The sequence below is a fragment of the Pseudomonas moraviensis subsp. stanleyae genome (genome assembly GCF_036283065.1).
Taxonomy (GTDB): Bacteria; Pseudomonadota; Gammaproteobacteria; order Pseudomonadales; family Pseudomonadaceae; genus Aquipseudomonas; species Aquipseudomonas stanleyae.
On record NZ_JAADJI010000018.1, the window covers coordinates 1 to 57,671 of the forward strand.

A 57,671-nucleotide genomic window follows, 5' to 3' on the forward strand; every position below is an offset into this window, starting at 1 on the left:
GCCGGACCCGGTGAAGCTCGCGGGTGGGTTGAATCAGTACCAGTACGTGCCGAATCCGACGGGGTGGGTGGATCCGTTGGGGTTGAGTTGCATTTGTCCACCGTCAGCGCCGCGACGTCCGATGCGATACGAGGCTGGTCGCGTGGTCGTCGAAGAGGGAGCGCCCCCGCTGCCAAAGATGACGGCGCAGGAGCGACGGGCGAGGATTGATGAAGTGGCTGAGGAGAATGCAAAGCGGCGTGTGAGTGAGTATGAAGAACTTTATGACATGCACACTGTGAAAAAACATAGTTCGGAAATTTCTGGCCCGGCTCTCAAGCAGCGAGCGATAAATGGCGCGGATCCTCATACTGGCGAGGTTCCTAAAAATGCTAAAGGTAATCCCAGCTCTCAGTTTCATAGTTGGCGTATGCATCTGGGAGCCTTGAATAAAGCGATGACGAAGGATGAAAACGGATTGATTAAGCATACAGGGATGGATCAAAAGAAAAATCCTATAGTTCGATTGGAGCTGCTTGGAGCTGGGCGCGGCTATAGGCCTAATAAAAAAGATGCACAAAATCCTCGGCTGAATGAGGATATGAATTGGTTTGAGGTTAAGTTTGACAAAGACAATACACAGAAGCCTTTTACGGGCTTCCCAGCGGAGGGCAAATGATGCTTAAAGACCCATTTTTAAATGAGCCTTTTGAACCTGATTTGATGTGGTTCGTTGGTGTATTTGATGTTTATGATAGAGAAGAATCCAAGGGTGTAGAGCTTGAAATATATGATCCGAATGATCGAGCTGATAGAAGCGTGCTAATAGAGAAATATTGCTTAAACCAGCCCTATCTCTCCTTTAGGCATAAACTGGTTCTCATTGAAAATCTGGAAGCAGTGCTTAAGGATTCAAGCTTTGATTTTCAAGCTATATTCGAAATTGATGAATGCGAGACAAACAGTTGGCCGCGTGAGGAATGGTACTCATTAGAAAGCCCCCGTTGCTTTTTTCAAGATGTCTATCGACTAGCGAAGGAAATTTGGAAAGAGGATCTATTCATGGCAACTAATGAGGATAGGTCAACTTGGTAAACTAAAAGCCAAGTTGACGTTGGTCCATAAGGTATGATGGAAGCAGCCCGGCAGCGGCGAAACTATCAATCACATGCACACTAAACCCCACAACATCCTTCGCATGATGCTTAGCCTGCGAAGCCATCTCCGCTAGCTGGCTGGCATCAAGCGCTGCGCAAGCCTCAGGGCGCAGATGCACCACCCCAATCGATAACGACAACAACGCAAACTCCTGCCGCACGCCCTGTCGGTTCGGCGCTGTAAAACAGCCGGCCTCCAGATGCTCGGGGCGGTAGAAGCGGCGGCATTGGCTCTGGAAGTCGTCGAGCAGTTGGTTGAGGCGTTTGCGCCAGTCTTCGGGGCCGAGGACGAGGAGGAAGTCGTCGCCGCCGATGTGGCCGACGAAGTCGCGGGTGGGGTCGACGCGTTCGTTGAGGCATTGCGCAAGGCAGAGCAGGACTTCGTCGCCGCGGCCGTAGCCGTAGATGTCGTTGAAGGGTTTGAAGCTGTCGATGTCGACGTAGCAGATGATCGATTCGCGGGCCTGCTGCAGCAAGCGAGTGAGGCATTGCTGGATCGGTACGTTGCCCGGTAACAAGGTGAGCGGATTAGCGTAGCGCGCCTGTTGAATCTTCAGTTCGGTGATCAGTTTCAGCACGTCGATGACCCGGCCGAGGCCGAGGTAGCCGCCGTTGAGGGTGATGATGAAGTCTTCTTCGATGCGCTGGCGGGCGCGGCTGGTGATCAGGCGGCTGACTTGCTGCAGCGACTGGCTCATTTCCACCGCTAGGAAATCATCGTTCATCAGGCGGCTGATCGGTTTGCGCGCGAACAGATCGGTGGCAAACGGTTTGAGCAGCGCGTCCGACAGCGAGTGGCGATGGACGATGCCGCAGGGTTGGCCTTGTTCGTCGAGCACGGCGAGGGAGTTGAGGTTGGCCTGCCGGCGGAAGGCTTCGAGCACCGAGGCGGTGGGCGTATCGCGCTGCACGGCGGGCTGGTCGTTGAGCAGGGCGCTGAGGTCACTGCCTTCGTCGTTCAGCGCGACGGCGCTGCTGTCGTGTTTGGGCATCATGGCGCGAGCATCGCGCGATGGATGTTCCTGAGGGCGGCCGAGCAGGTAACCCTGCACCAGATCGACGCCCATTTCAGTCAGCACCGCGAGTTCTTCCGGTAACTCGATACCCTCGGCAATGACCAGTGCGCGCGACGCCTTGGCGATTTGCAGAATCGACCCGACAAACTCTCTTTTCAGCGCATCCTGATGAATGCCATCGATGAAGTGCCGGTCGATCTTTACGTAATCCGGACGCAATTCCGACCACAGGCGCAGGCTCGAATACCCGGCACCGAGATCGTCCAGCGCAATGGAAAAACCCATCGCCCGATAGTGATGCAGGGCGGTTTGCAGCAACTGGAAATCATCGATTGGCGTCTGCTCGGTGAGCTCGATCACCACTTGGCTCGGCGCAATACCCAGGTCCTGCAGCAGTTGCAACGTGCGTCCCGGTTGATGCGCGGCTTCGAGCAAGGATTCCGGCGATACGTTGAGGAACAGCTTGCCCGGCAGTTGCTGCTCATTGAAGCGGCGGCAGGCGCTTTGCCGGCAGGCGATTTCCAGTTCGCTCAAGCGTCCGGCCTGACGTGCAACCGCGAACAGGGCAATCGGCGAGTGCAGAGGACTGTTGGAAGGACCACGGGTAAGGGCTTCGTAACCGAGAATGCGGCGTTCGGAGAGGCAGATGATCGGCTGGAACAGGCTGTGTAAACCGCTTTGAGTCAGGATCGAGCTCAAGGCGCTCAGCTGTTCGGTCGTGGTCATGGCAGTCTCTGGCGATAAATAAAGGACCGGGAGCGTTTGCTCCCGGTCCTTTATTGCACGACAGAATGATGACTGTTTGATGACGATCCGCGGATCGTCAGCACTAAATTGCCATCACTTACTTCTTGGCCACCTGATTGCTCAGCTTCAAGTAATCCAGCAGTACGCGCCCGGTTTCGCTCAAGTAGGCATCGTCTTCCGGTTTGACCTTGTCCGGCTCGGCAGCGGCCAGTGCGTCTTCGTCTTCTTTCTTCAGCTCTTTGAGCGGCTCTTCGCCTTTAGCCTTGCGACGGATGTTTTCCATCGCCAGCTGCTTGGCGTCGATGTCGGCGTGTTGGGCACGACGATCGGCTTCGTTGAGGCTGACAGTTTTTTCTTCCATCAGCTTCTGCGCCAGGGCCAGCTTGTCGCGAATGAACACAAACTCGGCATCCTTGTTGGTGCGCGCGTCATGCTCGGACTTGAGCTGGGCGAGGAACGGCTTGAACGGATCGGCCGCCGGCTTGATTGCCGCGCGGATGGTGTCCCACGGCATGGCTTCCGGCAGAGCGCTCTCGCCGATTTCCTTGGTGTCGATCAGCGACGGATAGTCGATGTCCGGCAGTACGCCCTGATGCTGGGTGCTCTGCCCGGAGACGCGGTAGAACTTGGCCAGGGTCAATTTCAGTTCGCCATGGTTCAGCGGCTGAATGGTCTGCACGGTGCCTTTGCCGAAGGTCTGGCCACCGATGATCAATGCACGGTGATAGTCCTGCATGGCGCCGGCAAAGATCTCCGAAGCCGAGGCGGACAGGCGGTTGACCAGCAGCGCCATCGGGCCTTTGTAGAACGCGCCCGGGTTTTCGTCTTCAAGCACGTCGACGCGGCCATCGGCGTTACGCACGAGTACGGTCGGGCCTTTATCGATGAACAGACTGGTCAGCTCAGTGGCTTCCTGCAGGGAACCGCCGCCGTTGTTGCGCAGATCGATGACCACACCGTCGACTTTGTCTTTCTGCAACTCGGTGAGCAGCTTCTTGACGTCGCGAGTGGTGCTCTTGTAATCCGGGTCACCGGCACGGAAGGCCTTGAAGTCGAGGTAGAAGGCCGGGATTTCGATCACGCCAAGTTTGTAATCCTTGCCGTCCTGTTTCAGGCTGAGGATCGACTTTTTCACGGCCTGGTCTTCGAGCTTCACCGCTTCACGGGTGATCGGTACGATCTTGGTGGTCTGGTCGTTCGGCGCATTGCTCGCCGGGATCACTTCCAGACGCACCACGGTGCCTTTCGGACCGCGAATCAGTTTGACCACTTCGTCCAGGCGCCAGCCGACCACGTCGACCATTTCCTTGTTGCCCTGGGCAACGCCGATGATCTTGTCGGCCGGAGCGACCTGCTTGGTCTTGTCCGCCGGGCCTGCGGGCACCAGACGCACGACCTTGACTTGATCGTTGTCGCTCTGCAACACGGCGCCGATGCCCTCGAGGGACAGGCTCATGTTGATGTCGAAGTTTTCCGCGTTATCCGGCGACAGATAATTGGTGTGCGGGTCGTAGGACATGGCGAAGGTGTTGATGTACGCCTGGAAGATGTCCTCGGCACGGGTCTGGTCCAGACGCGCCAACTGATTCTTGTAGCGCTTGGTCAGGGTTTCCTGAATCTGCTTCGGCTCTTTGCCGGCGATCTTCTGGCGCAGCACTTCGTCCTTGACGCGTTTGCGCCACAGGTCATCGAGTTCTGCGGTGGACTTGAGCCAAGGCGCGTCCTTGCGATCAATCAGCAAGGTCTCCCTGGTATTGAAGTCCATTTTGTCGACGCCTTTGTTCAGCTCGGCAAGGGCGAAGTCCAGACGCGCCTTGACGCGGTCCAGATAGCGCTTGTAGATGGTGAACCCGGCGTTGAGGTCGCCGCTCTTGAGGAAGTCGTCGAACTGGGTTTTCCACTTGTCGAATTCGGCGATGTCGCTGGCCATGAAATAGCTACGGGACGGGTCGAGCAGCTTGATGTAGCTGTCGTAGATGATCACCGAGCGCGCATCATCGAGCGGCGGCTTGCTGTAGTGGTGACGCTTGAGCAACTCGACGACGTTCAGGCTGGCGATGACTTCATCGCGATCAGGCTGCAACTTGTCCCAGCTGTTGGCTGCGAATGTGGTGCCCGACACCGGCAACAGACCGATACCGATGAAAAGAGCGAGGGCGGTGCTGGGGAGCAGATGCTTCATGCTGATTCGACGCGGGGACAATTGATAACGCATATTAGGCCGTCTTTGAAGTCGCCGGTTCTTTGAGAGCCGGTCGCATAATGCAAAAAGCCCGGCGCTACAGCTTCGGGCTCAGTCCAGACTCACTATGGAGGCAGTGTGAAGGCATTGCAAGGCGTTGAAGGTCAAGTGGCATGGGTTGAAGAGCCGCGGCTTACGTGCGATGTAGGACAAGTCCGCATTCGTGTGGCGGCAGCCGGCCTCAATCGCGCCGATTTATTACAGAAGGCAGGGCTTTATCCGCCGCCTCCCGGTGCCAGCCAAGTGCTCGGTCTTGAGTGCTCCGGGGTGATCAGCGAGGTCGGTGCGGGTTCGTCCTGGCAGGTCGGCGATCGGGTTTGCGCCTTGCTGGCCGGGGGCGGCATGGCCGAAGAGGTGGTCGTCGACGGACGGCACGTGCTGCCGGTGCCCGAAGGCGTTTCGCTGATCGAGGCAGCGGCGTTGCCCGAGGTCTACGCCACCGTCTGGCTGAATGTGTTTCAACTGGCAGCGTTGAAACCCGGTGAGAAAATTCTCCTGCACGCCGGCGCAAGTGGAATCGGTTCAGCCGCCATTCAGCTGTGCAAAGCCTTCGGTAACCCGTGCTGGGTCAGCGTCGGTTCCGCCGAGCGCCTGGCTTACTGCGAAGCGCTGGGTGCGCAGGGCGGCGTGGTGCGCACCGATGATATCGAAAGCCTGCGCGACTTCGGCCCGTTCGATGTGATTCTCGACCCGGTTGGCGGCGATTATTCGGCACTGAACCTCAAAATGATGGCGCTGGACGGGCGCTGGGTGCTGATCGGCTTGATGGGTGGACGGGAGGCGAAACTGGATCTGGCCCAGGTGCTGGGCAAGCGTGTGCAATTGCTGGGTTCGACGTTGCGCAGCCGTGATGATCAGTTCAAGGCGGATCTGCTGAGTGATCTGGGCCAGCACGTGTGGCCGCTGTTTGCCGAGGGGCGCTTGCGTGCGCAATTGGCCAAAGCGTATGCGGTGAAGGATGCCGAAGCGGCGTTTGCCGAACTGGCGAGCAATACGGTGGCGGGCAAGTTGGTGTTGGTGATTGACGACAGTCTCACCTGACATCACCAAGCCTTGTGGCGAGGGAGCTTGCTCCCGCTGGGTCGCGAAGCGGCCCCAATCATTCAATGCGCTGGATCAGTTCATACCGGTTGCATCGATTTGCGACTGCTGCGCAGCCGAGCGGGAGCAAGCTCCCTCGCCACAGGTAGCGTCCACACTGGATCTTCGGTTATTTCCAGTGATGGATCGGCCAGCCGGCCTTTTCTGCGTGCTCGAGTAGCACCGGATCCGGGTTGACCACATGTGGGAAATCCACCTTCAGCAGCAGCGGCAGATCATTGCGCGAATCGGAATAGAAACTCGCGCCTTCGAGGTTTTCTTCTTCGGCGTCCAGCCATTCCAGCAAGCGGGTGATCTTGCCTTCGCGGTAAGTCAGGGTGCCGACGGTGTTGCCGCTGTACACGCCATGGGTGACTTCCAGTTCGATGGCTAATATCTCGTCGATACCCAGGCGATCGGCAATCGGCCGCACCAGATGCGTGCCCGATGCCGAGATCACCAGAATCCGGTCGCCTGCCTTGCGGTGGGCGGCGATGGTTTTGGTCGCGTCGCTGAAGATGATCGGTTCGATAAAGTCTTCAACCCATGGCCCGACCAAGTGCTCGACTTCTTCCGGCGTACGCCCGATCAGCGGTTCGAGGCTGAAGTCCATGTACTCTTCCATTCGCAACTTGCCATGGCTGTACGCGTCCATCAGCTCATTGTTGCGGCGCATGAACGACTCGCGATCGACCCAGCCGAGGCGCCCCATCTGCTCGCTCCAGAGGGTGGCGCAGTCGCCGTGGATCAACGTGTCGTCCAGATCAAAAATTGCCAGGGCCATTGGGTTCTCTCCGAGAACAGCTGCAAGCTACAAGCCTCGAGCTGCAAGAATTAAAATCAGGTGGACCGCAGTCTACAGCTTGAAGCTTGCAGCTCGAAGCTCGCAGCTGCTTTTAAGCTACTTCGCACAGGGCGCCCGGATCGATGGAAAGTGCCAGGCGCTGTCCGTCGGGATGCAGATCGGCGGCCGACCGGTTGAGCACATCGACCACCAGTTCCACGCCACGCGCTTCGACGCGATAGCGAATGACGTTGCCGAGCAGGCTGTGGCTGCGGATCTGCGCATCGAGTTCGCCATTGAGGCTCAATTCGATAGCCTCCGGGCGGATGGCGATGCGGTGGTTGATCGGTCGTTGCAACAGCTTCGAGGCGGCATCGGCGTCGAGCAGGTTGTAGTTGCCGATGAAGCCGGCGGCGAATACATCGACCGGCGCGGTGTAGAGGGTTTCGGCGTCGCCGCTCTGGACGATCTTGCCCTGATTCATCAGGAATATCCGGTCCGACATGGTCAGCGCTTCTTCCTGATCATGGGTGACGAAGATCGTGGTCAGGCCGAGTTCACGCTGAATCTGGCGGATCTGCTCGCGCAAATGTTTACGAATCCGTGCATCGAGGGCCGACAGCGGCTCATCCAGCAGCAACAAGCGTGGACGGGTCACCAGCGAGCGGGCGAGGGCGACTCGTTGGCATTGGCCACCTGAAAGCTGATGCGGATAGCGGCTGGCGAAGTCGTGCAGTTCAACCAGTTTCAAAACTTCAGCGACGCGCTGGTGGCTGTCATCGGCGTTGACCTTTTGCATGCGCAGGCCGAAGGCGACGTTCTGTTCGACGGTCATGTTGGGGAACAATGCATAGCTCTGAAAGACCATGCCGATCCCGCGTTTCTGCGGACTCAACGGCACGATATCGACACCGTCGAGGAGGATCTGGCCGCCATCCACCGGGGTCAGCCCGGCGATACAACGCAACAACGTGGATTTACCGCACCCGGACGGGCCGAGCAGAGTGACGAACTCGCCCTTGTTGATCTCGCAATCGATGTCGCTGAACACCGTGGTGCCGGCATAACTTTTCTGCAGGTGTTGGACGCTGACGTAGCTCATTCGCTTTTGTCCTTGTTCAAGATGTTGGCGATCCAGGTCAGGACCAGCACGAAGAAGAAATACGAGATGACCAGTGCACTGGTGAAGTGGCCGCTGCTGTTGCGCATGTTGTTCAGATAAACCTGCAGGGTTTCATAGCGCGTGCCGACGAGGATGTTGGCGAATACGAACTCACCGAAGAGGAACGAGAACGACAGCAGCAGCGCCACCATCAGACCCTTGCGCAGGTTCGGCAGCACCACCAGGAACGCCGCTTGAAAAGTGCTGGCGCCGAGCAGTTGCGCAGCATCCATCAGGTCGCGCAGGTTGATCGCTTGCAGGTTGTTGGTGATCGCCCGGTACATGAAGGGCAGCGCCACGGTGAAGTAGCAGCCGATCAGAATCCACGGCGTACCGACCATCGCCATCGGTCCGGAACCGTAGAGCTGCAACAGCCCCACCGAGGACACTACCGGCGGCACCGCGAAGGGCAGCAGGATGAGGATGTTCATCAGCGCATCGAGCTTGGGAAAGTAGTAATGCACGACGAACAGCAGCGGCAGGATCAGCACCACCGAGAGCACCAGCGCGCCGACACAGACGATCAGCGACTGACCGAATGCGTGGAGAAAGCGCGGATCGCTCCACAACTGGATGTACCACTTGAAGGTGAAGCCACTCGGCAGAATCGTCGCCGACCAGCTGCTGGCGATCGAATAGACCAGCGTGCCCACCAGCGGCAACAGCAGGATGGCGAACAGCAGATAGACCACGACACGGTGGTAGAGGCCGGCCGGGCCGGATTCAGCGCGAGACATGGTAGCTCCTCTTCAGCAGCAGTTGATGCACGACGGTGACGATGGTCATCAGCGCTACGAGCACCACAGCCAGGGCGCTAGCCAGGTTCGGGTCGAGGGAGATGTCGCCGGAGACCATCGCCGCAATACGAATCGGCAAGACGTTGAAGTTGCCGGTAGTCAACGCATAAACCGTGGCGTAGGCGCCGAGGGCGTTGGCCAGCAGAATCACGAAAGTGCCGAGCAACGCCGGGGTCAGCACCGGCAGGCCGATGTGCCGCCAGAACTGCCAGCCGTTGGCGCCGAGCAGCGCCGCGGACTCGCGCCAGTCTTCACGCAGAGCATCGAAGGCCGGGTAGAGCAGCAGCACGCCGAGGGGAATCTGGAAGTAGGTGTAGAGGATGATCAGGCCGGTTTTTGAATACAGGTTGAAGTCCTGAATGATCCCCGACTGCTTGAGCATGATGGTGATGCTGCCGTTGAAACCGAGCAGGATGATGAAGGCGAACGCCAGCGGCACGCCGGCGAAATTGCTGGTCATGTTGGCGAAGGCATTCACGAAGTTGCGTAGCTTCGAGTCAACCCGACGCAGCGAATAAGCGCCAAGCACGGCGATGATGATGCCGAATACGCTCGACCAGAAACTGATCTCGAGGCTGTACTGGATCGCCTGGCGATAGAACTTCGATCCGAAGATCTTGCTGAAGTTGGCCAGGCCCCAGCCGGACTCTTCCGATTGCAGGCTGTTGATCATCACCCAGACCAGCGGGGCGATTTCGAAAACGATAAAGAACAGCGCGAAGGGCACCAGACACAGCGCCGCGAGCCATTTGCCGCGAGTCGTGGAGTTCACTTGAGCAGCTCCCGGGACACAGGTTTGTCGTGGGGCACGCCGAGCAGCTCGCAGACCGTGCCGCAGAGCTCGGTCTGCTTCGGTGTGGCGTCAGGGTTGAGGCTGAACGCATCGCCGAGGACGAACAGCGGCACCTGACGTTCTTCCGCCAGCAGGCCGTTGTGCGAGCGATCGTTGTTCATGCCGTGGTCGGCGGTCACCAAGACCTGATAACCAGCGTCGAGCCAGCTCTGCAGATAGTCGGCAAGGATGACGTCAGCCGAGCGCGCGCTGTTGCGGTATTGCGAGCTGTCGAGGCCGTGCCTGTGGCCGGCATCGTCGATGTTCATCGGGTGGATCAGGAGAAAATCCGGCGCGTGACGCAGGCGCAGGCTCTCGGCGTCGGCGAACAGGTGCGAATCCGGATAATGATCGTTCCAGTAGAAATGCCCGTGCTGGATCGGCAACGTCGGATCGTCGGTGTGGCGGTCGCGCGCAGCCACGAACGGTGAGCGGTTGTACAGCTCGCTGACCCAGTGATAGGCCGCGGCGGCGGTTTTCAGCCCGGCATCGCGGGCGTAGTGATAAATGCTGCGCTGGTTGGACAGGCGCGAGACATTGTTGTGGACGATGCCGCTGTCGATCGGCGGCACACCGGTGAGAATGCATTCGTAAAGCGGTCGGGACAGGGCCGGCAATTCGCACTCCAGCTGATAGAGCGCCGCGCGTCCTGCGCCAACATAAGCCTGCAGATGCCCCATGGCGTGATACGCAACCTCGTAGTTGAGGCCGTCGAGCACGACAAGGATGACGTTGTGCTTCATAGGGGCAAGAACTCCGAAAACAGATCTGGAATCAACCTGTGTAGGAGCTGCCGCAGGCTGCGATCTTTTGATGTTGCTTTTAAAGGGCAAGATCAAAAGATCGCAGCCTCCGGCAGCTCCTACAGATGAAGGATTACTTCATCTCTACAATGACTTCCTCGTTCCACTGCTGCGGCAGGGCTTTGGAGGTCTTTTCCCACGCGTCGGCATCCTTGACCGGCGTGACCTTCTTGTACTGCTCGTTCGGCAGCAGTTTGGCCTTCACGTCTTCCGGCAGTTGCAGGTGTTCGGCGCGGATCGGCCGGGCATTGCCGCGGGCGAGGTTGGTCTGGCCTGCGTCGCTGAAGATGTATTCGCGGGTCAGCTTGGCGGCGTTGGGGTTTTTCGCGTACTTGTTGATGATCGTGGTGTAGCCGGAAATCACCGAACCGTCGGACGGAATCAGCACTACGTAGTCATCCGGATTGGCCATCTTGGCTTTGTAGCTGAGGCCGTTGAAATCCCAGACCACGCCGACTTCGATCTCGCCTTTTTCCATGGTGGCAATGGTTGGGTTGGCCATCGACAGGCGACCCTGTTTGGCGAGGTCGGCGAACAGCAGCAAGGCAGGCTTGATGTTTTTCTCGTCGCCGCCGTTCGCCAAAGCCGCAGCGAGGACGCCGTTGGCAGCCTGGGCGGCGGTGCTTACGTCGCCGATAGAGACCTTGTATTTGCCGGTCTTCAGGTCCGCCCATTTGGTCGGCACGTCGGAGCCGTTGAGCAGCTTTTTGTTGACGATAAAGGCGATGGTGCCGGTGTAGGCCAGTGCCCAGTTGCCGTCCTTGTCCTTGGCCCAGTCCGGGATCTGCTCCCAGGTGCTTGGCTTGTACGGTTGCACGACGCCTTGCTTGACCGCGATCGGGCCGAAGGCGGCACCGACGTCGCCGATGTCGGCGGTGGCGTTGTCTTTTTCAGCGGCGAACTTGGCGATTTCCTGGGCCGAGCTCATGTCGGTGTCGATGTGCTTCAAACCGTAATTCGCAGCCAGGTCATCCCAGGTGCCTTTCCAGTTGGCCCAGTTGTCGGGCATGCCGACGCTGTTGATGGCGCCTTCCGCTTTCGCAGCGGCTTCGAGGGTTTTCAGATCGGTGTCGGCCGCCATGGCGGCGCTGCACATTGCAATGGTCGAGCCTAACAGTGTTGCCAGGAAAAGCTGTTTCATTCCGAAGCTCCTTGGTCGTGTTCAACGCTGCGATTGCGGTTGTGTTGGTCTAGGTCAGCAATACCTGAGCCAATTTAGGCGGGCTGGATGACACTTTGATGTCGACGGCCTTGTGGCAGGTCTGTCGGCTGCTGGGAATCGGCAGTTGCCAAACAAGCGTAGACCATGGCGCAGTGCCGAAAGACAAAGGACTTGGCCGATGTATTGCAAGTCGTGAAAGCGACCGTTCGGTAGTTTTGTCATCTGTCGGTCATCTGCACTGCCTAGGCTTGCAACATGCGAAAGCGCTCTGATCAGCGTTCATTTTTGCCCCGAAACAGTGCTGGTCTAGTCCAGATAGGTAACGTTGATGCGCGATGAGGCAACGAAAGCGGTGACAGCGATTGGCCAGGTGCTGCAGGAGCAGATCGATCATGGTTTGCTCGCGGCCGGGAGCAAATTGCCGGCCGAGCGCAAGCTCAGCGAGTTGTTCGGGACTACGCGAATCACTGTGCGTGAGGCGTTGTTGCAGCTGGAGGCGCAGGGGCAGATTTATCGCGAGGAGCGGCGCGGCTGGTTCGTCTCGCCGCCGCGTCTGGCGTACAACCTGATGCAGCGCAGTCACTTTCACGCGATGGTCAGTGCGCAGGGGCGCGAGCCTTCGACCGAGGTGATTTCGGCGCGTTTGCAGCCGGCTTCGGCGGCGGTGTGTGCGTGGTTGCAGTTGCCGGCCTTGTCGAGCGTGATTCAGATTTGCCGCTCGCGGCGCATTGATGGGCGTCTGGTGTTGTATGTGGAGCACTATTTGAATCCGCAGTTTTTTCCGGGGATTCTTGAGTTTGATTTGAATCAGTCGATCACCGAGCTATATGCGCGGCATTACGATTTGCACTATGGGCGGGTGCGCTTCGAGATTGTGCCTACATCTTTATCTGTCGATGCGGCGGCGGCTTTGCGGGTGTCGGTGGGGAGTCCGGGGTTGCGCATTGCGCGGGTCAATTATGATCAGCATGGAAGGTTGATTGATTGTGATCTGGAGTTTTGGCGGCATGATGCGATTCACGTTGGGGTTGATGTGGTTTGACCTTTTTTGACCTTTTTTGACCTTGGCGGCCTCTGGGCCGACCAGGTTTTGGGGTTTTTGGGTGAATATCCGTTGCTGCGGGTGTTGCTTCTGGCGGTTCCGCCCTTACGGCGGGTCACTTTGGCAAACGCCCCAAAGTAACCAAAGGTCTGTGCCCTGACGTTCGGCCCGCTCGCTGGGGCTCGGGGTTCCTTCGCTGCGGGATCGATCCTGGCGCAGCGGCTCCGGTTTGCTTCGCTGCACCTCCTTCCGCTGTGTCTGGCTGCGCCAGACGGTCGCTGCGCTCCCACGCCCGGATCAATCCCTCCGCTCAGCCTGCCGACGGGCTCCAGGATCAAAGGCGGAACTCGAGCTTGCGCTCATCGTGTGTGTAGGCGCTGCCGAAGGCTCGGGGCGCGATCGGGCGATCTTTTGCTTTCCATTTTGCTGTTCTGTGGAGCGAGCTTGCTCGCGAAGGCGGCCTGGCAGCCGGCCTCTTCTTGAGGATGAACTCGGTCCAATTGTAGGAGCGAGCCTGCTCGCGATGGCGCCTGTCAGCCGACCAGTCTCTGTCGGTCGGATGTACTCAATCCCTGTGGGAGCGAGCCTGCTCGCGAAGGCGCCCCCCACAGTCACCCCTGTCTACTTGGCCACCGCTGCATTCTCATACAGATAATCCGTGGCCAACGAAGCCAATGTCCTGACCCCAACCACCAGCGCCGACTCATCGACAAAGAACCCCGGATTATGATTCGGCGCGGCTTTGCTCATGTCCTGATCCCGGGGCGTCACTCCGAGGAACACGAACAACCCTGGCGCCTCTTTGGCAAAGAACGAGAAGTCCTCCGCACCGCCCACCAATGGTCCCTGTACGACATCATCCTTAGCCGCCCACTTCAGGGTCGGCAGCATCTTTTCCGTCAGTGCCGGGTTGTTGATCGTCGGGTCGTATTTTTCGATGATGGTGACGTCGGCTTTCGCGCCGCCGCTTTCGGCGATTTTCTCGATGGTCTGGCGTACGTCGCTGTGCAGCTTCTGGCGGATGCCGTAGTCGTAGGAGCGGATCGTGCCGGTCATGTCGAGTGATTCGGGGATGATGTTGTAGCGGGTGCCGCCGTTGATGGTGCCGATGCTGACTACCGACGGGTAAGAGGAAATGTCGGTGCGGCGGCTGACCACGGTTTGCAGGCCGACGATGGTTTGCGCGCCGACGGTGATCGGGTCGATGCCGTCCCAGGGGCGGCCGGCGTGGGTTTGTTTGCCGTGGATCTTGATGCGCAGGTCGTCGGAGCTGGCCAGGGTCGGGCCGGGGCGGTAGGCGATCTGGCCGGCGGGGACGCCTGCCCAGACGTGCAGGCCGAATACCGCGTCGGGTTTCGGCGATTTCATCACGCCTTCTTCGACCATCATCTTCGCGCCCCAGGTGTTTTTGCCGTCGGGAATGAAATCGCTCGGGCCTTCTTCGGCGGGCTGGAAGTAGAACACCACGGTGCCGGGCAGGCTGTCGCGCATGCCCGTCAGAATTTTCGCTGCGCTGAGCAGGATCGCGGTGTGGGCGTCGTGGCCGCAGGCGTGCATGACGTCGACTTCCTTGTCGAGATAACTGCCTTTGGCTTTCGAGGCGAACGGCAAGTCGGCGACCTCCTTGACCGGCAGCGCGTCCATGTCGGCGCGCAGCGCCACGGTCGGGCCGGGCAGGGCGCCCTTCAGGATGGCAACCACACCGGTGCGGGCGACGCCGGTTTTCACTTCCAGGCCCATGGCTTGCAGTTGTTTGGCGACCAGCTCAGCGGTGCGTTTTTCGGTGTTGCCGAGTTCTGGATGGGCGTGGAGGTCGCGGCGGGTTTCCAGCAGTTGCGGTTCGAGCTTTTGCGCCTGCTCTGCGATCTGTGCGCGGGCGCTGTCCATCGTCGCGGCGCCGGCGTGGCTGGTAACCAACGTGAGCAAAACAGTCTGGGCGATGCGCGTCAGGTGCATGGGATTCTCCTTGATTATTGTTGTCGGGCCTCCTTGCCTGTGACAAAGGCTCTGCGCACAAGTGCGATCGAGCAGCGAAAGCGCTATGCGGTTTGACAGATTTAAGTCTGAGGAGAAAGTTATCAGGGAAAACTCCTACCGCCTTATCAGTTCCGTCCGGCGTGACAGATAAAACGCGGGCGATAACTATGTACCGCACTGCACAACATTTATTTCCATAAATTTCTCCAGGTACCGGTCACGTTATTGGCTGTTTGAGGGTGACCGGTCTGCGCGACAAAACTATTGTCCATGGAGGATTTTAAATGCAGCGTAATGGAATAACGCTTCCACCGATTGTTGTTCGTCCGGATAAGCAAGATGAATATCTACATTATTTAGGTGCAGGAGACGGCTCGGGACCAAACATCAACCTTGCGCCTTTGGGCGAGATCCTCGATATGGAAAGTGTCTATAAAGATACTTCCACAAATATTGCGCAGGTTATTGAAACTGAACTGGCAGAAATACGGGCAGCAGGCGATCAAAGTGTATTGCCTCCTTTGGATACGCTGGCGCGGGAGATGCGATTCAGGGAGTCGCTGACGACCCGAAAATTCAATGCGTTTTTCGTGGCGAGAGACGTTGCCATTCAACGTTTCAGTCATGCACAAATTGAGACTTTTTTTAACGGAGGCCGGTTACCACAAGTAAATCGGCGAGGCGGCAGTGTCAGCGTTCGGCAGGCATATAGCGCCTTGTTCAATGCCAAATTGCTGGTCGAAGGTATCAACTTGTTGAACAGCCAGGCGGCCACGGTCAAGGGCATGATTGCTGTGGTGCAAGCGCAGGAAGCCGAGCGGATTGCTCAAGAGCAGGCGCGGTTGGCGGCGGAACACGCCCGGCAGGTTGCACAGGAACAGGCCCGAGTTGCTCAAGAGCAGGCGCGACGGCTGGCGGAAGAACTGGCGCGGCAGGCCGCCGCCAATGAACTCAGGCGGCTTGAAGAAGAACAGGCACGCTTGGCGGCTGAAGCACTGGAGCGCAAGCGTGCCGAGGAACAGGCGGCGCTTGAGGCTGAAGCCCAAGCACGCAGGTTGGCTGAGGAAAAGCGCCGACAACAACCCCCCGGTGGGCACAGTAGCGCATTGCGCTTTCAGGGCAATATCAGCCACGCCCAACTGGTATTTGCGACCTCCGGTGGGGCGGTTGCGATTGCCGACAGCCTGATGGCGGGTCTTGCCGCTTCGATTCGCTCGGCGGTTGCCGGTTTGTCGGGGCTGGCTGCTGGCACAGCGTCCGGACTGATGGTGGGGGTGAGTGCGTTCGTCTACTCGCCGGTGTTGGGCAATGGTGAGCTGCCTGAACGCTTTCTGCTCAGCCTTCCCTTGGCAGATTTGCTGCCCGGTCCGTTGCCTGATCTGAACACGCTGGCGAACGAAAGGGCACGACTGAATCTGCCGGTGCGTTTGAGCGCCCGGCCACTGACGGGATCACTCGCCGAACTGCTTGTCGTTCCGGTAGCGGGGACAAAACTGCCTTCCGGCGTTCGCGTGATCGCAGCTGGCTACAACGCTGGGGATAACACTTACAGCGCGACGCTCACCGACGTCCCGCCGACAACCGCGATCTGGACGCCATCGGTAACGCCGGCAGACAGTTCAACGCTGTTCCCCATCGAAAATCCGGCTCCGCCTCGATACATCGGCGGCAATCTGGTGCCGATCGAAGGGCGGATCGACGCTTATCCGGGTCGGGGCAACATTCGTTTCGACGACTTCATTCTGGTCTTCCCCCCGGAAGTGGGTCTGCCCCCGCAGTACGTCATGTTCCGGGATCCACGCAATGATCCAGGGGTGGTCAGTGGTTATGGAGCGCCGGTTGCGGGTGGATGGCTAGGGGCGGCTTCGCAGGGCGATGGAGCGCCAATCCCATCGCAAATTGCTGATCAGTTAAGAGGGCGTCAGTTCAACAGTTTCAGAGCATTCAGAGAAACGTTCTGGAAAGCTGTTTTCAATGACGAAAAGTTGGCCGACTTGTTTAATGCGACAAGTTTGAACGAAATGAAAAAGGGCAAAGCACCGATAGTTAGGGTGAGCGATTCAGCAGGAGCAAGAGTGAAATACGAACTGCATCATAAGGTCGGCTTGGCAGAGGGAGGGGATTTATATAATGCTGACAACATAAATATCGTTACCCCGAAGGCGCATGTTGAAATTCATAAAGGGCTTTGATATGAGATCGATACAGGATATGCGAGAAGAAGATTTTCTTGAGTTTGTCAGGAAAATATATGATTCCGGGTTTACCACAGAGAAGCAGCAAATTGCTGCGATTCTTGAGTTCTCCCGGCTAGTTGAACATCCTTCTGGTTATGATTTGATTTACTACCCAGAGGAAGGTAAGGATGGGCCTGAAAATGTTGTCTTGGAGGTAAAAAACTGGCGCTCCGCTAACGGTAAGCCCGGTTTCAAAGACAATTGAAAAATAAGCCCTCTATTGGTTTTATCTTCCAATAGGGGGCCATCTCTCTTCAGCTTTGCTTTTTGATTTCCACTCCAGGCGTAATCACCTGCACACTCATCCGCGGTGTCGCCAGATCGAGTCCCGCCTCATCCAGTTGCCTTTTCAGCGACAAGTTGAACGCCCGGGAAACTTCCCACTGTTTGATCGGCGCAGTCTTGAAGCGTGCGCGGAGGATCGCGCTGCCGGATTCAAAACTCTCGACACCCTGAATTTCCAGGGGCGACCAGATGTTGCGACGTTGCAGCGGATCGCTGCGCATTTTCTGGCCGACGTCGCGCATCAGTTTGATCGCGTCGTCGATTTCCATGTTGTACGGCACGGCAACGCGGAAGATCGCGTAGCCGAATTCCCGCGAGTAGTTCTTGATGCTTTTGATTTCGCTGAACGGGATGGTGTGGACGATACCGTCGATGTCGCGCAGGCGGACGGTGCGGATGGTCAGCCCTTCTACAGTGCCGAGGTGGCCGCCGACGTCGACATAGTCGTCGATGGCCAGCGAGTCTTCGATGATGATGAACAGGCCGGTGATCAAATCTGCGACCAGTGACTGCGCGCCGAAACCGATCGCCAGACCGATCACACCGGCACCGGCCAGCAGCGGCGTGACGTTCATGCCCATGTTCGCCAACGCGACGATCAGCGCGATGATGAAGATCGCCACGAACAGTACGTTGCGGATCAGCGGCATCATCGTCTGCGCCCGTGCGTTGGCCAGGCCTTTGCGCGAGCGTGTGAGGGCGTGGTGCACGGCGGTGTCGGCGAGGATCCAGATCAGCCAGGAGAAAATCAGCGTGCCGATCAGGCTGAACAGTCTGACGCTGATGTCATGTCCATCACCTTCGGCGAACGCGATCAGCGAATGGCCCCAGACACGCAGGCCCAATTCGATGAAGATCATCCACACCAGCAAATGCGCGAGGGTATAGAAGAAGTTCTTCAGGCGCTCCGAGTACAGCGCATGGCGTTTCGGCCCGCGTTGCGGCTTCAGCGAATGACGACGCACGAGGCCGTTGATGACCATGCACAACACCAGCAGAACCGTGCAGATCAGCGACTGCCGCAGCGCGGTGCTGGTGTCGCCGGCGGAGACGAACGTGGCGAACAGCGAGATGCCGACCAGCACCAGCGCCGGCACGTACCAGAAGGTGCCGAGGATCTCGATGGTGTCGCTGAGGGCGCGGCGGGTCAGGCGCCGCGACAGTGGTTGGTTGCGGATCAGGTGGGCGATCGGCCGGCGGAATCGCAGAATGAACAGGCCGGTCGACAGTGCCGCGAGCACATTGGCGGTGGTCGCTGCAGTGTGCGCCAGATGCACGCCGAGGCTCTCGACCAGACGTGGATCGCTCAGCGCTTCACCGAACGCGGCAAAGCTGCCGATCAGCCACAGTGGTCGGAACGCCTGATGACGCAGGATGTACAGCGCGCGATGGCGGTGCGGGCCGTCGAGCAGAGAGAAGGCAATCACGCAGATCGCCGAAAAGCAGGTGCCCACCACCAAGGCATACGCCAGCACCATTGCCAGGCTTTTGCCCAGCGATGACGGCAGCACGTAGCTCATGTAGACCGTCATCACCAACGCGATCAGCCACGGCCCGAGCTTGCGCAGGGCGAAGCGCAGCATGTCGAGGGCCTTGGGGTGCTGCGGCAGTTCTTCGGTGAGGCCGAAACGCATGCGCACGCGGTGGCCAAGCCAGATCAGCGCAGCGGCAAGCAGGCTCCAGACCATCAGGATCACGGCGAAGCCGAAAATGATTGGTAGCCATTCATTGGCCGGCAGCAGCTTGCTGGTCAGTTCATCCTTGGCCAGGTCGAATTCGTTGGACCAGCGGGTGAGCGGGCTGTCGGCGCCGGAGAACTGTTTTTCGAAGTTGGCGAGGGTGCCACCGATCAGGCCGAGCACACCTTGCTCCGGAGTGGTCTGGGCTTGTTTGGTGGCGTCGCGCAGCTTCTTCAGATCGCTGAGCAACTGCGCGCGTTGCTTGTCGTTTTCCAGTGACTTGATCACTTCGTCCAGCGACTGGCCGAGGGGTTCCTGGGCCTCAGGCTGCGGCTTGGAAGTGTTGAGCATACCGGGCAGACCGACCGCTTGCGCAGGCGCCAGCGGCAGCAGCGTCATGATCAAGACAAGCAACAGACCGGGCAAAGCAAAAAGACGAGCAAACACCAGAAGACAACCTCGGGATTGGCAGATGCGCTGGAGTGTACGAGGCCCTCTGGCGCAATGCGAGCCGGGCGGAGTCATTCGTTCAGTTTGGCGAGGATCTTGTAGACCACGGTGGCGAGGATCATCAGCATGCCGACCCACATGGCAAACACACCGGCGTTCTTGTCACGGAAGTTGAAGCCGATGGCGAGCAGGATCATCCCGCTGAGGATGGGAATGAGCATGGCGTGGAAGGAGGACATCGAGATCATGGAGACTGCCTTGTCTGTAGAGGATTCTTGCAGTCTAGGCGGGTTTTCGAGGCAGGGTGTGATGTGGCTCAGGAATGCATCAGGCCAGATAAAATTCTGCTGTCTGCACAGGCGCTTTCGCGAGCAGGCTCGCTCCCACAGTCTGGAATGCGGTTCAACTGTGGGAGCGAGCCTGCTCGCGAAGCTTTTCAGTCTTTACGGCAATTCACGACTGGCATAAAACGCGCTGAGCACTTTGACCAGATGCGCCAGGTCATGGCTGCCGCACAGCTCGCGGATCGAGTGCATGGCAAAGGTCGGCAGGCCGATATCGACGGTGCGCACGCCCAGATGGCTGGCGGTGATCGGGCCGATCGTCGAGCCGCAGCCCATGTCGCTGCGCACCACGAAGCTTTGCACCGGGACTTCTTCGGCCATGCACAGATGGCGGAAGAAACCGGCGGTTTCGCTGTTGGTGGCGTAGCGCTGGTTGCTGTTAACCTTGATCACCGGGCCGGCGTTGAGTTTCGGGCCGTGGTTGGCGTCGTGTTTTTCCGCGTAGTTGGGATGCACGCCGTGGGCGTTGTCGGCCGACACCAGCAGGGATTTCTGGATGGTGCGGACGAACTCGTCACCTTCCGGCAGCAGGCGGCGCAGGGTCTGTTCAAGCATCGGGCCGTCGGCACCGCACGCCGAGCACGAGCCGACTTCTTCGTGGTCATTACAGACCAGCACACAGGTTTCGTCGGTCTCGGCGGTGAGCAAGGCTTGCAGGCCGGCGTAGCAGGACAGCAGATTGTCCAGACGCGCACCGGCAATGAAGTCACCGTTCAGACCGATCACCGCAGCGCTTTGCGTGTCGTAGAAACTCAGCTCGTAATCGAGCACCACGTCGGCATTCAAGCCGTGTTCGCGGGCCAGTTGATCGGTGAGCACGGCGCGAAAATCGACGCGCTCGTCACCGGCGAACTGGGCGAGGATCGGCGGCAGTTCGGTCTGCGCGTTGATCGCCCAGCCCTGGTTGGCTTCGCGGTTGAGGTGAATGGCGAGGTTGGGAATGATCGCGATCGGCGCCTTGAAGTCGATCAGCTGGCTCTCGACCTTGCCGTCACGGCGGAAGGTCACGCGGCCGGCCAGCGACAGATCGCGGTCGAACCACGGCGCCAGCAGCGCGCCGCCGTAGACTTCGACGCCCAGTTGCCAGAAGCCCTGACGCTGCAGTTCCGGCTGCGGCTTGACCCGCAGGCACGGGCTGTCGGTGTGGGCGCCAACCAGACGGATACCGTCGTACAGCGGCGAGTTGCGACCCATCTTGATCGCGACGATCGAGGAGTCGTTACGGGTGACGTAATAACGGCCGTTGGCCTCGGTGGACCATGGCTCGCGCTCGTCGAGGCGCACATAACCGGCGGCCTCCAGACGCTGAACAAGACTGGCGGTGGCGTGGAACGGGGTAGGGGAGGCCTTGAGAAAGTCGATCAGGCCCTGGTTCAACTCTGCGCGCATAAGAAACTCCAGACAGCAATGGGCGCGAGTTTAACGTATTGGCCGGGGAATTGAATCTGCACCGGGTTCCCTGTGGGAGCGAGCCTGCTCGCGAAAGCGATTGATCAGTCAACATCAATGTTGAATGTAATACCGCTTTCGCGAGCAGGCTCGCTCCCACAGGGGGTCGGAGGTGCTTGTCAGAACGGTGCCGGGCACTCGAAGCGCAGGCGTTCGCCACTTTGCGGATGAGTGAAGCTGAGCATGCTCGCGTGCAGGCACAGCCGCGGCCAGGCCGCCAGCGCCTGCTCATGGGCGTAGAGGCCATCACCGAGCAGCGGATGTCCGATCGACAGCATGTGCACGCGCAGCTGATGCGAACGTCCGGTGATCGGTGTCAGCTCGACGCGACACCAGTCGCCGCAACGTTCCAGCACCTTCCAGAACGTCAGCGCATGCTTGCCGAATTCATGATCGACCACATGCCGTGGCTTGGTCGGCGGGTCGTAGCGCAACGGCAGGTCGATGCTGCCGCTGTCGAGTTCCGGCTGACCCCAGGCCAGAGCGGTGTAGGCCTTTTCGGTTTCGCGGTCGTGAAACTGCCGCGACAGCTCGCGATGGGTGTCGGCATCACGGGCCAGCAGAATGATTCCCGAGGTTTCCCAATCGAGGCGATGAACGATGCGCGCTTCCGGGTAGCCGTTTTCCTGCAGGCGGGTAATCAGGCAGTCCTTGTTGTCGTCGGCGCGGCCGGGCACCGAGAGCAGCAGGGTCGGTTTGTCGACCACCAGAACGGCGGCGTCCTCATGGATGATGCGGATGTTGGACAGCGGCATTAAAACAGCCTCGTAACAAATGCCAACGGCGGTTCAGGGCCATTCCCGCATGGGGATGGCCCTGAACCGCCGTCGTACCTGCCGGATCGACTCAGCGATCAGGCAGGGTGATGTTGAGTTCCAGAATCGAGCAACTGCCCTGGCTTTCCAGTGCAACATGTACGTCGTCGTTGCCGATGTTGACGTACTTGCGGATCACGTCGACCAGTTCCTTCTGCAAGGCTGGCAGGTAATCCGGCGTGCTGCGCTGGCCGCGCTCATGCGCCACGATGATCTGTAGACGCTCTTTCGCTACCGAGGCGGTACTTGGCTTTTTGTTGGCACGAAAGAAGTCAAAAAGGTTCATTACCTACCTCCAAACAGGCGCTCGAAGAATCCCTTCTTCTCGACATCGAGGAAACGGTGGGCTTTTTCTTTGCCCAGCAGGCGGTCGACGGTATCGCTGTAAGCCTGACCGGCATCGCTCTGGTCGTCGAGAATCACCGGCACGCCCTGGTTGGAAGCCTTGAGCACCGCCTGGGATTCCGGGATGACGCCGAGCAGGGTAACCGAGAGGATTTCCTTGACGTCTTCAACGCCAAGCATCTCGCCCTTTTCCACACGCTCCGGATGGTAGCGGGTGATCAGCAGGTGTTCCTTGATCGGGTCTTCGCCACGTTCGGCGCGGCGCGATTTGCTCGCCAGCAGGCCGAGCATGCGGTCCGAGTCACGTACCGAGGAGACTTCCGGGTTGGTCACGACGATCGCTTCATCGGCGAAGTACATGGCCAGGTGCGCACCTTTCTCGATGCCCGCCGGGGAGTCGCAGACGACGAACTCGAATTGTTCCTTGAGCTCCATCAGGACTTTTTCCACGCCTTCGACGGTCAGCGCGTCTTTGTCGCGGGTCTGGCTGGCAGCCAGCACGTAGAGGTTTTCCAGGCGCTTGTCTTTGATCAGTGCCTGTTGCAGGTTGGCTTCGCCGTTGACCACGTTGACGAAGTCATACACCACGCGGCGCTCGCAACCCATGATCAGGTCGAGGTTACGCAAGCCCACGTCGAAGTCGACGATTACTGTTTTGTGGCCGCGCAGAGCGAGACCGGTACCGATAGCGGCGCTGGTGGTGGTCTTACCCACACCACCCTTGCCGGATGTAACCACGAGAATCTTGGCCAAGGTGTTTCACCCCTAAGGAAGAAGGACTGTTCAGCCCCTGAAAAACATCTCTTGAAAACTACTGCAGTCGGACAGCCTTGGCTGGAATTTGGCTTTGGGCCTTTTTCCTACTTCGTTTGAGCCGTTTTCGCTACGTTTTAGAGATGCTTGGAAAATGCGGCAGTATCCGTTAAAGCCGAATGATGTTCAACACGTCGCCCGACAGGCTGACCTGGACGCCCGAGCCCCACATCGGATCGCGACGCAGATCCTCGGAGACCTTGTAATGACCGGCGATGGAGATCAGTTCAGCGCTCAATTGCTGACAGAAAATCCGTGCCTTGGTATCACCTTTGACGCCGGCCAGGGCCCGGCCACGCATCGGGCCGTATACATGGATGTTGCCATCGGCAAGAAGTTCCGCCCCCGGACTGACCGAGGACACCACCACCAGATCGCCACCCTGGGCATAAATCTGCTGGCCACCACGTACTGGCGTGGTGATCACGCGGGTCGGTTTGACGGTCGGCTCAGGCGGTTTTTCCGGCTTCTTTTTGACCTCGACTTCCGGCGTCTCCAATGGGCGCTCGCGGGCCCCGGAGGGTGGCAGCACGGGAATGTCGATGGCGATGGCGGCGGCGATGTCTTCGATGCGGCTGGCACGAATGGCCAACGTACGCAGGCCGTGCTGACGGCAAACGCGCATCAGCCCCGGCAGGTCAACCGCGCCCTGGTTCGGCGGCAGTTTGTCCAGCGCCAGAACCAGCGGTGCATTGCTGAAGAAATTCGGCGCCTGGGCGACTTTGGCGGCCAATTGCCGATCGAGGCTTTCGAGGTCGTTACGGGCCAGTTCCAGCACAGTGATGGCCAGCATGCTGCCCTTGAGCTGGAATACGGGATCTTGGTCTAACGGGTCGGTTTGGCTCATGTCGGCATACAACGGCTTGTCACTAAAAGTGCCGAGACTTATAACGAGAACGCCCGCGAGCCGCAAGCCGGGTCGAACGATGTAGAATGCGCGGCCACTGTATTTACGGAAGCTTTAATGGATCGCCCGCGTTTTCGAAAAGCATATCTTGCTCCGCGCTTCTGGCCGCTCTGGTGCGGCCTGGGGCTTTTGTGGCTGATCGTGCAGTTGCCGTATCCGGCGCTGCTGACCATCGGTCGAGTTTTGGGTGCGGTGATGTATCGCGTCGCCAGCGACCGGCGGACCATCGCCCGGCGCAATCTGCAATTGTGCTTCCCGGAGAAATCCGCCGCCGAGCGCAAACGCCTGCTCAAGGAGAACTTCGCCTCCACCGGCATCGCCTTCTTCGAAATGGCGATGAGCTGGTGGTGGTCGCGGGAGCGACTGGCGAAACTGGCGCATGTCGAAGGCCTTGAACATCTGCAGAAGGCCCATCGCGAAGGCAAAGGTGTGATCCTCATGGCCGCGCATTTCACCACGCTGGAAATCGGCGCGGCGTTGCTCGGCCAGCAGCACACCATCGATGGCATGTACCGCGAGCACAAAAATCCGTTGTTCGACTTCGTTCAGCGCCGTGGCCGCGAGCGGCACAATCTCGATTCGCTGGCCGTGGAGCGCGATGACGTGCGCGGCATGCTCAAACTGCTGCGCTCGGGCCGGGCGATCTGGTACGCACCGGATCAGGACTATGGCGCCAAGCAGAGCATCTTCGTGCCGCTGTTCGGTATTCAGGCAGCCACCGTCACCGCGACGACCAAGTTTGCTCGCCTGGGCAAGGCGCTGGTGGTGCCGTTCACTCAGGAACGTCTGGCCGACGGCAGCGGTTATCGCCTGGTGATCCATCCGCCGCTGGAAGATTTTCCCGGCGAAAGCGAAGAGGCCGATTGCATCCGCATCAATCAGTGGGTCGAGAGCGCGTTGCGTGCCTGCCCCGAGCAATACCTGTGGGCGCATCGGCGTTTCAAGAGTCGCCCACCGGGCGAGCCGAAGCTTTATCCCAAGCGCCGTTGATTCACCCGTCCTGACAAGCACCCTGGAGTGTTGCGATGAGTCCTGCTGAACCGGTCACAGGTTTGATTCTTTCCGGCGGCGGGGCCCGGGCGGCTTATCAGGTCGGGGTGTTGGCGGCGATTGCCGAACTGCTTCCGGAGGGCGCGGACAATCCGTTTCCAGTGATCGTCGGCACCTCGGCCGGGGCGATCAATGCCGTCAGTCTGGCCAGTGGCGCCACGGACTTTCGTGCTGCCATCGAACGCCTGACCCAGTTCTGGCAAGGCTTTCGCAGCCACCGCGTGTTGCGCAGCGACTGGCCCGGGGTCATCCATCAGGCCAGTCGTTTCGTCAGCCACAGCCTGCTCGGTCTCGGTCGGCAGATGCCGGTGGCGCTTCTCAACAGTTCGCCGCTGCGCGAACTGCTTGAGGAAAAACTGCACTTGCCCGGCATCGCCGAATCCATCGCCCGCAAGCAATTGCATGCGGTGGCGGTGACCGCGTTCGGCTACGAGTCGGGGCAAGCGGTGACGTTCTATCAGGGCGGCGGCACCATTGACGCCTGGCTGCGGCATCGACGCATCGGCGTACCGACGCAGCTTTCGGTCGATCACCTGTTGGCCAGTTCAGCAATTCCACTGTTGTTCGCGCCAGTGAAAATCGCTGAGGAATATTTCGGTGACGGCGCGGTGCGTCAGTCGGCGCCGATCAGCCCGGCGCTGCATCTGGGCGCCAGTCGCGTGCTGGTGGTGGGCGTCAGCGGCAACCCGCGCGGCGTCGATCCGCAGCAGCCGCAGGAGCGCGCCTACAGCGGCCAGCAACCGACGCTGGCGCAGATCGGCGGGCACATGCTCAACAGCACGTTCATTGACAGTCTGGAGAGCGACATCGAGTTGCTGCAACGGCTCAACCAGTTCAGCCATTTGCTCCCGGACGGTACGCCGACCCGCGCGCTGGGTGTGGCGCCGGTGGAGGTGCTGGTGATTGCGCCGAGTCAGCCGATCGATGAAATCGCAGCACGCCATCGCCAGGAATTGCCGGCGGCGTTGCGCCTGTTTTTGCGTGGCCCGGGTGCGACGAAGACGAGCGGGGCGGGGGTGCTCAGTTATCTGCTGTTCGAGGCGGGGTATTGCAGCGAGTTGATCGAATTGGGACGGCGGGATGCGCTGGCCAAGCGCGAGGAGCTGTGCCGGTTTTTGCGGATATCCGAAGCCGTAGCTCCCGCCTGAAATCCGCGCTGAGGCCTTCGCGAGCAGGCTCGCTCCCACATTGGAACTCGGTCGAATGTGGGAGCGAGCCTGCTCGCGAAGCTTTTATGATCAGAAGTGGAACTTGACCAGGAAGCTCGTGGTGCTCTGATCGGTCTTGAAGTACTGGCTGTCCTTGATCCCGTACTTGTCCGACCAGTAGTCGTACTCCACACCGACATACAACTGCTTCTCGCCGAAATTCAGCGCCTTGCCCAAGTCGTATTTGACCTGCGGGTTGAAGTGCAGGTTGGCGTGGTAGTCACCCTTGGAGTTGGAGTCGTTGTCGACCACCCAGTCCATGAAGCCGTCGATGAGGATGTTCGATTTGCCTACCGGGAGGGTGTAGGACCACACCGGAGTGATCTGCCAGACGTTGTCACCGGCGCGCGCGCCTTCGGTGTGGCGCTGGTAGAAGTTCAGCTGGAAGTAGTCGAAGCCGGGGATGGCGAGATCGAAGCCCGGACCGATCAGGTAGGACTCGGTGTCGTCTTCGCCAAATTCGTAAGTCATCGCCAGCAGTACATCCTTGACCGGACCGAATTCGAATTTCTGGTCAAAAATCTTGTTGAACGACAAGCGCGGGCTCAATTCGCCATAGTGGGTGTTCTTGCCGGCGAAATCATCTTCCTTGCCGTTGTAGAAGATCTTGTCGATGAAGAAGAAGTTGTCCCCATACTTCCAGCCATCGGCGTGCTCGAAGGTCACGGTCTGCTGAATGCGCGGGTTGACCTGGAAGTCCTTGCCATAGAGGTAGGTCAGGCTGTTGTCCTGCCACTGCAGCAGGCCTTCGGCCATGGCCTGGCCGCCGGCGAACATCGATCCGGCCAACATCAGGCTGGTGCACATGCGTTTCATTCGGTTGCTCCCAAAGTAGGTGTTGCACATTATTTTTTTAAGATCGGCGCTCTGATGTGGCGCCTTTTTTCGTACCGCAAATTTCATCCGATCGGTCAGCTTTGAATGCTGATAGCAAAAGCTGCGCCAAGGCTTTCGAAAAACCAAAAGACGCCCGTTCGGCTGCTGAAAAACAGTCGACGAGCGTGTTTTCGGGATGCCTCAGGACTGACCGCGGCCGGGATAAGTTGGCTTTTCGGTCAGAAATTGAATCCGGGCTTTTTTTTAGAGCGAATTCGGAAGGCGGCGGAGAATACTGACTCCTCGGCCGGCGCTCAAGTGCCCCGCAACAGAGCACCGACGACAGGCATGGCGCACGGTTGCGGGCCATCTCAGAAGTGCACCTTCAGCAGCAGGCTGGCAGTGTTCTGATTGGTATCGAACGAGTGGCTGCTCTCGATGCCGTATTTGTTCTTCCAGTAGCTGTACTCGGTGCCGACGTATACCTGTTTCTGGCCCCAACCCATGGCTTTGCCGAGGTCGTATTTGATCTGCGGATTGATGTGCAGGTTGGCGTGGTAGGTGCCGCGTGAGTTTTCGTCGTTGTCGACGACCCAGTCGAGGTAGCCGTCGATGAGCACATCGGAATTGCCCAGCGGGAAGCTCCAGGACCACGCGGGGGTAATCTGCCAGACGCCATCGCCGGGGCGCGGGCCTTCGGTCTGGCGACGGAAAATGTTCAGGGTGACGTAGTTGAAGCCGGGTACTTTCAGGTCGAAGCCGGGGCCGATCAGGTAGGCCTCGCTTTCACCTTCGCCGTACTCGTAGGTCATCGCCAGCAGTACGTCCTTGATCGGGCCGAACTCGAGCTTGCGGTCGAGGATCTTGCCGAAGGACAGGCGCGGCGTGAATTCGCCGTAGAAGGTGTGCGGGCCTTTGTTCGGGTCGTCCTTGCCGTTGTAGAAAATCTTGTCGACGAACAGAAAGTTGTCGCCGTACTTCCATTTGTCGGCGTGCTCAAAGGTCACCGTCTGCTGATACGACGGGTTGATTGCGAAGTTCTTGCCGTACAGGTAGCTGAGGCTGTTGGTCTGCCACAGCAGCAGATCGCCGGCCATGGCCTGACTCGCGGCCAGCAGGCCGCCACTCAACAGAACGTTGCTTTGCGTGCGGATCATCTGTTGCTCCCTCTTGTTTTTATTGTTTGAGGCACAAGCAGTTGCGTAGTCCCTGTGGGAGCGAGCCTGCTCGCGAAGCGGTTGTGTCAGTCGCCATCAATGTTGAATGACACAACGCTTTCGCGAGCAGGCTCGCTCCCACGGGTGGGGTGGTGGTTTCAATCAATGAGCATGGCAATCGTTGATCGCCGCACGCTCCTTGCCGCCGAGGATGTTGAACAGCAGGTTCAGCGTCAGCGCGCTGAGGGTGGCCATGGCGATGCCGCTGTGGGTGATCGGGCTCATCCACAGCGGCAGGTGAGCGAAGAATTCCGGACGCACCACCGGGATCAGGCCCATGCCGATGCTCACCGCGACCAGCAACTGATTGCGCCGGTCACCGATGTCGGCCTCTTGCAGGATCTTGATGCCAGTGGCAGCGACCATGCCGAACATTGCGATCGCCGCGCCGCCGAGCACCGCCGGTGGAATCGATGCCACCAGAAACGCCGCTTTCGGCAGCAGGCTCAAGACGATCAGCAGGCCGCCGGCGACGATGGTCACCGAACGGCAGCGCACGCCGGTCATCTGCACCAGGCCGATGTTCTGCGCGAACGAGGAGTGGGTGAAAGTGTTGAAGAATCCGGCGAAGAACGACGCACCGGCATCGCACAACAAGCCGCGACGGAGCATGCGCGGGCAGACTTCCTGACCGGTGATCTTGCCCAGCGCGAGGAACATCCCGGTGGACTCGACGAAGATGATCACCACCACCAGACACATTGACAGAATCGGTGCCAGCTCGAACTTGGGCATGCCGAAATGCAGCGGAGTGACGAACTGAATCCACGGCGCACTGGCCATGCCGCTGAGGTCGACCATGCCGATCACGCCGCAGAGTACATAGCCCAGGCACATGCCGATCAGCACGGAGATGTTGACCCAGAAACCGCGCATGAAACGATGAACCAACAGGATGGTGGCCAGCACCAGCGCGGCGATGGCCAGATAGATCGGCGAACCGAATTGCGCGGCGTCGACCCCGCCACCGGCCCAGTTCACGGCCACGGGGAACAGCGATAGACCGATCGAGGTGATGACCGTGCCGGTCACCAGCGGCGGGAAGAAACGCACCACCCTGGACATGAACGGCGCGATCAGCATGCCGAAGAAACCGGCAGCGATCGTTGCACCGAAGATCCCTTGCAGACCGATGCCGGGCATGCCGGCCATGGCGACCATGCTGCCAACGGCGGCGAAACTGGCGCCCATCATCACCGGCATGCGAATGCCCATCGGGCCGATGCCCAGCGACTGCACGATGGTGGCAATGCCGGCGACCAGCAGGTCGGCGTTGATCAGGAAGGCGATTTCTTCACGACTCAGGCCAGCGGCCTGTCCGATGATCAGCGGCACCGCGATGGCACCGCCGTACATCAGCAGAACATGTTGCAGACCGACCAGGATCAGTTGCAAAAGGGGCAAACGCTGAATGGCGGGTGCGTCGGGGATGCGCGCTTTGGACAGCTCGGACATGCAACACCTCGGATCTTTTTATTCTTGTGATTAACAGCTGCCGGGTTGCTTGCAGCTGTTTCTTTGCATCAGGTAAACCGCGTTGCGGCGATTCGCGAGCAGGCTCGCTCCCACAGGAAATGCGCGATCTCTGTAGGAGCGAGCCTGCTCGCGAAGCTTTTGCGGCTTAGTTGGTCTGCGCTCCCTGGGCAATCCAGGCACCGATCAGGTCACGTTCCTGCTGGGTCATCTGGGTGATGTTGCCCAGTGGCATGATCTGCGTGGTGATGGCTTGCGCCTGAATGCGCGCGGCGTTCTGGCGGATCTGCTCGGGGGTGTCGAGTATCACTCCCGCTGGCGCCGCGCTGAACAACGGGCTGGTCGGCTTCGACGAATGACAAACAGTGCAACGCTCTTGAATCACGTTGTGCACTTTGTCGAAACCGGGTCCGGCATTCGAGGCTTGCGCTGGCGCTGTTGCAGGGGCGGCGGGTGCCGCAGGTGCCGCCGCTTCAGCCGGTTTCGCGCCACCACCCAGTGCCGTTTCCGGCAGCGGTTGGTACTCGATTTTCGCCGGGGCTTTGGCCACTTCAGGGGCGCTCGACATCGGCGATGGGCCGGTGACGTAGGCCAGACTGATCATGCCTACCGCTGCCACCGGCAGGGTCCAGGCAAACTTGTGGCTGTCGTGACGGGTGTTGAAGTAGTGACGCACCAACACCGCCAACACCGCGATCCCGGCCAGGATCAACCAGTTGTACTGGCTGCCGTAAGTGCTCGGGAAGTGGTTGCTGATCATGATGAACAGCACCGGCAGGGTGAAGTAGTTGTTGTGACGCGAACGCAGCAGACCCTTGGCCGGCAGGGCCGGATCCGGCGTACGGTTCTCGGCGATCGCCGCAACCAGTGCCCGTTGCGCCGGCATGATGATGCGGAACACGTTGCCGACCATGATGGTGCCGATGATCGCGCCGACGTGCAGGTAAGCACCGCGACCGCTGAACACCTTGCTGAAGCCATAGGCAGCGGCAATGATCAGGACGAACAGGATGAAGCCGAGCAGGGCGGGTTTCTTGCCCAGAGCCGAATCGCAGAGGAAGTCGTAGACGAACCAGCCGACGATCAGCGAGCCGATACCGATGGCCACGCCTTCAGGACCGCTGAGGCCGCTGCCGGGTGCCACGAGGTAGAGCACGGGATTGGAGTAGAACACGACGCAGAGCAGCGCGATCCCCGACATCCAGGTGAAGTAGGCTTCCCACTTGAACCAGTGCAGGTTGTCCGGCATGGACGGTGGGGCCAGTTTGTATTTTTCCAGGTGGTAGATGCCGCCGCCGTGGATCGCCCACAGATCACCGGCCAGACCGGTTTTCGGGTTGACGCGGTTGAGGTTGTTCTCCAGCCAGACGAAGTAGAACGACGCGCCGATCCAGGCCACGCCAGTAATCATGTGAACCCAGCGCACGCTCAGGTTCAGCCATTCCAACAGATGTGCTTCCACAGTCTTTACCTCTCGCCTGTCACTCTTGTTGTCGAGTGATCAGACCTTCTCTTATTGGTGGGGGGCGAGGATCAGACGCTCATCCTCTTTGAAAAAATGCTCATCGCAGTTATTGCCTGTGCCACTGCGATCAACCACCAGGAAGTCATCCCGCTTTTCGATCGTCAGCACCGGGTGGTGCCAGACGCCGCGATGGTAATTGATGCCCTGCCTGCCGTTGGTGACGAAGGCGCGGACCAAGCCTGATACAGGTGCATCGCCAACTGGCGCGACCACGATCAGAAAGGGGTTGCCGAGCAGCGGAATGAAAGCCTGGCTGCCCAGCGGATGGCGTTCCAGCATGCAAACGGTCAGGGGCATGTCCTGCGCATCGGCGCGGAAAATGCTGATGATTGCGTTGTCCTCAGGCGTCGCGGTTTCGACCGTCGCCAGTTTGTGGAAGCGCATGGTCGAACCGTTGTTGATCATGAAGTGATCGCTGCCGTCGGTTTCGATCACGTCACCGAAAGGGGCGAAGGCTTCTTTGGTCAGCGGTTCAATCGTCAGTGTGCGCATGCTGTTCTTCTTGTCCGAATTCTGTTTTGTTGGTTCTGACGCTTTCGCGAGCAGGCTCGCTCCCACCTTTGGAATGCTATCCCCTGTGGGAGCGAGCCTGCTCGCGAATGGGTTCAACCTTATTTAGCGACCTTGCCGAGAACACGCAGGCGACTCACACCGCCATCCGGGAACACGTTCAGGCGGATGTGGGTGATCGGGCCCAGCGCTTTGATCTGCTCGACGAAGGTGTGCTCGGCGTGCATTTCCAGCTTCTGGCTTGGCAGCAGTTCACGCCAGAACAGCGACTGGGTTTCGATCTGGCTGTCGGTGCCGCCCTTGACGAACGCGCCCTGGATCGAGCAGGTGTCCGGGTAGTTGCCTTTGAAGTGCAGGGTGTCGACGACGATCTTCTCGATCTCGCCCGGATGACCCAGCGCGACGATTACCCAGTCATTGCCCGGCGTGCGACGTCGCGCGGTTTCCCAGCCGTCGCCCATGTTGATGCCACGGCCCGGGTTGAGGATGTTGCTCATGCGGCCGAAGTGTTCGTCGGAGCAGGCGAGGGCGCGGCCACCGTTGAGGGCTGCGGCCAGGTCGACCTGCTCGTTGTCGCCAACAGCGGACCAGTCGCGGAACGGAATGCCGTACACACGCAGACGTGCGACGCCGCCGTCCGGGTAGATGTTGAAGCGCAGGTGGCTGAACGCTTTGTCGTTGCTGATTTCGTGGTAGTGGTGGCTGTTGCCTTGCAGCTCGACGGCCGACAGCACTTCGGTCCACTGGGTGTTTTCATCCGGCTCGCCCGAGGCCAGGAAGCACGCTTCCAGCGAGGCCGACGGCGGGTAGTTGCCGGTGAAGAATGAAGTATCGATGTCCACGCCTTTGATCGAGCCCGGTACGCCCAGACGGATCACCGCGCTGTCGAAACCTTCGAAGCGCTTGCGGCGCGACTCCCAGCCGTCCATCCACTTGCCGTTGTCATCGAACACGCCCTCCTTCCATACGGCCGGGGTCGGCTGAAACAGACGATTGGCGTCTGCGAACCAGTCATCGGTGACCGAAATGATCCTGGTGCCCAGACGGGCGTCGGCCAGGTTGACGTATTTTTCGAAAGGTACGGCGTAAGCTTTCATTCTTCTTGTCTGCCTTTGAATAAGTGGCTGGGGATGCTTGCAGGGCCCTGGGAAACACAAGCGTTCTAGAGGTTTCTCGGGCCAGGCTTGCTAAAGGGTCAGTAAACGGAACAGGGCAATCTTGTTGATCTCCGCCAGCGCGCATTTGAATTCGGCTTCCACCGAATTGTTGATGCGCGTTTCGAACGCCGCGAGGATCTGATGCCGGTTGCTGCCTTTTACCGCCATGATGAAGGGAAACTTGAACTTGGCCTTGTAGGCGTCGTTCAGCTCGGTGAAGCGCTGGAACTCTTCGGCCGTGCATTGGTGAATCCCCGCGCCCGACTGTTCTTCAGTACTGGCCGCGGTAAGCTGGCCCTGGACGGCGGCTTTGCCGGCCAGGTCCGGGTGAGCGTTGATCAGGGCCAACTGGCTGGCATGATCGGCGCTCAACAGGATATCGCTCATGCGCTGGTGCAGGGTTTCGATCTCGTCGATCGAAGCGTCCGCACCGATGTCGTAGGCCTTCTCGGCCACCCATGGCGAGTGTTCGTAGATGTCGGCGAAAGCTTTGACGAAAGCGTCGCGGCTCAGGGTCGACGGTTGCAGGGTTTGAAAGCGGCTCATTTTGCAGTCCCTTGGTACGGATGGGTTTGCTGCCAGTGGCGCGCGATGTCGACGCGACGGCTGAACCACACCTGTTCATGACTTTTGGCGTATTCGATAAAGCGCTTGAGCGAAGCAAGGCGACCGGGGCGGCCGATCAGCCGGCAATGCAGACCGATCGAGAGCATTTTCGGCGCCTCGGCACCTTCGGCATAAAGCACGTCGAAGGCGTCTTTGAGGTATTCGAAGAAATCGTCACCCTTGTTGAAACCCTGCACCTGGGTGAAGCGCATGTCGTTGGTGTCGAGGGTGTACGGGATCACCAGATGCGGCTTGCCAGTCGGGTTGTTCGGTTCCCAGTAGGGCAGGTCGTCGTCGTAGGTGTCGCAGTCGTAGAGAAAACCGCCTTCTTCCATCACCAGGCGACGGGTGTTCGGCCCGGTGCGGCCGGTGTACCAGCCCAGCGGACGTTCACCGGTCAGTTCGGTGAGGATGCGGATCGCCTCGAGCATGTGCTCGCGTTCCTGCGCTTCGTCCATGTACTGGTAGTCGATCCAGCGGTAGCCGTGGCTGCAGATCTCGTGGCCGGCCTCGACCATCGCCCGGATCACGTCCGGGTGACGCTGGGCGGCCATGGCCACGGCGAAGATGGTCAGCGGAATGTCGAATTCCTTGAACAGTTTCAGAATCCGCCAGACGCCGGCACGGCTGCCATACTCGTAAAGCGATTCCATGCTCATGTTGCGCGCGCCTTGCAGCGGCTGGGCGGCGACCATTTCGGAGAGGAAGGCTTCGGATTCCTTGTCGCCGTGCAGAATGTTGCGCTCGCCTCCTTCTTCGTAATTCAGTACGAAGGACAGGGCGATCCGGGCATTACCCGGCCAGTGTGGGTGAGGAGGGTTACTGCCGTAACCGATCAGGTCGCGTGGGTAGTCAGCGCTCACTGCAGTCTTCCTTCTTGTACGTTGACAGATTGGTGTGGCGGCCTGGCAGGCTGGCGTCACAGCGATGGGCTGATTGTATACAACTTTATTTACATTTTGTAAGCCTGATTTTTCTCATTTTTCACCGGCCGTCATCTTTTGGTGCTAACGGTTCCAGCCTGCAAGAAACCTGCCTGACCAGTCAGCTAATGAATAGAAGGTTCAATGATGAGGGGCTCTGCTTGTGGATTGGCGAGAAATGCCCGGATGGCGGGGGTGAAGCGAAAAATGTCGTTTTTATTGTGTACAATTTTTTTCAAAAGTGTCTTAATCGGTCGCTCGCCGCAGCGTTTCGTGCTCCGAATCGGTGCGGTCTCCTTTCAACTGACTTCGGGAGGCGCGAAGTCTGACTGCTTGTTGCGGCCAGGCGCGCAGAATCAATGGGACGTTTGACAACACACGTTTTGGACGCTGCACACGGTTGCCCGGGCAGCTCGATCAAGGTCGAGCTGTACCGCGTCGAGGGTTCGCAACTGGAACTGGTCGCCAGTGCGCTCACCAACAGCGATGGCCGGGTCGATGCGCCGCTGCTGCAAGGCGACGACTACCGCAGCGGCGTTTATCAGGTTCAGTTCCATGCCGGCGATTACTACCGCGCCCGTGGAGTGCAACTGCCCGAGCCGGCATTTCTCGACGTGGTGGTGCTGCGTTTCGGCATCAGCGCCGAGCAGGAGCATTACCACGTGCCCCTGCTGATTTCGCCTTACAGCTACTCCACCTATCGGGGCAGCTGACCCCCAAGCAGCTGCCCCCACCGGGAAGCGACTGCGCATATAGCTTCTTTGGTCTTTCGCCCGCTCACACTGCGGGCTTTTTTTATGCTGGTTTTGCGGTCTGTCTGCCAACGCAGCGAGGGCGGATGTCAACGTTCGCGGATAATGAATACCGAATCTGGCGTCGACGCGGCTTTCAATACGCCTCCGATCAGCCATACCACCTTGTTCTGCGCCGCTGCATCGGTCAGCGCCGTAAAGGCTTGCTGACCGACTCTGGCGGGCAGGCTCGGTTCCGTCAGTTCGTTGCCCGGAACGTAAGTCAGGCCGGCTTGACTGATTGCTCCCAGCTTCAAAAAGAAGATTTGATCGTGACCGCCTCGTTTGAATACCAGCGTCGGCATTCGGTGTTCATAAGTCAGGGGAAACAGCTCGTAACCACAGCCAACCAGCAACGCACCGAGTAATCGCCGCAGATTGAGATCTGAAGGATAGGTCTTGTAATGATTCCAGGCGGAGGAGAAATGCTGCGGATCGAAGGTCAGGCGTTGTAATTCGCTATCGGTCTGGGAGGGCATCGGAATCAGTCGTTTGCCTCCCAGGTCTATGTCTGGCGCCACAGCCAGCATATTCAGCGGGTCGGCAAAATCAGGGGCTGTGGAAAACGGCAGTTGTTTCCATTGATGCAAAACGGCCTGAACGTTGACCAGACCGGTGCCGGTAATCGTCGGGGAATGATCGGCGAGTTCGAACAGCCTGCGGGCAACGGCCCTCGCCGTTGCGGCAGAAAAATCCGGGAAAGCGCGAGTGACGGACGTGGAAATCGGCTCTTCGAAAAAGCGTTTGCCCGGATGGACTTCGCCCGGATCACTGCCGATTCGAAACGTCGCAACCGGCTGTTGCTCGGGAGTGTTTATCAGCATGTTCTCGAAAGCGTCGAAACCGCTCGGGAAAAACTCGGGATGACATACGAAATACACTTTCGGTGCCGGATTCGAGCCAACAGGCACAATTGGATAATGCAGCCAGCCGAGCTGTACCGATTCGGTGTGCGCAGGTTTGTTCAGGTGCCCCCAGGAGAGCCAGAAATACGGTGTCTGGTCGTTGCCAGAGGGCGGCTTGGCGGTCGACGCGGTCAGCGTCTCTCCGGCCTCGGCAAGTCGGGGGCGCTTGCTCGGGCCAGGTGTCTGGCCGGTCTGTTCGCCCGCCTGGCTGGTCCCGGCCTGCGTTTCGGATGGCTTCGCCCCGGGCGGTTTTTGTCGCCAGAAAACAGTACCGGGGATTTGCTCGAAGAAAACGTCGGGTGCATTGCTCGTCGAGGCAAACGCTTGTTGATATTCGCCATCCTGGTTTTTTCGCACCATGACCGTGCCGTCTACCGTGGTTACGAAGGTCTGCCTGAGTCTGTTGTAACGCAGGCCCTCCGTCGCCAGTTCAGGCTTGGTCAACGTGATGGCGTCGGCCGGCGAGATGTATGAGGGCAAGCCTGGAGGGTCGGATGCTGGCCGGTTGGAGGGCCGCGCGGGCCGCTGGATCTGCCAGATCGCCTGACCCTCGCTTCGGGTCAGGGGCAGGCCGGGCACACCTGGCGCGAAGGTCAGAGGCACGTGATAGTTGCCTTGCACATCCTGCTCGACGACAAAGCGGCCCTCATCTGCGATTTGAGCGTAGGTTCGCTGATCCGGTCCAGTAAACAAGCCATCGTTCTGCGCCACAGGTACCAGTTCGTGAAAACGCTCCTGAGGCCAGGCGATTGCGTTACGAGTGGCGCTGAAGTTATCTGCTGCATCTGGCAACGCATGGACAGTGACTGTGGATACCGCACTGGCTGCGGCCGATGTGCTTGCCGCTTGGCTGACCGTCGATGAATCGATGCCCAGGAGCAGGGCGTCAGGCATGTCCAGACCCGCACGGATGACGAGAGGCGGTGATCCGGAATGTGCAGCATCGGGCGTATCGGGCGTTTTGATTGCAGGAATTTTTTTCGGTGATTTGGCCATGGGGAATCCTCGGGAAAACAGCGCGCAGCCGCGTGCAGTGCCGCGTTGCAGCAACGCTCGTAAAAATGGGGTTATTGTCGATTGACCGGCGAATTACGCGGGAGGCACGTTCATCAGAGAAACGGGGCCAAAAATGTTGGTCTGGTGGTTGCAACGATTCACCACTCTCAACGCGGACTTTTCGATGCGGGATTTATCGGCACGCAATACCCAGCCATAGGCGGCAAAGTTGTAGCCCACGCGCGCGGTTTCGTCGTTGATGCAGACTGCGTTCCAGACCTTTACTTCGTCGTTGGCCATTGCAGCAAGAGCCTGCGGGAGCGCTTTGGCAGCATCTGGCTCTTCAAAAAAACGTGCGTCGAGCCCATCCAGATAAACGCGATCAAAGACCAGGTCGACCGTGTGTACAACTCCGCATGTAGTAATCACGCGGATTTGATCTATCAGATCCTCGCTTCCATACGCCGGCAGATAAAAGGTGGTAGTGCCGACGGAGAGCCGGTTGTCTTGCAGTTTTATTTCGACCTCACCAAGCTGCGTGGCATCGAGTTCCCAAGTGGATGAATACGGCAGCCGCACTTGCGCATCGGCAAGTGCGCCAGGGGTCGCGAGTTTGATTGTCATGTCGGGGAGTACATGAATGAGGTAGCTCGAGCCTTGTCCTTCGTAGCTGTCCATGGTGGTTTGCACGGCCAGTCGGGCGGGCGTTGCGCAAATCCTCTTGCTGCCCATCGGGTAACCTGCTTTCTCAGGCAGGGCATAAATGTAGCGTCGCGAACGAACCTTGAGTGGCACGTTCATAGGAGTTACCCAATCCCTCGATACGGTGAAATCGGTAAAGGCAGGGGCGATGTCGGTTTCCGCTGCAAGCCCAGCATTTGCAACCACGCCGTCCTTGTAAATCAACACATAACGGCTGAATGGTCGAACGGCCATTGTGCGCAGGATCTTGGTGATATTGTCGTTATCGTCTTCGCTACGGGCAGCGGCGTAATAATTCAGCTTGATGCTCTTTTCGCCAAAGTGATAGACGAGATGGCAACCGACTGTCAGTCGATACGACTTGGGTTTGTCCGAGAAAAAATGCGCCTCGGCTTTTGTCAGCTCATCACTGTTGAAATCCAGATATATCCGGGTAATCACTTCCGGCCGGTAAACTGCGTAAAAAGTGGTGGCCTGGCCGGTTCTCGGGATGTAATAGCTCGCCTCCTTCTGGTGCCGGATCCAGCATTCCGGCGCATAAATGATGATTGGGGTTACCGGCTGACCGCGTTTGACGAAGATTTCGGATAGAGCTGGGGGCGGGCCATTCGCGATTGTGTCTGGCAGGTCAAGTCTGAACTGGAAGTCATCACTGGTTATGAAAACCAGATTTTTGTTGCTGAGCTTTCTCGTGCGCTCGTCTTCTTTGTAGACGTCATGAATGGTCAGCAGATTTTTGGGCACGTCATGAAATTCGAAGCCTGAGCGAATGACCAGGTCATTGCCCTCAATCTCCCATGATTCAATTAAATCCTTTCGCCAATTCATGATGATGTAACTCGTCTGTTCACCATCATCGGCAATCGAAAAGCGACCAGCTACATGCGCAATGTAATATTGATCCGTACCGGCGCCGCCCGACGCTTTCGCCTTTTCGTGGGAAAGGAATATCTGGTCGTCTCCGGCGCCAGCTTCAATGGTGTCGCTGCCGCGGGATTTGATGATGTTGTTTTGCGCGTTCCCCGTTACTACGCTCGCTGCGCGATGAACTGTTTCAATATTTTCAATACTGTCCAGCAAACTGTGCAGGACGGATATCCTGTTATTTTCGCCATCGACATCGGTAGTGATGATCTGCAATGTTCCAGCCAGCAAATCTATATCGTAGCCAGTTCTGTTCGTATTGTGAGCGGAGTAATTACCGCCAAGTACCAGCGTGTCATTTCCTGCACCGCCGCTGAGCGTCGAGTAATCTGCGAAATGGCTGTCTTTTTCGAGGAAGGTCGCTGCATTCTCAAACAGGAACTGATCATTTCCTTCCCCGCCCGACAGTTGTTTCTTTCCTGATTTGTAATAGAAGCTGTTGGGTTTTTTTTCTACCCCTTTTATCGAATCGTTACCCTCGCTGATAAACCAGAGAATGTTTTTACCCTCTGCGGCGACCCCCAACTCCGCGCCCGGTGTATCTTTTGTAACCCCTGCCCGTGCATCAATGATGTCGTCGGTGCCTACCACTTCCGGAACATTGACCGATTCCCACGCGTCCTGTTTGGTCCACCAGTTGCGCTTCCAGACCCGGGCTGGTTTCAGGCGTACGTCAAACTTGCCATTGACGATGGCTTCGGTGCTGTCCTTCAGCGAACCGTCGAGCAGTTTTCTCGCGGTCTTTTTTAGCTGCAAGGAGTGCTGCAGCAGCGTCTTTGCTTTGATGTAGCGGTTTTGAACGCTTTGATCAACGTCCATCATGCAGAACGAAAACCATCCGCTACGCCACCGTTCATCGACGGTCAATTCGATGTAATCATCTATATCGTCAACGATACGAACCGCACCGTAGACCTGTGAGCCAATGGCGAGAATTGCGCCGGCTGCAAGTCCGACAGGGCCCGCAAAGGAGAACCCGGCCATCGCGGCAGTGCCGAGGATGACAGTCATGGCTGCACTGGTAATGCTCAGGCCGGCGCTGACGTAATGATCCATAGCCTCTTTGCCGGTGGCATTCTCAGCGGCATTCATGGACCTGACGGCGGTGTAGATGTCGAAGGGGAGCGTCAGCACGCCGCCCACCAGGCCTCCTGACCGACCCAGTCTCAGTGCAAAGCGGGTTCTGGCGAAATCCCGGTAGGCATTCTGCCCGGCGGTGAGCATCTGCGTGGCAATTTTGCTGACCGTGACATCGGCCGCGATGGACGCCAGCTCCGATGCAATGCCTGCGCTGTTTATCGCTATTTCAGCAGTGTTATCGGCTTTGATCGCATCGACTACGCCGCGAATCCCCATGAAGATACCGAAACCCTGGATGCCCAGGCTGGAGCCCAGCGTCGCGTAGCTTTTGGTCAATGCCGCCCAGCGGGGATGATGTCTGGGTACATGCACATGTTGCAGATCGAGCGCTTGGGCGGCACTGAAAAGTTTTACAAGTTTGTCGCGATAATTGCCGGATGCCTTTTCATTGACATTATTCTCTCTCAAGAGCTGAGGGGCGGTGAGCGGGCGTTGACTGGCCATTTCAAACAGGAGCGTGGGTAACAAGTAGCTATCGCTGCCCGTTGAGGTTTTCAGATAATGTTCAACTTTATTGGCGTCGAATTGCAGGCCGTTGATAAAAGAGAGTTTGGGTTGGCGAAAGAAGCTGTTCTTGCCGTTCAACGGCTGACCGTCAATGGTAGCGCCTAATCCGTCGAGCGCTGTACGAGTGATGGAAATATCGCCAATTTCCAAAGGGCCGAATACATCGTCCGCCATTTGCAACTGACTCGACTTATCATTAGTTCGGCCCTGATCGATGGTTGAGGGCTTGTATTCATTGGATTCGTAGTGCAAATCCATGACTACGACCGTATCGGAAACAGGTTGCGCGTCCGCATGTATTGCAGGGTCGGTTTGTGCTGTTGCTTCGCGTATCAGTGTGGCCATTAGAACTTCCTTGTTCCGGCAATTGTTTTGTTGTCAAGGCCCCGGATATTACGTCGGCCTTTCGAGAACTGTATATCGGTGGGTTGTTGCTATCTATTGCATATCAAGAATCGGATGTTGCTTGCTCTTGATTGATCCAGAACAACATTATCCTGCCCGAGATCCATTCCGGCAGGATATTCAATAACGGCGCTATTCAGTGGCTGCCCAGCAACGACGCAGCGCCGGCCCCGCCAAACAATCCGGCACTGATCCGGTTGAACCAGCTCTGGCCTTTGCCGCTGCGCAGATAACGTGCGGCACCGTGTGCTCCCAGGCCGTAGGCCAGTTTGCAGCACAGATCGAGCACTACCCAGGTCGCAATCATGATCAGCAGTTGCGGCAGGAAAGGTTGGTCTGCGCTGAGGAACTGCGGCAGAAACGCGGCGAAGAAGAGGATGTCTTTTGGATTGCTCGCGCCAAGCACAAAAGCGCGCCCGAATAGCGTGCGAAAGCGTGGCACCGGTGCGGCTTGGGGCACCTCGGCTGCCACTGAAGGCTGACGCGATTGCTGCCAGCTCTGCCACGCGAGGTAGAACAGGTACAGCGCGCCGACGATTTTCAATGCGCTGAATAACTGCTCCGAGGCCAGCAACAAAGCGCCAAGTCCCAATGCCGAAGCGCTGAGCAGGCAGATCGAAGCAATCACGCCGCCCAGAAACGCGGGATACGATCGGCGCAAACCGTAATTGAGACTGTTGCTGATCATCAGCAACGACAGCGGCCCCGGGATCAGGATCACCACCAGTGCAGCACCACTGAACAGCAGCCAGGTTTCCAGACTCATCGTTTTGCTCCTTTGTTGTTATCGAGATGTACAAAAGCCCCACCGGTGAGGGTGAGGCTGGTTTGAAGCCTTGACCGCGCAGCGCTTACAGGAAGATGAACTTGGCGATGAAGATCGCGCAGAGCACCCACAGGCTGACGGAAATTTCCTTGTACTTGCCAGTGCCGGCCTTCAGCGCCACATAAGTGATGAAGCCCAGCGCGATGCCGTCGGCGACCGAAAAAGTCAGCGGCATCATGATCGCCGTGACGATCGCCGGAATCGCGTCGGTCGCTTCGTCCCATTCGATGTGGGCCATGCCGCCCATCATCAGCATCGCCACGTAGATCAAGGCACCCGCGGTGGCGTAAGCGGGAATCATGCCAGCCAGCGGGGCGAAAAACATTGCCGCTATAAATAACACACCCACAGTGACGGCGGTAAGACCAGTCCGACCTCCAGCGGCCACGCCAGCGGCACTTTCCACATAGCTGGTTACTGGCGGCACGCCAACCACGGCGCCGAATACGCTGGATGCGCTGTCGGCCTTCATCGCCCGCGAAAGGTTCTCGATGCGACCGTCAGGCGCGACGAGGTTGGCGCGCTGGGCCACGCCCATCAGCGTGCCGGCGGTGTCGAACATGTGCACGAAGAGGAAGGCGAGCACCACGCTGATCATGCTGACGTTGAACACGCCGGCGACGTTCATTGCCATCCAGGTCGGCGCCAGGCTCGGCGGCGCGGACATGATGCCCTCGTAATGCACCAGGTCCAGGCCCCAGCCGGCGAGGGTGACAGTGATGATGCTGATCAGGATCGCACCGAACACGCGGTGGTAACTGAGGATCGCGATCATCAGAAAGCAGATCGCCGCAAGCAGCGGGCCGGGTTCGCGCAGGGAACCGAGTTTGATCAGCGTCGCCGGGCTGTCGACAACGATCCCGGCAGTCTTCAGCCCGATCAGGCCGAGGAACAGGCCGACACCGGCGCCCATCGCAAAACGCAGGCTGACCGGAATGCTGTTGAGCAGCCACTCGCGAATCCGCGAAAAGGTCAGGAACATGAACAGCACACCCGAGACAAACACCGCACCGAGCGCGGTTTCCCAGTTGTAGCCCATGGTGCCGACCACGGTGTAGGTGAAGAACGCGTTGAGGCCCATGCCCGGTGCCAGGCCGACCGGCCAGTTGGCATAAAGGCCCATCAACAGGCAGCCCAATGCCGCGGCGATACAGGTGGCGACAAAGGCCGCACCGTGATCGATGCCGGCATCGGCCATGATGTTCGGGTTGACGAAGATGATGTAAGCCATGGTGATGAAGGTTGTCAGACCGGCGATCAGCTCGGTCTTCACCGTGGTGCCATGCAAGCTGAGTTTGAACAGACGCTCCAGCAGGCCATTGCGTAATGGCGGCGTGAGCTCAAGCGGCGGTGCTTCGGATTTGCGGCTTTCCACAGCGAGTACTCCTCAAGAGTTTTATTGTTATTTCCAGGGCCGGACCCATGAGGGGTGGCAGCGGCCCTTTGAGGCATACGCGAATTTGTTGACCATGCGGTCAGGAACTCGCACGCAGTGGATTATGCTTTTGTGTACAAATAAAGCAAATATTGTTTTTTGTTTTGTCGACGATTTTTTTGTTGATAGGGATATATGGCGATCAAGCCATTCGCGAGCAGGCTCGCTCCCACCTTTGTAATGCGTTCCCATGTGGGAGCGAGCCTGCTCGCGAAAGCGCCCGTTGAGTTACTCAAGAGTTGCCAGACTGCCACCCAACGCCAGATTCACCGCCAGCCAGCCATTCACCGCCGCTTCGCCAGCCTCGGCAAACACTCGCTCGAGCAATTTCACCTGCTCGCGGCGCAACGCTTGCTCGAACTTCGCACCTTCCGCCGTCAACTCGAGCAGGCGTTTACGCTTGTCCGTCTGCGAAGCGACGCTGTCGACCAGATGCATCTCCTGCAACTGGCGCAGCGGCATGTTCAGTGCCTGTTTGCTCACGCCGAGCAGGGCCAGCAGTTCCTTCACGCTGAGGTTCGGATAGCGCGCGATGAAAAACACGATGCGCTGATGCACCCGCGAGAGTCCGCGGCGCTCGAGCATTTCATCAGCCTTGGCAGTGAACGCCTGATAGCCGAAGAAGAACGCTTCCATGGCCTGCTGCTGACTGCTGGGGTTTTTAAGGTCAAGCATATTGACGTACTCGCTCAAGCTGTCGTAGTTTCAGTCAACCAGTTTGACTCATTTTTCGCCTCCCTCGCTACGGTGACCTCCATGGCTTTTTCCGAACGTGTCTCGCGCCTGAAAAGTTCTTTGATCCGAGAAATCCTCGCCGCGGCTCAGCGTCCAGAGGTGATGTCATTCGCCGGCGGTTTGCCTGCTGAAGCGATGCTGCCGAAAGTGGAATGGGCGGATATGCCGTTATCGCTCGGCCAGTACGGTATGAGCGAAGGCGAGCCGGCATTGCGCGAGGCGCTGGCGGCGGAGGCGAGGGCGCTGGGCCTTGAATGCCAGGCGAGTCAGGTGCTGGTGGTCAGTGGCTCCCAGCAAACCCTTGATCTGGCAGCCAAGCTGTACATCGACAAAGGCACAGAAATCCTGTTGGAGGCGCCGACCTATCTGGCGGCGTTGCAGATCTTCCAGCTGTTCGGCGCCGATTGCCTGACCGTACTGCAGGAAGCCGATGGCCCCAATCTGGCGCAACTGCGCAGTCGTCTGGAACAGCACCGCCCGGCGTTTATCTACCTGATCCCGACGTTCCAGAATCCTTCCGCCGTGCGCTATAGCGAGGCCAAGCGCGTTGCGGTCGCCGCATTGCTCGATGAATTCGCCGTCACCCTGATCGAAGACGAGCCGTATCGCGAGCTGACTTTCGATGGCGGCAGTGCCAAGCCGATTGCCGCGCGCCTGAAAAAAGCCAGCTGGATCTATACCGGCACTGTATCGAAAACCTTGCTGCCGGGTCTGCGGGTCGGTTATCTGATTGCCAGTGCGGATCTGTTTCCGCACCTGCTCAAGCTCAAGCAATCGGCGGATCTGCACACCAACCGCATCGGTCAATGGCAGGCGCTGCAATGGATCGGCTCGGAAAAGTATCAGCAGCATTTAAGCGAATTGCGTGATTTCTATCGGCAGCGGCGCGACGCATTTCAGTTGGCGCTGGAAAGACATTTTGCCGATCTGGCTGAGTGGAACATGCCCGAGGGCGGGCTGTTTTTCTGGCTGACGTTGAAGCAACCGCTGGATACGCGGACTTTGCTCAATGAGGCGTTGGCCAATGATGTGGCGTTCATGCCCGGTGAGCCGTTCTTTCCCGAGCCGGACGAGCATCATGGGCATTTGCGCTTGAATTTCAGCCACATCGATCCGGCGCGGCTGGATGAAGGGTTGAAGCGATTGGCGGCGGTGGTGCGGCGGGCGCAGATGGAGAGGGCGGCGTGAATATAAATAAAACGGCTCAAGGACCGGTTTTTTGTCTGAGATTTGCTGTGTCTGGAAGGGCCTCTTCGCGAGCAGGCTCGCTCCCACAGTGGAAATGTATTCCAAAGGGTGGGAGCGAGCCTGCTCGCGAAGGCGTCAGTCAAATTCCGATATGAATGTCAGACTGCAGCAAACCGCTTGTCCAGATAATCAACGATCACCTTGGATTCATACATCCAGGTGGTCTGCCCATTCTCTTCGATACGCAGGCAAGGCACCTTGATCCGGCCGCCCTGTTCCAGCAGGGTCTGGCGATCGTGCTCGTTGTTCTTCGCGTCTTTCAGCGCCACCGGCACGTTCAAGCGATGCAGGGCGCGGCGGGTTTTCACGCAGAACGGGCAGGCGTGGAATTGATAAAGTGTCAGATCTTTCGCGGCCGCGTCGACTTGCGCCTGAGCAGCGGCGGGGCGTTTTTTCTTGCCCGGGCGGGTGATGAAATCGATGAAGATAACCAGTTGGCCGAGGCCGACACGAAGCGCTTTGACGAACACGTTGAAAGCCTCATGGTACGAATGAAGAAAGGCGCGCAGCTTACCCGATTTTTCACGGGCGAAAAAAAACCGGCGATCAACGCCGGCTCTTTTCTGTTGCGAATTACTTGATGAGGCTGAGGAATTCGCTACGGGTTGCTGCGTTTTCGCGGAATTCACCCAGCATCACCGAGGTGATCATCGACGAATTCTGCTTTTCGACGCCGCGCATCATCATGCACATGTGCTTGGCTTCGATCACTACAGCGACGCCCAGCGCGCCGGTGACTTGCATCACCGCATCGGCGATCTGGCGGCTGAGGTTTTCCTGAATCTGCAGGCGACGGGCGTACATATCGACGATCCGCGCCACTTTCGACAGGCCCAGCACCTTGCCGCTCGGAATATAGGCGACATGCGCCTTGCCGATGAACGGCAGCAGGTGATGTTCGCACAACGAATACAGCTCGATGTCCTTGACCAGCACCATTTCGCTGTTGTCGGAGCTGAACAGGGCACCGTTGGTGACCTCTTCGAGCGTCTGTGCATAACCGCGGCAGAGGTACTGCATGGCTTTGGCGGCACGCTTTGGCGTGTCGAGCAGGCCCTCGCGGGACACGTCCTCGCCCAATTGGCCGAGAATCGCGGTGTAATTCTGTTCCAGTGTCACAGGGGCTGATTCCATAAGGGTTTCAGAGGGGTACTGTTTCTGCCTGTACCAATTTTGTACCAATCAAGCTGTTTTCAAGCTTCCCGAGCTCACCCCAGTCGGTGCTGGAGTTTATCCATCGGGCGTATGTCGATAGCAACATCTGAACGCTATGACCGAGCTGAGTGGCAATAAACGCAGGGTTCATACCCGCCATGAGGCACATGGTAGCTTATGTGTGTCGGCAGTTGTATTGCCGACGGGCGCGAATCTCCAATTCGGTCAGTGCCGCCTGGAAGTGTTTGTCGGTGACGCTGGACTGCTGAATGAACTTGAAGTTCTTCGTGGGTGGGAACATATAGGGCGACTTCGGCTGCTTCCTACGGCTCTGTTTCGCACGTTGTTCGGCAATTTGCTCGGCGAACTCAATGGCGTGCATGGCCCGGCTATTGAGCATCACTTGCCGTTCATTGCGGGTTTTGGTGCGCTCCTCAATCTTATAGTCCGCGACGATCCGACACACGGTGGCTAAGCGTTTCTGCTTGTCTACCTCGTCCCACCGGAGGGCCGCTATCTCGCTAGGGCGCATGCCGGCATAGAAGGCGAACTCGAAGTAAGCCGCATAGATCCGCATCGAATGGGTCAGCGTCTTATAGAGGTGTTCGATGATGGCGTTGGCTTCCGCCACCGTGAAGGGGTCGATGGGCTTTTTCGCTTTCACGGGAAGCTCAATGGACTCGACCGGGTTGCGATTGATCAGCCTATCTTTAACTGCGGTGCTGAACACTGGAGTCAGCCGCTGGATTGCCGAGCGCTTAACGCCCGGCGATTTCCATTCAGTGCTGGCTACGATTTTGCGCAGCAGCACCGAGGTGATGCCGTCGACGGCTAGCAGGGCTAGGTGAGTCATCCAATATAGACTCAGGGACGCTTGATAGTTCTTGCGGGTGCCCGCTACCACCTCCCTACTGTTTAACCACTCCTGGGCATACTCCCCGAATCGGGGAGTTGCCGAGTAGGTGGCATAAGTGGAGTTGGGAAACAGCTCGGCATAGCGTTGATCGTCGAGGACGCCATGCCTGATCAGGCTGGTTACGTTAGCGCGTAGATCGGATGCCGCTTTAATGCCTTTCGGTGTCTGGGGATAGGAGAGGGTTTCGCAACGGCGTTGCCCGTTCCAGGTGAAGCGAATCCTGACGGACTGGCCGACAAATTCAACTCCGGTGGGCAATCCCATTGGCTTTCGAGCCAAGCCTCATATTTCCTGATGCTGTAATAGATGCGGTTGTCGATGGTGTTTCAGACGCCTTTAGGGATGATCCCTCTGGCGCGCTTGCCCTGCAGTGCTCGGCGGGTCGTACCGACCAACTCGGCCATTTTGTCCTCAGGAACCTTGTCCACTTGATACAGTTGTGGTGGCGACTCCGTGGCGGTGTCGAAGTGCGTATACCCCAAGGCAGGCTGCGCGGGCGCGCGGTGCTGAGCTATCAGCGTGGCTTCAGGTGCTGCTGCCCGGCGCAGCCTTTCGTGGGGTATAAGTGCCTCGGCAGTGGCTTGGGAAGAAGCAGTAATGCCTGCTGCTGCGCAGCAGAGGCTGTTGTTCACAGGCGCGTCGACCCAACTGGCGCTGCGGAGCAAAGCGGACTGGGTTTGGGTGCTGTTCTGTTCCTGCTTCATGCCGCTTTCCTCCGATGTTCGATAGCGAGTTGGTCCATCAGGCGCTGGTGGTATGCGAGCTGGGCTTCGGTGGGTGACCATGGCCGGATGCGTTCGGGCGCGGGTTCGATACCGACAAGGAAATCCCATGGGTCCGGATCGGGCGGTATCAGGTCGCGCCGTTCGGTGGTCAAGGCGATCAGGTCGGCTTGGTGCACGCTTGCGGGGAGGTCGATCTCCAAGCCAAACCGCTCGCAAAAACGGCCCCATATGACGTCCTCGAAGCCACGGTAATAAGGCATCCACTCCTTGAGTGGACGGGTCATGTCGCCCAGGTACGCCTCGGTGGCATCGTGGAGGAGGGCGGCGAGCTTGTGCTCGGCGGGCACCAGATCTGCAACCAAGCAACTGTGCTGGGCCGGGCTGTAAAATTCGCGGGTGTGGCCGTTGAAGCGGCACAGGTGAGCCAATGAGTGAGCGATGTCCCGCGGATTGATCATGTCGACGTCCGGCTCGAACAGGTCGAAGCGTTTGCCTGTATGCGTGAGGATCCAGTTCATGCTGCCTCCTTGACTAGGTCGGAGAGCAGTACGGCGTTCTGGGTGTCCTTGTGTAGCTTGCGCAGGGCGTCGTAGCCGATCAGCAGCGACAGTTGACCAAAACGGCGGTTGAGGCGCTCGACCGGGTATTCCGACCGGGGTTCAAGTACAGCAAGGCTGAGGTGCTGTTGATTAATCTCTGTCAACAGGGGGAGTACACCGACGACCTGTTTGCCGCCTCTCAACCTGCCGACGCCAATAAGCTAATGGGAGTACTGGATCAGATCAACGGGCGATGGGGCAGGGGGACACTCCGATCAGCCAGCGTGCCCGTCACCCCAGCTGGGGAATGCGTAGGTGGATGATGAGCCGAAGCTACACGACGAAGCTGGAGCAGCTATGGACTGTGCTTGCAAAGTAGTCGGACCTCTCGGCCAGAGGAAAACACGGATCTCCAGCCTTCGTAGCTTCGGTTACAGCTATCCAGATTTTGGCATGGCCACAAATTTTCTTTGATGCAGAGGCGTTTCGCCAATAAAGTATCAGGCGCACCACTGTCATGTAGAGATGAACGCCTCTTTCCTTTCGTTCTGAAGCTAGGTCAGAAGACGAATTGGGGGGTTAATATTGTAGGGTCCATCTGTCCAGCGCTAGGACGTTGTCAATTGGCTTGAAAAGGAAAAGGAAAAACATATGGCTGAAAAAACTATTTTGTATGAGGTTGTTTTGCGAAATGGGCATGGAGAATACAGCGAGCTACACGTAGGCCCGACAAAGGATCGCATCCGAAAAGCTATTGAAAACAAGGATGTTAAGGTCGAGAGTATCAAGTCTTTGGGACAAAAAAAGGTCGATGTCGAGCCGGGAGAAATTGACGATGTAGACTTTTCGGTAAGAGTGAATGAAGAAGAGGTAGTCAAATTTAACAGTACATGCTTGGGATATAATTTTTTGAATTTTAAGTTTAAGCCTCAGGTCGAAGAACTTAAGAGTGAAATTAATAAAAAATATGAAGAGTAGGGCGTATAAAAGTTTTGTAGATCTTGCCTCAATGTTTTGAGGCAGGTTTATAATAGTTCGTGTGAATAAAGCAAATAGAAAGGTTGGATGGTTTTGGCTGTGAGTCAAAAGTTTTTGTAGGTTTTGCATGTGGTTAGCTTTGGTCCGTTAGGATCTAAAATTAACATCGTTATTTTATTCCTTTATCATCATAATTTCTTGTGCTTAAAGTTTTCTAGTTGGGTAGTGAGTAGTTATCCATGCTTCCAACTGAAATTATCCCTTGCAATATCTTTGTTTACTGCCGGCCTAACGTTGCGCGCATTGATCGCAGCTCCTGCGGCGATCGCCTGGGCGCTCCGAAAATTGGCCCATACGGTCAGAGGATTCGTGTAACGACCAGCTTCACACCAAAGTCCTCAGCGTTCATCATCCGTCACTGAGTCCTCTCTGATGCCCAACGTGTCGAGATCGCTTAGGAAGTCTTACGCTATAGCTAATGTCCGGCTGTAGGTGCTACTGACCACCGCCGATACCGCTGCTATAGCAGCGCGAACCATATCTGGGAAATGCTGGATTCGGTGGGAATTCATTTTTATGCATGGATAACCTAACGTCTCGGATGGCTTTTTGCTATAAGAGGAGACAGGATCTGTAGGGCTAGGGCTGATCGTCTGGATGGGGCGAGTGACGAGCGATGGCGATGATTCCGGCGTTCGGCGCCAATCTACCGCAGCTTTGATATGGGGCGCATGTGCTACCGTTTAGCCTGATTTACCTAGCGACAGATGCTATAGGTTACCGAAAAGGACAAAGTAAATGCAGGTTAAAACAACTGGCGCCCTAGTAAAGACGGAATTTAAAGAGTTTACGGTTGATGCAGCATTGTTGCGGGAATTAGGGGAGCGCTTGGTTGGTAAGCCCCACGTAGCTTTGGCTGAGCTTGTAAAAAATAGTTACGATGCAGATGCGACAACAGTATCTATAAGTTTTGATGACGAAAGTATTACCGTCACCGATAATGGCGACGGGATGTCGCGAGACGAATATGTCAATTATTGGTTGCGAGTCGGAACTACGCATAAGCAAGATAAAATGGAAACGGCTCGGAATCGCACGGTAACAGGTTCGAAAGGTATCGGTCGTTTAGCTGTACAGTTTTTAGGTGATGGGCTAGAGCTCACTTCGAAGAAAAATGGCTCTTCAACATTTCGTGCTGATGTAGATTGGGATAGCGCTAGGAGCTCAGGTGATTTAATTAAGGCAGGGGCAAATATTAGCCCGGCAAAAGATACTACGTTTGGCGCCGGTTACTCACATGGCACCTCGGTAAAAATTACAGGATTGAAGCAGGAGTGGGATGCGCCGAAGCTTAAAGAACTGGCGCGGGAGTTATGGTTCTTAAAGCCCCCAGATACATTGATTGATGATCTTGGTGAGGAGGATAAGTTCGATATTACAATCGAAGGTCTGCCTGATGAGGCTGTTGAAGCATTCTCTGATCAGATGGGGAAGGCACTCGATAATTGGATCGCCACAATACACGGTTCGCTAAGGAATGGTCGATCTGGGGGGGTTAATAAGGTTCGAGTAGAATTTAGGGATGGTGATAAGTATAAAGTTGAGCATGGACAATCTACAGGGCTTTTAGATAAAGTATCATTTAAAATCTACGTATTTAAACTTTCAGGGAAACAAGCTGGCGGAGTCGGGGTCCATGAAGCCCGCGAATATTTTCGTAGGTTTGGCGGTATTCATATTTACGATAATGGATTTAGGTTGCCTTTTTATGGAGGTGATGAACAAGATTGGCTACAACTGGAAATCGCACATTCGCATCGACTTAACAGGTCATCGCTATTGCCAGCAGAGCTTCAAGTTCAGAGTGGATTGAATGATCTACCGACCAACAGTCGAATTTTCGGTATTGCCAGCATTTCAACGTCTCACGAAAGGCGGACGGCTTCTAAGCGAAGTGTCGACTCAGGGAACTACTTAAATGTTCAGGTCACGCGAGATCGCTTGATTGATAATGACGCGTTTGCGGAGCTTCAGAATTGTGTTAGGTGGGCTATTGATTATTATGCGATGCGTTCTTACGAGCGCAGACAGCGAACAATTGCCGCCGAAAAATTAGATATTCCGAAGACGGATGAAAAAATCTCGGAAATAAGAGAGCAGATTTTTCAGCTTTCAATGCGTGTTCCAGACACATTAAGAAAAGAAGTAATATCAGTTTCCGATAGATTTGAAGAACTGGAGAGTTTGGAGCGGCAGCGTCAAGACGGTATAAATGCGGAAAGAATTCTGCTTGCGACTCTCGCAACTACAGGTATGGCTGCAATTGCGATGGAGCACGAGTCTGGGAAAGAAATTTCGGCTCTTAATGAAATTAGGCGTGATTTAGCTAGTCGTAGCGGTAACGTTCGAGACGAAAAACTGATATCGGCAATTGATGCTTGGGCCGTACGGTCTGCGAAGGTACGTAAACTATTCTCGCCACTTATGAACGAATATGATCGCGAAAAGCGGAATAAGTATAAGGTGAAAAAGGTACTAGAAAGAATTGTTACGAATTCCGAAGCGCTTCTCCGAAACATAAATGTAGATTGTTCCGATGTAGACGCCGGGCTCATGTTTCCTGAAGCCTCGTTAGCAGCGTGGAACGCAGTTTTCCAGAATGTATTCATAAACTCCATAAATGCAATGATAGATTCGCCAGAGAAGACCATTCGTTGTGTTTCGCAAGTAGATGGCAGATCCAGGATGCTTTATGTTCTAGATACGGGTATCGGCGTTAGGTTGGAGGATAGCGAAGATCTGTTTAAACCTTTCGTTCGTCGGTTGGAAATACCTGAAGAAAGAAAAGCTCTTGGGCTCGGAGGAATGGGTATCGGTTTGACGATAGTTAAGATGGTGTCAGACTCACTAGGTTGCGATATCGGGTTTGTTAAACCTTTTAAAGGTTACAGTACAGCATTTAAGATTGAATGGGAGTTGCAGCAAGAATGAAAATACTGATATTGGATGATGAAACAGATAGAGCGGAGTCGTGGAAGAAAAAAATTGAAGGGTATGGGGATTTTGATGTAATCGTTCCGGGAACCGGAGAGGTTTCTAGCATAATTGCTGATCTTCACACCAAACGCCTAGAGTCCAGAAAAGAACATTTTAATCCCTCAGAAGCTCTAAGTGGTTATGATTTAGTCATGGTGGATTATGATCTTTTAGGATTAGAGACTGTAGCTGGAGGGTCCGCTTGGTCTACTGGGGCTGAGGTGGCATATGCCGGCAGGCTAATGTGCGACGTTGGACCGATTGTAGTAGTAAATCAATTCGGCACTAACTCATTCGATTTGACCATGTCACGTACATCCTCTTCTTACGCTGATCTTGATGTGGGCAGTGAACAAGTAGCAGAACCCTCTCTCTGGTCAGTAAGCGAATTTTCAGGGTTTCGTCCATGGCATTGGCCTAACCTAATCTCCGAGAAGAATAGATTTACACAGATGCATGAGTTTGTTCTGAATAATCTAAACACACCAATTACGCAAGCTCTAGGATTTGAGGTGATTAATGTTGAATCGCCGCGTTTCATAGGGCATGAAATTCTGGGATATTTAGGTATAGAGAGTGCCGAGGTAGTGACATTTCGTCAGTTGTTGACTGAACGACGCGATATAAGGGTTTTTAACGTACTAGAGAAAGATCTCCCTTTGTTAAAAAATATGGATGATCGCTCGCTTTCTCGGGTCTGTGCTGTCGTAGTGTCGCATTGGTTAGAAAAAATAGTAATGCCTAACCAAGAGGTCGTTGCTGATTTACCTCATCTTGCTCCGCAGTTACCATGGGTGCTGGCGGACTATTCGGACGAGGAAAGTTGGAGCAAGTTGTGCTTTCTAACTGAAAATGTATTTATACCAGAATCTCTAGCAGAGTATCAATTTCAACCTTCTTTTATGTTTAGTCGGCCAGTATTTTGGGCGGAGGAAGCAAAGGCTGGGTTGGAAGGGCAGGGGGAATTTGATATTCATAAATTGCCAAGTCTAAAATTTTGTGAAGACGTTTCTTCTTTTAAACAGACTGCCGAGGCGAAAAGCTTCCCAAGTGATTTGCTCTCTTTTGATAAGGAGCGATGGGTACATGGCGATCTAAGATGTGGGAATACGTCAGTGAATTATGAGCCGCAATCTTACTTGTTAATGTGATTTGTTTCGGGGCTTATATGGACAGAACCCAGGCTTCAGCGTTGGCTAAATTTTTGGTCGACTTACATAATGATAATTATGGAAAGATATCCACGCAGCCCACATTGCATAAATATAGTGCGTTGAAAGCAGGGGAGGCACGAAAGAATCAGGCGCCGATCTACTATTCTGATTCGCCGAAGAGTAAATTAGAATTTGGATTAGCCGCTTTCTTTATGAATCCTAGCGCACAGTCACCATACGTTATTGTAGATGTGGATCGACGAAATGAATGGATTAAGTTGTTGCGCTTTATAACAACGGATCATGGCGATATTAATGCGGAGGCTGTTTGTTTGAGCGGGGAGGATGTTTTTCATCTGCGAGGGTTCGGATACAGGTTTGAACATCCGGAAAGATTTGCTGATAATAAACATGGTTTTTTTCACGTGCAGCCGATAGCTATTACAGAAACTGCTGTGGAGCTTCCTGTTCGGCCTAATTGGCTGCCAGTGACTTTTCCAACGTTTTATATGTTTGCTAGTTGTGCCTACGAATTAATACTGTATGCGATACACTCCTTGTCGGGATGGGAGCCGTTAAGTAGATATCGCAACAAGCATGTTGATAAGAATCCGGTATTGTCTATGTTGGTTCGTGTGGGAAGCCCTGCAAGTACACCATATCCGGGTTTGTCTTAAAATTGTGCAGTGCCCAGATTAGCTCTGGGCAGTTCAATGTGTCGGTTGTTTGAAGCGTTACGTAATCGACGTAATAGTGGCTGCTGAACTTTTTTGTGCCTCGTACGATGCAACATGATTCACTAGGCTCTCTCCGATTACCTCCCCTAGACGTACCGGAACTGCATTTCCGATCATCCGGCCTACTGCTTTGAAGGTGATCTTATCGGGAGGCATAAAAACATATTCTAGAGGGAAAGATTGAAGGACTGCTGCTTCACGTAGCGAAATAGCACGTGCTTGATCTGGGTGTCCAAAGCGACCGTTGCCAAAGCCATAGCATAATGTGGTCATTGTAGGGCTAGGTTGATCTGCGCGCATTCGTCCGTAGACGCTTGGATATGTTTTACCGCTCGGTTTTTTATGGCACTCCGCAATTAAGTGCATGGGCCAATCATTCCAGGTTCCGCCCTGGCGTGAATGTATAATTCGCTGCATGTTCAGAGGAGTCAGGGTAGCAGCGCGGTGCAATGGATCATGAGGATCGCATTCTCCAGCAGCAAGGCGAGGTAAATTGCCAATTGCCTCTTGAACGGTAAGCGGGTTTTTCGCATGAGTTGGGGCTATTAAATTAATTTCTCCCAGTTTGGATGCTAGTAATACGTGCCGTCGCCGCTGCTGCGGTAAACCATAGTCAACACAAGCTACACGATCCGCCCACACAGAATATCCCTGCTCAATCAGGCCTTTCACGAAGTCATGATACACCTCGTGCTTGGTTACATCAGGAACGTTTTCCATTGTAACCAAGTGAGGTTGAGTCTCTTCAATCAGGCGTCGGAAAGCGTACAACAGCGGCCATTTGCGGTCGTTGCGAGTATCTTTGCCTTGGTTATAGCTAGAAAATGGTTGGCAGGGTGCGCAGCCTGCCAATAATCTATATCTGCCTGGGCGATACCACGCTAGGAGCTCTTCAGCAGTGACTTCCTCTACGTTCTTAGCAACAAAGGAAGCACCATTATTTTCGCGATAGGCATATTCGCATTGCTGCTCAATATCGTAACCGGCTTTAACTGAAATCCCGGTGTGCCGCAAGCCTGCGGTTAGTCCGCCGGCACCACAGAACAGGTCAACTGCGTCAATCATAGGAAGGGGTCTCATAGTCGAGGCGCATTTTAGCCGTTCGTGAATGCAAGTCTAGAATTCATTTACCTTGCTGGGCTTACTGGCTAGGGGAAAACGCCTCGAAAGATATGCCCTACGAGCGATGAGCTCGGCAGCGGCTGTTATGGCAAAGTGATTTTTTGCCCTCCGATACTGGCGAAGGCTGAGATCAGAGCGAGGAGGTTTCGTCCCCGGAATAAGCCTCATGGCGCCTATGTATACAGCTCCAGGCGTGAGACCTTGTACCAATTTCCGTACCAATGAGTGCGTTTGAGCAAGAAAAGTCAGGTGGCAGGAGGTACGAGGCTCCCGATTTCATTGCCCTTGGACACCTGGCAGAACCCACCCTACATCGCGGTGTAATTCTGTTCCAGGGACATGAAACTACCTGTGGGGATTTTTCGCAAAGGGCAAGGGTACGGTGGCGGACACAACCCTGCAAGTTCGGTGTGACGGCTTTATTCGTCGCGACCTTCCATCATCGTCCGTTTCAGCATCACATAAACCGCGCCGGCGCCGCCGTGGCGGGCCTGGCAGGAGCAGAAGCCGAGCACTTGCGCGTGCTGGCGCAGCCAGGTGTTGACGTGGCTTTTGATCATCGGCCGCTTGCCATCCAGGCGCACAGCCTTGCCGTGGGTCACGCGCACGCAGCGGATTTCGAATCTGGTCGCTTCGGCGAGAAAGGCCCAGAGTGTTTCGCGGGCCTTTTCCACGCTCATGCCGTGCAGGTCTAGGCTGCCTTCGAACGGGATCTGCCCGACCTTGAGCTTGCGCATCTGGCTTTCCTGCACGCCATCGCGGGACCACATCAGCTCGTCTTCCGGGCCGACGTCGATCACGAACTGGTCGGACAGGCCGTCAATGATGGTGGTGTCGCTGCGCACGGTGGCGGACTGACGCAGCTTGGCGATCTGCGCGCGGTCGGCCTTGGGTTTGCCGGTATCGGCGCGGTCGTGCTTGATAGGCTTGACGCCCTGGATGGCACTTTTGAACAGAGAAAAATCGTCGTCTTGCATGTCAGCCTCCGCGAGGGGCGGCCAGTTTACCCAAGTCGACAGAAAACGGCCCGGCAAAAAGCCAGGCCGTCGGTCAGTCGTGTTTTTTCATCAGATGCGGGGACATGTTCAGTTCCCGCGATTGCCGTGCGCGACGGCGGCAGCGGCGCCACAGGGCAACGCCGAAGTACAGGAACAGCAAACCGACGGCGAGCATGATTGCCGAGCCCAGCGGCGATGCATTCAAGTCACCCAGCGCTGGCGGGCGGCCGAGCAGGCTGGCTGCGCCGGCCATCGCCAGCAGCACGCCGAACGTCGCCAGAATCGCCGAGATCGCCGCGCCAAATCGAAAACGCCAGTTGCTTTGGCCTTTGGGCCGCAAACGGCGTGCGTCAAATCCATCGGATAACTTCATTCCGACCTTCCTCAATGGTATCGGCCCTTCGACCGGGAGTTGACCGGGTTGTTCCTGAGGCTATGGCATTTGCGGCAAATCAGCGGATATAGCGGATGAGCGGCGCCAATGCACCGCTCGCAAGGGCAGGATCAGATCAGGTCCTGAGTCTTGGCCAGCGTGGCGAAGTTGTCGGCCATGATCGCCATTTCCGCTTCCTGTACGCGCTCGGCGCTGAGCACGCCGCCCTTGAATGGCAGATCGCGGGTCGCGCAGGCGTCTTCGACCAGGGTGCAGCGGAAACCGAGGTTCTTCGCCGCGCGCACCGTGGTGCTGACGCTGGAGTGACTCATGAAACCGCAGACGATCAGGTCCAGCGAGCCGAGGTTCTGCAGGCGCTCGAGCAATTCGGTGCCATGGAACGCGCTCGGCAGCAGTTTGCCGATAATGGTTTCATCGCCTTGCGGTTCCAGGCCGGGGATGAATTCGCCCCGTTCGCCCTGCGGGTCGAACAGGCCACCAACGGTGCCGAGATGACGCACGTGCACGATCGGCCGACCGGCGGCACGGGCTGCGGCAACCACTTGTTTGATGTTCGCGACGGCCGCGTCCATGCCGCTCAGGGCCAGCGGGCCACTGAGGTATTCCTTCTGGGCATCGATGATGACCACGGTGGCATGGCTCAGTGTGGCCGCTGCGTAACCGCGGCCGCTGAGTTGAAACATCGTTTTTGGAACGGACATTCTGGGGCTCCTC

The 57,671-nt window shown here is 57.1% G+C and carries 51 protein-coding genes and 3 pseudogenes; 15 read left to right on the forward strand and 39 right to left on the reverse strand.

What is annotated here, in order from left to right; genetic code table 11:
- Positions 1-658 (forward strand): annotated as a pseudogene (locus GXB78_RS26630) (type IV secretion protein Rhs); the annotation flags it as partial.
- Positions 655-1,074 carry a hypothetical protein gene (locus tag GXB78_RS26635; RefSeq protein WP_329517659.1) on the forward strand — a complete coding sequence of 140 codons (420 nt, stop codon included), beginning with the start codon at positions 655-657 and terminating at the stop codon, positions 1,072-1,074. The pseudogene GXB78_RS26630 and the gene GXB78_RS26635, both read left to right, overlap by 4 nt.
- Before the next feature lies 1 nt (position 1,075).
- Here GXB78_RS26635 and GXB78_RS26640 read toward each other — a convergent pair whose 3' ends face one another.
- Together GXB78_RS26640 and GXB78_RS26645 are read right to left on the reverse strand one after the other, a co-directional pair.
- Positions 1,076-2,878 (reverse strand): bifunctional diguanylate cyclase/phosphodiesterase, encoded by a 1,803-nt coding sequence (locus GXB78_RS26640; RefSeq protein ID WP_329517660.1) that lies wholly within the window; start codon positions 2,876-2,878, stop codon positions 1,076-1,078.
- A gap of 118 nt (positions 2,879-2,996) precedes the next feature.
- Entirely contained in the window at positions 2,997-5,081 is a 2,085-nt protein-coding gene (locus GXB78_RS26645) for a carboxy terminal-processing peptidase (RefSeq protein ID WP_200890504.1), read from the reverse strand.
- 138 nt (positions 5,082-5,219) lie between these two features.
- On the opposite strand from GXB78_RS26645, the gene GXB78_RS26650 reads away from it, so the two are divergent.
- Positions 5,220-6,182: a zinc-binding dehydrogenase gene (locus GXB78_RS26650; protein ID WP_329517661.1), complete on the forward strand. Its 963-nt coding sequence runs from the start codon at positions 5,220-5,222 to the stop codon at positions 6,180-6,182.
- A 169-nt stretch (positions 6,183-6,351) separates the two neighbouring features.
- Here the strand turns inward: GXB78_RS26650 and GXB78_RS26655 are convergent, their stop codons facing one another.
- The 6 genes from GXB78_RS26655 to GXB78_RS26680 all read right to left on the reverse strand — a co-directional run bounded on the left by GXB78_RS26655 (position 6,352) and on the right by GXB78_RS26680 (position 11,740).
- Positions 6,352-7,005, reverse strand: coding sequence for an HAD family hydrolase (locus GXB78_RS26655; RefSeq protein ID WP_329517662.1), 654 nt, complete (start codon positions 7,003-7,005; stop codon positions 6,352-6,354).
- A 112-nt stretch (positions 7,006-7,117) separates the two neighbouring features.
- Positions 7,118-8,107 carry an ABC transporter ATP-binding protein gene (locus GXB78_RS26660; RefSeq protein ID WP_329517663.1) on the reverse strand — a complete coding sequence of 330 codons (990 nt, stop codon included), beginning with the start codon at positions 8,105-8,107 and terminating at the stop codon, positions 7,118-7,120.
- Positions 8,104-8,904 carry an ABC transporter permease gene (locus tag GXB78_RS26665; RefSeq protein ID WP_329517664.1) on the reverse strand — a complete coding sequence of 267 codons (801 nt, stop codon included), beginning with the start codon at positions 8,902-8,904 and terminating at the stop codon, positions 8,104-8,106. Before GXB78_RS26665 ends, GXB78_RS26660 begins: the two co-directional genes overlap by 4 nt.
- Positions 8,891-9,736, reverse strand: coding sequence for an ABC transporter permease (locus GXB78_RS26670; protein ID WP_329517665.1), 846 nt, complete (start codon positions 9,734-9,736; stop codon positions 8,891-8,893). Before GXB78_RS26670 ends, GXB78_RS26665 begins: the two co-directional genes overlap by 14 nt.
- Entirely contained in the window at positions 9,733-10,539 is an 807-nt protein-coding gene (locus tag GXB78_RS26675) for an alkaline phosphatase family protein (RefSeq protein WP_329517666.1), read from the reverse strand. Before GXB78_RS26675 ends, GXB78_RS26670 begins: the two co-directional genes overlap by 4 nt.
- Before the next feature lie 133 nt (positions 10,540-10,672).
- A complete protein-coding gene (locus GXB78_RS26680) occupies positions 10,673-11,740 on the reverse strand; it encodes an ABC transporter substrate-binding protein (protein WP_329517667.1) in 1,068 nt (355 codons plus the stop codon).
- Positions 11,741-12,089: 349 nt separating this feature from the next.
- Between GXB78_RS26680 and phnR the strand changes: the two genes are divergently transcribed.
- Positions 12,090-12,803, forward strand: a complete 714-nt coding sequence (phnR, locus tag GXB78_RS26685; protein WP_329517668.1) for a phosphonate utilization transcriptional regulator PhnR — start codon at positions 12,090-12,092, stop codon at positions 12,801-12,803.
- 621 nt (positions 12,804-13,424) lie between these two features.
- On the opposite strand, the gene GXB78_RS26690 is transcribed toward phnR, so the two are convergent.
- Positions 13,425-14,759, reverse strand: a complete 1,335-nt coding sequence (locus GXB78_RS26690; protein ID WP_329517669.1) for an amidohydrolase — start codon at positions 14,757-14,759, stop codon at positions 13,425-13,427.
- 305 nt (positions 14,760-15,064) lie between these two features.
- Here GXB78_RS26690 and GXB78_RS26695 point away from each other — a divergent pair, with 305 nt between their 5' ends.
- Together GXB78_RS26695 and GXB78_RS26700 are read left to right on the forward strand one after the other, a co-directional pair.
- Entirely contained in the window at positions 15,065-16,972 is a 1,908-nt protein-coding gene (locus tag GXB78_RS26695; RefSeq protein WP_329517670.1) for an S-type pyocin domain-containing protein, read from the forward strand.
- A 19-nt stretch (positions 16,973-16,991) separates the two neighbouring features.
- Positions 16,992-17,222, forward strand: coding sequence for a bacteriocin immunity protein (locus GXB78_RS26700; RefSeq protein ID WP_290128329.1), 231 nt, complete (start codon positions 16,992-16,994; stop codon positions 17,220-17,222).
- Between the two features lie 49 nt (positions 17,223-17,271).
- Here the strand turns inward: GXB78_RS26700 and GXB78_RS26705 are convergent, their stop codons facing one another.
- The 7 genes from GXB78_RS26705 to minC all read right to left on the reverse strand — a co-directional run bounded on the left by GXB78_RS26705 (position 17,272) and on the right by minC (position 24,044).
- Positions 17,272-19,428, reverse strand: a complete 2,157-nt coding sequence (locus GXB78_RS26705; protein ID WP_329517671.1) for a mechanosensitive ion channel family protein — start codon at positions 19,426-19,428, stop codon at positions 17,272-17,274.
- 74 nt (positions 19,429-19,502) lie between these two features.
- A complete protein-coding gene (locus tag GXB78_RS26710) occupies positions 19,503-19,679 on the reverse strand; it encodes a hypothetical protein (RefSeq protein ID WP_007965354.1) in 177 nt (58 codons plus the stop codon).
- Between the two features lie 195 nt (positions 19,680-19,874).
- Complete coding sequence (locus GXB78_RS26715; protein ID WP_329517672.1) at positions 19,875-21,164, reverse strand: M18 family aminopeptidase; 1,290 nt, start codon at positions 21,162-21,164, stop codon at positions 19,875-19,877.
- Between the two features lie 179 nt (positions 21,165-21,343).
- Positions 21,344-21,979: an RluA family pseudouridine synthase gene (locus GXB78_RS26720; protein WP_137216193.1), complete on the reverse strand. Its 636-nt coding sequence runs from the start codon at positions 21,977-21,979 to the stop codon at positions 21,344-21,346.
- A 91-nt stretch (positions 21,980-22,070) separates the two neighbouring features.
- Positions 22,071-22,325, reverse strand: a complete 255-nt coding sequence (gene minE / locus GXB78_RS26725; protein WP_003223146.1) for a cell division topological specificity factor MinE — start codon at positions 22,323-22,325, stop codon at positions 22,071-22,073.
- On the reverse strand, positions 22,325-23,137 hold the full coding sequence (minD, locus tag GXB78_RS26730) for a septum site-determining protein MinD (protein ID WP_007913953.1): 813 nt from the start codon (positions 23,135-23,137) through the stop codon (positions 22,325-22,327). The genes minE and minD overlap by 1 nt, the downstream gene beginning before the upstream one ends.
- Before the next feature lie 169 nt (positions 23,138-23,306).
- A complete protein-coding gene (gene minC, locus GXB78_RS26735) occupies positions 23,307-24,044 on the reverse strand; it encodes a septum site-determining protein MinC (protein ID WP_038861964.1) in 738 nt (245 codons plus the stop codon).
- Positions 24,045-24,161: 117 nt separating this feature from the next.
- On the opposite strand from minC, the gene GXB78_RS26740 reads away from it, so the two are divergent.
- Both GXB78_RS26740 and GXB78_RS26745 read left to right on the forward strand, forming a co-directional pair.
- Positions 24,162-25,094 carry a lipid A biosynthesis lauroyl acyltransferase gene (locus tag GXB78_RS26740; RefSeq protein ID WP_329517673.1) on the forward strand — a complete coding sequence of 311 codons (933 nt, stop codon included), beginning with the start codon at positions 24,162-24,164 and terminating at the stop codon, positions 25,092-25,094.
- Between the two features lie 35 nt (positions 25,095-25,129).
- Positions 25,130-26,302, forward strand: coding sequence for a patatin-like phospholipase family protein (locus tag GXB78_RS26745; protein ID WP_329517674.1), 1,173 nt, complete (start codon positions 25,130-25,132; stop codon positions 26,300-26,302).
- Positions 26,303-26,392: 90 nt separating this feature from the next.
- On the opposite strand, the gene GXB78_RS26750 is transcribed toward GXB78_RS26745, so the two are convergent.
- The 8 genes from GXB78_RS26750 to puuE all read right to left on the reverse strand — a co-directional run bounded on the left by GXB78_RS26750 (position 26,393) and on the right by puuE (position 34,529).
- Positions 26,393-27,178, reverse strand: coding sequence for an outer membrane protein OmpK (locus GXB78_RS26750; RefSeq protein ID WP_329517675.1), 786 nt, complete (start codon positions 27,176-27,178; stop codon positions 26,393-26,395).
- A 371-nt stretch (positions 27,179-27,549) separates the two neighbouring features.
- A complete protein-coding gene (locus tag GXB78_RS26755; RefSeq protein WP_329517676.1) occupies positions 27,550-28,335 on the reverse strand; it encodes an outer membrane protein OmpK in 786 nt (261 codons plus the stop codon).
- Between the two features lie 162 nt (positions 28,336-28,497).
- Positions 28,498-29,850 (reverse strand): nucleobase:cation symporter-2 family protein, encoded by a 1,353-nt coding sequence (locus GXB78_RS26760; protein ID WP_329517677.1) that lies wholly within the window; start codon positions 29,848-29,850, stop codon positions 28,498-28,500.
- Between the two features lie 166 nt (positions 29,851-30,016).
- On the reverse strand, positions 30,017-31,330 hold the full coding sequence (locus GXB78_RS26765; RefSeq protein WP_329517678.1) for a urate hydroxylase PuuD: 1,314 nt from the start codon (positions 31,328-31,330) through the stop codon (positions 30,017-30,019).
- 51 nt (positions 31,331-31,381) lie between these two features.
- Complete coding sequence (locus GXB78_RS26770; RefSeq protein WP_039763801.1) at positions 31,382-31,885, reverse strand: ureidoglycolate lyase; 504 nt, start codon at positions 31,883-31,885, stop codon at positions 31,382-31,384.
- 119 nt (positions 31,886-32,004) lie between these two features.
- Positions 32,005-33,000 (reverse strand): allantoicase, encoded by a 996-nt coding sequence (gene alc, locus GXB78_RS26775; RefSeq protein WP_329517679.1) that lies wholly within the window; start codon positions 32,998-33,000, stop codon positions 32,005-32,007.
- A gap of 90 nt (positions 33,001-33,090) precedes the next feature.
- On the reverse strand, positions 33,091-33,606 hold the full coding sequence (gene uraD, locus GXB78_RS26780; protein WP_329517680.1) for a 2-oxo-4-hydroxy-4-carboxy-5-ureidoimidazoline decarboxylase: 516 nt from the start codon (positions 33,604-33,606) through the stop codon (positions 33,091-33,093).
- Positions 33,603-34,529: an allantoinase PuuE gene (gene puuE / locus GXB78_RS26785; protein WP_042608504.1), complete on the reverse strand. Its 927-nt coding sequence runs from the start codon at positions 34,527-34,529 to the stop codon at positions 33,603-33,605. Before puuE ends, uraD begins: the two co-directional genes overlap by 4 nt.
- 419 nt (positions 34,530-34,948) lie before the next feature.
- On the opposite strand from puuE, the gene uraH reads away from it, so the two are divergent.
- Positions 34,949-35,302 carry a hydroxyisourate hydrolase gene (gene uraH, locus GXB78_RS26790; RefSeq protein ID WP_329517681.1) on the forward strand — a complete coding sequence of 118 codons (354 nt, stop codon included), beginning with the start codon at positions 34,949-34,951 and terminating at the stop codon, positions 35,300-35,302.
- A 128-nt stretch (positions 35,303-35,430) separates the two neighbouring features.
- On the opposite strand, the gene GXB78_RS26795 is transcribed toward uraH, so the two are convergent.
- From GXB78_RS26795 to GXB78_RS26815, 5 genes are all read right to left on the reverse strand, one after another.
- Positions 35,431-37,281 carry a hypothetical protein gene (locus GXB78_RS26795; protein ID WP_329517682.1) on the reverse strand — a complete coding sequence of 617 codons (1,851 nt, stop codon included), beginning with the start codon at positions 37,279-37,281 and terminating at the stop codon, positions 35,431-35,433.
- Between the two features lie 93 nt (positions 37,282-37,374).
- Positions 37,375-40,899, reverse strand: coding sequence for a calcium-binding protein (locus tag GXB78_RS26800; protein WP_329517683.1), 3,525 nt, complete (start codon positions 40,897-40,899; stop codon positions 37,375-37,377).
- A gap of 196 nt (positions 40,900-41,095) precedes the next feature.
- Positions 41,096-41,725 carry a LysE family translocator gene (locus GXB78_RS26805; RefSeq protein WP_329517684.1) on the reverse strand — a complete coding sequence of 210 codons (630 nt, stop codon included), beginning with the start codon at positions 41,723-41,725 and terminating at the stop codon, positions 41,096-41,098.
- 85 nt (positions 41,726-41,810) lie between these two features.
- On the reverse strand, positions 41,811-43,160 hold the full coding sequence (locus GXB78_RS26810; protein ID WP_329517685.1) for an NCS2 family permease: 1,350 nt from the start codon (positions 43,158-43,160) through the stop codon (positions 41,811-41,813).
- Positions 43,161-43,448: 288 nt separating this feature from the next.
- Complete coding sequence (locus tag GXB78_RS26815) at positions 43,449-43,895, reverse strand: MarR family winged helix-turn-helix transcriptional regulator (protein WP_329517686.1); 447 nt, start codon at positions 43,893-43,895, stop codon at positions 43,449-43,451.
- An 81-nt stretch (positions 43,896-43,976) separates the two neighbouring features.
- On the opposite strand from GXB78_RS26815, the gene GXB78_RS26820 reads away from it, so the two are divergent.
- Complete coding sequence (locus GXB78_RS26820; RefSeq protein ID WP_329517687.1) at positions 43,977-45,143, forward strand: aminotransferase-like domain-containing protein; 1,167 nt, start codon at positions 43,977-43,979, stop codon at positions 45,141-45,143.
- Between the two features lie 158 nt (positions 45,144-45,301).
- Here the strand turns inward: GXB78_RS26820 and GXB78_RS26825 are convergent, their stop codons facing one another.
- The 6 genes and pseudogenes from GXB78_RS26825 to GXB78_RS28250 form a co-directional block, all read right to left on the reverse strand.
- A complete protein-coding gene (locus tag GXB78_RS26825; RefSeq protein WP_329517688.1) occupies positions 45,302-45,673 on the reverse strand; it encodes a glutathione S-transferase N-terminal domain-containing protein in 372 nt (123 codons plus the stop codon).
- 103 nt (positions 45,674-45,776) lie between these two features.
- Positions 45,777-46,322, reverse strand: a complete 546-nt coding sequence (gene folE, locus GXB78_RS26830) for a GTP cyclohydrolase I FolE (protein WP_064364569.1) — start codon at positions 46,320-46,322, stop codon at positions 45,777-45,779.
- Positions 46,323-46,344: 22 nt separating this feature from the next.
- Positions 46,345-47,553, reverse strand: a pseudogene (locus GXB78_RS26835) (tyrosine-type recombinase/integrase).
- A gap of 47 nt (positions 47,554-47,600) precedes the next feature.
- A complete protein-coding gene (locus GXB78_RS26840; protein ID WP_329517689.1) occupies positions 47,601-47,978 on the reverse strand; it encodes a hypothetical protein in 378 nt (125 codons plus the stop codon).
- On the reverse strand, positions 47,975-48,517 hold the full coding sequence (locus GXB78_RS26845; RefSeq protein WP_329517690.1) for a phosphohydrolase: 543 nt from the start codon (positions 48,515-48,517) through the stop codon (positions 47,975-47,977). The genes GXB78_RS26840 and GXB78_RS26845 overlap by 4 nt, the downstream gene beginning before the upstream one ends.
- Positions 48,514-48,702, reverse strand: coding sequence for a hypothetical protein (locus GXB78_RS28250; RefSeq protein WP_408005161.1), 189 nt, complete (start codon positions 48,700-48,702; stop codon positions 48,514-48,516). The genes GXB78_RS26845 and GXB78_RS28250 overlap by 4 nt, the downstream gene beginning before the upstream one ends.
- Before the next feature lie 60 nt (positions 48,703-48,762).
- On the opposite strand from GXB78_RS28250, the pseudogene GXB78_RS28255 reads away from it, so the two are divergent.
- From GXB78_RS28255 to GXB78_RS26870, 5 genes and pseudogenes are all read left to right on the forward strand, one after another.
- A pseudogene (locus tag GXB78_RS28255) lies at positions 48,763-48,917 on the forward strand (DUF4113 domain-containing protein).
- Positions 48,918-49,189: 272 nt separating this feature from the next.
- Entirely contained in the window at positions 49,190-49,516 is a 327-nt protein-coding gene (locus tag GXB78_RS26855; protein WP_329517691.1) for a hypothetical protein, read from the forward strand.
- Positions 49,517-50,314: 798 nt separating this feature from the next.
- Complete coding sequence (locus GXB78_RS26860; protein ID WP_329517692.1) at positions 50,315-52,507, forward strand: ATP-binding protein; 2,193 nt, start codon at positions 50,315-50,317, stop codon at positions 52,505-52,507.
- Positions 52,504-53,703, forward strand: a complete 1,200-nt coding sequence (locus GXB78_RS26865) for a hypothetical protein (protein ID WP_329517693.1) — start codon at positions 52,504-52,506, stop codon at positions 53,701-53,703. Before GXB78_RS26860 ends, GXB78_RS26865 begins: the two co-directional genes overlap by 4 nt.
- 17 nt (positions 53,704-53,720) lie before the next feature.
- The gene (locus tag GXB78_RS26870; RefSeq protein WP_329517694.1) at positions 53,721-54,383 is read left to right on the forward strand and encodes a hypothetical protein; all 663 of its coding nucleotides are present in this window, start codon (positions 53,721-53,723) and stop codon (positions 54,381-54,383) included.
- A gap of 57 nt (positions 54,384-54,440) precedes the next feature.
- Here GXB78_RS26870 and GXB78_RS26875 read toward each other — a convergent pair whose 3' ends face one another.
- The 4 genes from GXB78_RS26875 to GXB78_RS26890 all read right to left on the reverse strand — a co-directional run bounded on the left by GXB78_RS26875 (position 54,441) and on the right by GXB78_RS26890 (position 57,658).
- Positions 54,441-55,508: a DNA cytosine methyltransferase gene (locus GXB78_RS26875; RefSeq protein WP_329517695.1), complete on the reverse strand. Its 1,068-nt coding sequence runs from the start codon at positions 55,506-55,508 to the stop codon at positions 54,441-54,443.
- 476 nt (positions 55,509-55,984) lie between these two features.
- Positions 55,985-56,542, reverse strand: a complete 558-nt coding sequence (locus tag GXB78_RS26880) for a Smr/MutS family protein (RefSeq protein ID WP_042608498.1) — start codon at positions 56,540-56,542, stop codon at positions 55,985-55,987.
- A gap of 73 nt (positions 56,543-56,615) precedes the next feature.
- A complete protein-coding gene (locus tag GXB78_RS26885) occupies positions 56,616-56,936 on the reverse strand; it encodes a hypothetical protein (protein ID WP_016773771.1) in 321 nt (106 codons plus the stop codon).
- Between the two features lie 131 nt (positions 56,937-57,067).
- Positions 57,068-57,658, reverse strand: a complete 591-nt coding sequence (locus tag GXB78_RS26890; RefSeq protein WP_016773772.1) for a cysteine hydrolase family protein — start codon at positions 57,656-57,658, stop codon at positions 57,068-57,070.
- Between the last annotated feature and the right edge of the window lie 13 nt (positions 57,659-57,671).

Bases quoted from the DNA above. Each gene is read 5' to 3' on its own strand.
- GXB78_RS26635 (WP_329517659.1), top strand. From the start codon at position 655: ATGATGCTTAAAGACCCATTTTTAAATGAGCCTTTTGAACCTGATTTG.
- GXB78_RS26640 (WP_329517660.1), bottom strand. From the start codon at position 2,878: ATGACCACGACCGAACAGCTGAGCGCCTTGAGCTCGATCCTGACTCAA.
- GXB78_RS26645 (WP_200890504.1), bottom strand. From the start codon at position 5,081: ATGAAGCATCTGCTCCCCAGCACCGCCCTCGCTCTTTTCATCGGTATC.
- GXB78_RS26655 (WP_329517662.1), bottom strand. From the start codon at position 7,005: ATGGCCCTGGCAATTTTTGATCTGGACGACACGTTGATCCACGGCGAC.
- GXB78_RS26660 (WP_329517663.1), bottom strand. From the start codon at position 8,107: ATGAGCTACGTCAGCGTCCAACACCTGCAGAAAAGTTATGCCGGCACC.
- GXB78_RS26665 (WP_329517664.1), bottom strand. From the start codon at position 8,904: ATGTCTCGCGCTGAATCCGGCCCGGCCGGCCTCTACCACCGTGTCGTG.
- GXB78_RS26675 (WP_329517666.1), bottom strand. From the start codon at position 10,539: ATGAAGCACAACGTCATCCTTGTCGTGCTCGACGGCCTCAACTACGAG.
- GXB78_RS26680 (WP_329517667.1), bottom strand. From the start codon at position 11,740: ATGAAACAGCTTTTCCTGGCAACACTGTTAGGCTCGACCATTGCAATG.
- phnR (WP_329517668.1), top strand. From the start codon at position 12,090: ATGCGCGATGAGGCAACGAAAGCGGTGACAGCGATTGGCCAGGTGCTG.
- GXB78_RS26690 (WP_329517669.1), bottom strand. From the start codon at position 14,759: ATGCACCTGACGCGCATCGCCCAGACTGTTTTGCTCACGTTGGTTACC.
- GXB78_RS26695 (WP_329517670.1), top strand. From the start codon at position 15,065: ATGCAGCGTAATGGAATAACGCTTCCACCGATTGTTGTTCGTCCGGAT.
- GXB78_RS26700 (WP_290128329.1), top strand. From the start codon at position 16,992: ATGCGAGAAGAAGATTTTCTTGAGTTTGTCAGGAAAATATATGATTCC.
- GXB78_RS26710 (WP_007965354.1), bottom strand. From the start codon at position 19,679: ATGATCTCGATGTCCTCCTTCCACGCCATGCTCATTCCCATCCTCAGC.
- GXB78_RS26715 (WP_329517672.1), bottom strand. From the start codon at position 21,164: ATGCGCGCAGAGTTGAACCAGGGCCTGATCGACTTTCTCAAGGCCTCC.
- GXB78_RS26720 (WP_137216193.1), bottom strand. From the start codon at position 21,979: ATGCCGCTGTCCAACATCCGCATCATCCATGAGGACGCCGCCGTTCTG.
- minE (WP_003223146.1), bottom strand. From the start codon at position 22,325: ATGAACCTTTTTGACTTCTTTCGTGCCAACAAAAAGCCAAGTACCGCC.
- minC (WP_038861964.1), bottom strand. From the start codon at position 24,044: ATGAGCCAAACCGACCCGTTAGACCAAGATCCCGTATTCCAGCTCAAG.
- GXB78_RS26740 (WP_329517673.1), top strand. From the start codon at position 24,162: ATGGATCGCCCGCGTTTTCGAAAAGCATATCTTGCTCCGCGCTTCTGG.
- GXB78_RS26745 (WP_329517674.1), top strand. From the start codon at position 25,130: ATGAGTCCTGCTGAACCGGTCACAGGTTTGATTCTTTCCGGCGGCGGG.
- GXB78_RS26750 (WP_329517675.1), bottom strand. From the start codon at position 27,178: ATGAAACGCATGTGCACCAGCCTGATGTTGGCCGGATCGATGTTCGCC.
- GXB78_RS26755 (WP_329517676.1), bottom strand. From the start codon at position 28,335: ATGATCCGCACGCAAAGCAACGTTCTGTTGAGTGGCGGCCTGCTGGCC.
- GXB78_RS26760 (WP_329517677.1), bottom strand. From the start codon at position 29,850: ATGTCCGAGCTGTCCAAAGCGCGCATCCCCGACGCACCCGCCATTCAG.
- GXB78_RS26770 (WP_039763801.1), bottom strand. From the start codon at position 31,885: ATGCGCACACTGACGATTGAACCGCTGACCAAAGAAGCCTTCGCCCCT.
- alc (WP_329517679.1), bottom strand. From the start codon at position 33,000: ATGAAAGCTTACGCCGTACCTTTCGAAAAATACGTCAACCTGGCCGAC.
- uraD (WP_329517680.1), bottom strand. From the start codon at position 33,606: ATGAGCCGCTTTCAAACCCTGCAACCGTCGACCCTGAGCCGCGACGCT.
- uraH (WP_329517681.1), top strand. From the start codon at position 34,949: ATGGGACGTTTGACAACACACGTTTTGGACGCTGCACACGGTTGCCCG.
- GXB78_RS26795 (WP_329517682.1), bottom strand. From the start codon at position 37,281: ATGGCCAAATCACCGAAAAAAATTCCTGCAATCAAAACGCCCGATACG.
- GXB78_RS26800 (WP_329517683.1), bottom strand. From the start codon at position 40,899: ATGGCCACACTGATACGCGAAGCAACAGCACAAACCGACCCTGCAATA.
- GXB78_RS26805 (WP_329517684.1), bottom strand. From the start codon at position 41,725: ATGAGTCTGGAAACCTGGCTGCTGTTCAGTGGTGCTGCACTGGTGGTG.
- GXB78_RS26815 (WP_329517686.1), bottom strand. From the start codon at position 43,895: ATGCTTGACCTTAAAAACCCCAGCAGTCAGCAGCAGGCCATGGAAGCG.
- GXB78_RS26820 (WP_329517687.1), top strand. From the start codon at position 43,977: ATGGCTTTTTCCGAACGTGTCTCGCGCCTGAAAAGTTCTTTGATCCGA.
- GXB78_RS26840 (WP_329517689.1), bottom strand. From the start codon at position 47,978: ATGAAGCAGGAACAGAACAGCACCCAAACCCAGTCCGCTTTGCTCCGC.
- GXB78_RS26845 (WP_329517690.1), bottom strand. From the start codon at position 48,517: ATGAACTGGATCCTCACGCATACAGGCAAACGCTTCGACCTGTTCGAG.
- GXB78_RS26855 (WP_329517691.1), top strand. From the start codon at position 49,190: ATGGCTGAAAAAACTATTTTGTATGAGGTTGTTTTGCGAAATGGGCAT.
- GXB78_RS26860 (WP_329517692.1), top strand. From the start codon at position 50,315: ATGCAGGTTAAAACAACTGGCGCCCTAGTAAAGACGGAATTTAAAGAG.
- GXB78_RS26865 (WP_329517693.1), top strand. From the start codon at position 52,504: ATGAAAATACTGATATTGGATGATGAAACAGATAGAGCGGAGTCGTGG.
- GXB78_RS26870 (WP_329517694.1), top strand. From the start codon at position 53,721: ATGGACAGAACCCAGGCTTCAGCGTTGGCTAAATTTTTGGTCGACTTA.
- GXB78_RS26875 (WP_329517695.1), bottom strand. From the start codon at position 55,508: ATGATTGACGCAGTTGACCTGTTCTGTGGTGCCGGCGGACTAACCGCA.
- GXB78_RS26880 (WP_042608498.1), bottom strand. From the start codon at position 56,542: ATGCAAGACGACGATTTTTCTCTGTTCAAAAGTGCCATCCAGGGCGTC.
- GXB78_RS26885 (WP_016773771.1), bottom strand. From the start codon at position 56,936: ATGAAGTTATCCGATGGATTTGACGCACGCCGTTTGCGGCCCAAAGGC.
- GXB78_RS26890 (WP_016773772.1), bottom strand. From the start codon at position 57,658: ATGTCCGTTCCAAAAACGATGTTTCAACTCAGCGGCCGCGGTTACGCA.